The sequence below is a fragment of the Nonomuraea sp. NPDC049637 genome, from assembly GCF_040675235.1.
In the GTDB taxonomy this organism is placed as follows: Bacteria; Actinomycetota; Actinomycetes; order Streptosporangiales; family Streptosporangiaceae; genus Nonomuraea.
The window spans coordinates 1-56099 of sequence record NZ_JBFAOM010000008.1 but is presented as its reverse complement, the minus strand read 5'-3'; the positions used below and the strand labels follow the sequence as shown (position 1 = coordinate 56099).

The following is a 56099-nucleotide window of genomic DNA, read 5'->3' as shown; positions in this document are numbered from 1 at the left end:
GGCGGCGGACCGGGTCGCCGAGCGCGTCGAGGGCGGCCTGCAGCGACACCTCGACGGGCGAGGTGTGGGTCAGGCCGCGTGTTCTGTTCGATGGCGGTCGAACATTGGTGTAGTGTTCCATCTCGATCGAACATTCTAGTCGAGGGAGCGGCCATGGAGACCGGGCACTTCGGGGTGTGGCATCCGCTGATCGGCAAGGCCCCCGCCGAGCAGGCGCGGCGCGCGGCGGCCGAGATCGAGCGGCTGGGCTACGGCTCCGTGTGGATCAACGAGGGCCGGCAGAGCAAGGAGCCGCTCACCACCGCGGCCGTCCTGCTGGCCGCCACCACCCGCGTCGCGGTCGCGACCGGCATCGCCAGCATCTGGGGCCGCGACGCGACGGGCATGACAGCGGGCGCGAAGACGCTGGCCGACGCCTTCCCCGGCCGGTTCGTGCTGGGCATCGGGGTCAGCCACGGCCCGCTGGTCGGCAGCCGCGGGCACGCCTACGACAAGCCGCTGAGCGCGATGCGCGCCTACCTCGACGGCATGGACGCCGCCGAGGAGGGCCTGCCCGAGGCGCGGGCGCCCCGGCTGCTGGCGGCGCTGCGGCCCCGGATGCTGGAGCTGTCCAGAGACCGGGCCGACGGCGCCCACACCTACTTCGTGCCGCCCGAGCACACCGAGCAGGCCCGCCGCGTCCTCGGCGCGAACCGGCTGCTGGTGCCCGAGCAGGCCGTGGTGCTGGAGACCGACCCGGCAAGGGCCCGCGAGATCGCCCGCGCCCACCTGGCCTACTACCTGACCCTGCCCAACTACCTGGGCAACCTGCGCGCCCTGGGCTTCACCGACGCCGACTTCGCGGGCGGCGGCAGCGACCGGCTGGCCGACGCCATCGTGGCCTGGGGCGACGAAGGGCAGGTCGCCGCGCGGCTGCGGGCCCACCTCGACGCGGGGGCCGACCACGTGGCCGTCCAGCCGCTGTCGCCGGGCGCGCCCGACCTCGACGACGTCCTGAGCCGGCTCCAGCGCCTGGCCCCGGCGCTCGGCCTCTGATCCGGGCGGTCCCGGCGGGTCGGTTTGACTTAGAGCGCACTTCAATTCGTAACGTCGGTCCCATGACAACGCCTCAGCACAGGATCGGTTCGGGTTTCGGCGCGAGAAGCACCGCGGACGAGGTGCTCAAGGGCATCGACCTCACCGGCAGGGTCGCGCTCGTCACCGGCGGCTACTCCGGCCTCGGCCTGCAGACCACCCGCGCGCTCAGCGAGGCCGGAGCCCAGGTCGTCGTCCCGGCCCGGCGTCGCGACGCGGCCGAGGAGGCCCTGGCCGGCCTCGACCGCGTCGAGGTGGGCGAGCTCGACCTGGGCGACCCCGACAGCGTGCGGCGCTTCGCCGAGGAGTTCCTGGCCTCCGGCCGCGACCTGCACCTCGTGATCAACAACGCCGGCATCATGGCCTGTCCCGAGACGCGGGTCGGGCCGGGCTGGGAGGCCCAGTTCGCCACCAACCACCTCGGCCACTACGCGCTGGTCAACCGCCTGTGGCCAGCCGTCGAGCGCGGCGGCGGCCGGGTCGTGGCCGTCTCCTCCGCCGGCCACCGGCGCTCCGGCATGCGCTGGGACGACGTGATGTTCGAACGCGGCTACGACAAGTGGCAGGCCTACGGCCAGGCGAAGACCGCCAACGTGCTGTTCGCCGTGCACCTCGACGCCCTGGCCGAGGACGCGGGCGTGCGGGCGTTCGCGGTGCACCCCGGCGGCATCCTGACCCCGCTCCAGCGTCACCTGACCAAGCAGGAGATGGTCGAGGCGGGCTGGATCGACGAGCAGGGCAACCAGCTCAACACCAGCTTCAAGACCCCTGAGCAGGGCGCCGCCACCCAGGTGTGGGCGGCCACCTCCCCGCAGCTCGACGGCATGGGCGGCGTCTACTGCGAGGACTGCGACATCGCCGAGCCCGCCGACGGCTCCGGCGGCGGCGTGCATCCCCATGCCACCGACCCCGAGCAGGCCGCCCGCCTGTGGCGGCTGTCGGCCGAGCTGACCGGCGTCGACGCCTTCGCCGGACGGGCGGCCTGACGGTCAGCGTTTCATGGCGCCGTCGGCGATGGCGTCCGCCGCCTCGCCGATGGCCATGCCCACGATCTCCAGGCGGCGCACCAGCTCGCGCTGCTTGAGCGCGTCCGAGGTGACCTCGCCGGAGAAGATCCGGGAGATCTCGTACTGGTACATGCGCCGGATCGCGCCGCCGGCCTTCTTGGCCTCCAGGGCGTCCTGCACCACCGCCGAGGGCCGGGCGGCCAGGCCGCGCACGGCGCTCTCCAGGGCGTCGATGCCCACGATCACCTGGTCGAGCAGCGGCGTGAAGCGGATCTGGTCGGGCACCCGGTACAGGTGCGACTCGCGCACGAAGTCCCGCAGCGAGTCCAGCACGTCGTCGATCGAGCGCGACAGGCGGAACAGGTCCTCGGGGTCGATGGGCGTGACCAGCGCGGTCTTGAGCTCCTCGACCAGGCGGGCGCGCTCCTCGTCGCCGAGGTGTTCGATCGCGCGCATCCGCTCGTGCGCGCCGGTCCTGCCGACCTCGCCGCCGATCATGGCCATCGCCAGCCACGCGCCCTGCTTGGTGGCCTTGAGCTGGCCGAGCAGGGCGCCGGTGAGCGCGCCGTCCATGCGGCCGGTCATGAGGTCCCGGATCCGGCGCCACCGCTTCACCACGTCCCCCTCAGCCCCTTCAGGACGAACGCCGCCGTCGCGGCCAGCAGGCCGCTCAGCGGGAGCGTCAGCAGCCAGGCGACGACGATCTTGACGGCGGCGTACCAGCGGACCCGGCCGCCGCCCTGCGCGACCCCGGCGCCGACCAGCCCGCCGGCCACGGCCTGCGTCATGCTCACGGGCATACCCAGCGCGGCGCAGCCGAGCACGGCGGTGCCCGCGGCCAGTTCGGCGGCGACGCCGTGCGCGGGCCGGGAGACGATGATCTCGCGGCTGAGCGTACGGCCCGCCCTGGGCAGCCCGTAGAGCGCGCCGAGCCCGAACAGCACCGCCACCAGCGAGGTGCAGGCCAGGGGCGCGCCCTGGAAGCCGAGCGCGATCATGAAGACGGCCAGCATCTTCTGCCCGTCGTTGGCCGCGTAGGCGAGCGTCTGGAGCAGGAACCCGGCCCAGTGCCAGCGGGCCAGGCCGGGCGCGTCGGTCACCCGGACGAGCAGCCGGATGAGCAGCCACGACAGCAGCGCCCCCACGAACGGCGCGGCCAGCCCGAAGACCAGCACGAGCGCCACCGAGCCGCCCGACACCGGCAGCCCCCACCCCAGCCCGGCCCCGGTGAGCCCGCCCACCACGGCCAGCGTGAGGCTGGTCGGCCGGCCCTTCGCGCTGAGCGTGAAAACCACCGCCAGTGCGCAGAGCACGGCCACCGTCATCGCGGCCTGGCCGCCCGGGGCGTGGAAGCCCGCCAGCCGGTTCACGAACGTCAGCGCCACCTGGTGGGTGACCAGCGGGACCACCGTGACGAGCAGCACCAGCGCGAGGATGCCGACGGCCGGCCTGATCACCGGCAGCTTGAGCCCGGTCGCCAGCAGCGCCCCGCCGTCGTTGATCCCGGACACGACGGCGAACAGCCCCGCGACCCCGATCAGTACGACGGTCCCCAACGGCACGTGTCCCATCCCAGTCGGCGCTGCTCGGCACGGACAAGCGCGATTCCCTTATGGCCCTCATAGGGGAAAGGCGGCTGCCCCTGCGGCGCCACCCCGGATAGCGTCCGTAATGCCGGATAACTACCCAAGATCGAGTGGATTGATGGACGAAGAACTCATTCTGTTGAATCCCGGGCCCGCAGGTACGTCGAAGCGGGTCAAGGACGCCCTGCTTCGCGGCGACCTCTGCCACCGCGAGCCCGAGTTCACGGAGTTGCTGTTCAGGATCCGCGAGGCCCTGCCCCGGTGCCTGAACCTCGGCGGCACGCACGAGGCGCTGCTGGTCACCGGGTCGGGAACCGCGGCCATGGAGATGGCGGTCATCAGCTCCGTCCGCGCGGGACGCGGCGTGCTCGTGGTGAACAACGGCGTCTACGGCGACCGGATGATCAAGATCGCGAAGGCGCACGGCATCCCGTTCCACGAGGTCAGGAGCGACTGGACGGTCCCGGCCGACCCCGAGGCCGTCCGGGCGGCCCTCGCCGGGCGCGACGACGTGGACGCCGTGGTCTGCGTGCACCACGAGACCACGACCGGCCTGATCAACCCGATCAAGGAGATCGGCGAGGTGGTGGCCGAGCACGGCGCGCTGTTCGTGATCGACGCGATCAGCGGCACCGCGATCGAGGACCAGGACCTGGCGCAGGTCAGGGCGGACGTCGTCTGCGGCACCGCCAACAAGGGCCTGCACGGGCTGCCCGGCATGTCGTTCATCCTGTGCAGCGAGGCCGCGATCGAGCGGATCCAGGAGGCGCCCGCGCGCAGCCTCTACCTCAACGCCGCCAGCTACCTGGCCGGTCAGCGCAAGGGCGACGTGCCGTTCACCCCGGCCGTGCAGGTCTGCTACTCCCTGGACGAGGCGATCAAGGAGTACGAGGAGGCGGGCGGCTTCGCGGCGCGGACCCGGCTGTACCGCGAGCGGGCGGCCCTCGTCCGCGGGCAGTTCGCCCGGCTCGGCCTGAAAATCCTCGTTGATGAACAATTCAGGTCAAACACCGTAACAATGCTTCATCTCCCTGAAAACGTAACTTATGCGGCGCTTCACGATGAGCTCAAAAAGCGCGGTTACGTTATCTATGCCGGTCAGGGGCAACTTTCGGCGGACTTCTTCAGGATCTGCACGATGGGCGAGATTCCCTGGCACCGGCTGGAACAGCTCGAGGACGCGCTCCGAGAGTCGATCGAGGCAGCTAGGGGTTAACGGCGACATGCAGCTCAACCTGCACCGGCTCTGGATCTTCATGACGGTCGTGGAGTGCGGCGGCTTCTCGGCCGCCGCGCAGAAGCTCTACCTCAGCCAGCCGTCCGTGTCACACCAGGTCAGGCAGCTTGAGCAGGCGCTGCGCGCCACGCTGATCGACCGCAGCGGCGCCCGCATCAGGCTCACCCCCGAGGGCGAGGTGATGCTGGAGTACGCCAGGCGGGTCTTCCTGCTGGCCGACGAGGCCGTGGCCGCCATCCGGCAGGTCTCCGGGCTGCAGACCGGCAAGCTGGTCGCGGGAGGCACCACCACCGTCGGCACGTACCTCCTGCCGCCGTTGCTGGCCGCCTTCCGCGACCGTCATCCGGGCATCGAGCTCGGCATCCAGGTCGGCAACGGCCAGCGGGTCGAGCGCGGCCTGGTGGACGGCGAGATCGGCGTCGCGGTGCTGGCCGGCGAGCCCGGCGCGGCGCAGCTCGTCAGCGAGCCGATCCTGGAGGACCGGCTCGTCGTCATCACCCAGCCGGGCCACCGGCTGTCCAGCAGAGGCCGCGCCGAGCCCGCCGACCTGACGGGCGAGTTCTTCCTCATCCGCGAGCCCGGCTCCTCCACCCGCGAGCTGCAGGAGCAGGCGCTGGAGACGTGGGGGCTCGAAGAGGCCGGCCGCAGCGAGATCTGGGGCCCGGAGACGATCAAACAGGCGGTCGCCGCGGGGCTCGGCGTCTCGCTGGTGTCCGAGCACTGCGTCGAGCAGGAGCTCGCCGACGGGCGGCTGGCGGCCCTGGAGGTGCTGCCCGCGCCCAAGCCGCGCCCCATCGTGCTGGCCCACCGCCGCGACCGGCTGCTGGGGCCCGCCGAGCAGGCGTTCATCGCCATGCTGCGCAACGTCCGCAGCTGGCCGGGGATCAATCGCTTGAGGAGCATCTCGTGACATCCCTGCCCTCCCGGGCACAGGTCGTGATCATCGGCGGCGGCATTGCGGGCTGCAGCGTGGCCTACCACCTGGCCCAGCTGGGCTGGACCGACGTCGTGCTGCTCGAACAGGGGCAGCTCTCCTGCGGCACCACCTGGCACGCCGCCGGGCTCGTCGGCCAGCTCCGCAGCACCGAGAGCATGACCAGGCTGATCAAGTACAGCACCGACCTGTACGCCCGCCTGGAGGCCGAGACCGGCTTCGGCACCGGCTGGAAGCAGTGCGGCAGCCTCAGCGTGGCCCGCACCCCCGAGCGCATGATCCAGCTGCGGCGCACCGCGGCCGCCGCCCGGAACTACGGCGTCCAGGCCGAGGTGGTCAGCGCGCGCGAGGCGGGCGAGCTGTGGCCGGTCATGCGCACCGACGACCTGGTGGGCGGCGTCTGGCTGCCCGGCGACGGCAAGGCCAACCCGTCGGACCTCACGCAGGCGCTGGCCCGGGGCGCGCAGCGGCACGGCGTCCAGGTGATCGAGCGGGTCCGCGTCACCGGCGTCACAGTGCGCGACGGCGCCGTGCGCGGCGTGCACACCTCCGAGGGCCACATCGAGACCGAGGTGCTGGTCAACTGCGCCGGGCAGTGGGCCAAGGAGGTCGGCAGGATGGCCGGCGCGACCGTCCCGCTGCACTCGGCCGAGCACTACTACGTGGTCACCGAACGCATCCCCGGCGTGCGCCCCGACCTGCCCGTGCTGCGCGACCCCGACGGCTACGCCTACCTCAAGGAGGAGGTCGGCGGCCTGGTCGTGGGCGGCTTCGAGCCGGACGCCAAACCCTGGGGCATGGACGGCATCCCCCACCCCTTCGAGTTCCAGCTCCTGGAGGAGGACTGGGACCAGTTCGCGATCATCATGGAGAACGCGATCCGGCGCGTTCCGGCGTTGGAGAGCGCCGGGGTCAGGATGTTCTACAACGGGCCGGAGAGCTTCACGCCCGACAACATGTTCCTGCTGGGGGAGACCCCCGAGGTGCGCGGCCTGTTCGTCGCCGCCGGGTTCAACTCGGCCGGCATCGCCTCGGCGGGCGGCGCCGGCCGCGCGCTGGCCGAGTGGATCGTGAACGGCGAGCCGACCGGCGACCTGTGGCCCGCCGACATCCGGCGCTTCGCCCGCTGGGCCGGCAACGACACCTGGCTGCGCGACCGGGTCACCGAGACGCTGGGGCTGCACTACGCGATGTCCTGGCCGGACCGGGAACTGGAGACCGCCCGGCCGCTGCGCCGCTCGCCGGTCCACCACCTGCTGGCGCAGGCCGGGGCGCGCTTCGGGTCGAAGATGGGCTGGGAGCGGGTCAACTACTTCGGGCCCGCCACGCCCTCCACGTTCGGGCGGCCGGGATGGCAGCCGTACGTGGACGCCGAGGTGGCGGCCTGCCGGAACGCGGCGGCGCTGTTCGACCAGACGGCCTTCTCCAAGTTCGTCCTCAAGGGCCCCGAGGCCATGGAGGCGTTGCAGTGGCTGTGCACCGCCGACGTGGACGTCGAGCCCGGCCGGGTCGTCTACACCGGCCTGCTCAACGACCGCGGCGGCTACGAGTCGGACCTGACGGTGACGCGCGTGGCCCGCGACGAGTACCTGATCGTGACCGGCTCGGCCCAGACCACCAGGGACTTCGACCACATCTCCAAGGGCCTCGGCGACCGGCGGGCGGCCCTGGTGGACGTCACCGGCGCGTACGCGGTCTTCGGCGTGATGGGCCCCTCGTCCAGGACGATCCTGCAGTCGGTGTCCAGGTCCGACTTCTCCGCCTTCGACTTCGGCACGTCCCGCCTGGTCGACCTCGGCCACGCCACCGTGCGCGCCACCCGCGTCACGTACGTGGGCGAGCTGGGCTGGGAGTTGTACGTGCCCGCCGAGTTCGCCGTCACCGTGCACGAGACGCTCATGGGCGCCGGCGGGCTGACCCAGGCCGGTCACTACGCCATCGAGGCCATGCGCATCGAGAAGGGCTACCGCGCCTGGGGCCGCGAGCTGGGCCCCGAGGTCACCCCCGCCGCCGCCGGGCTGCGTTTCACCTGCAAGAAGGGCGGCGGCTACCGCGGAGCGCGGCACGCTCTGGAGACGCCGTCGCGCAGGGTAGTCTCGATCGTGCTGGACGACCCCGCCGCACACCTGTGGGGCGGCGAGTCCCTGCTGTCCGACGGCGTCCCGGTGGGCTACGTCACCTCGGCGGCCCACAGCCCCACGCTCGGCAGGTCCGTGGCGCTGGGCTTCGTCACCGAGGTCTCGCAGGAAGGCGGCGTCACGCTGGAGAAGGTGGAGGTCGACGTGGCCGGCGACCTGTACTCTGCCCAGATCAGCCTGAAGGCGCCCTACGATCCCACGTCCGCGAGAGTGAAGGCATGAGCAGCCACGCCGAGTACATCCTGACCCTGTCCTGCCCCGACCGCTCCGGCGTGGTGGCCGCCGTCTCCGGCCTGCTGGCGGCGCACGGGTGCAACATCATCGAGAGCCAGCAGTTCGGCGACCGGGTCGCCCAGCGGTTCTTCATGCGCGTGCAGTTCTCCGGCCCGCTCGGCGAGGACGAGCTGGGCGCCGCCTTCGCCGCCCTGGCCCCCGACTTCGCCATGGAGTTCAGGCTGCGCGACGTGGCCAGGAAGCCGCGCGTGCTGATCATGGTCAGCCGGTTCGACCACTGCCTCAACGACCTGCTCTACCGGGTCAGGTCGAAGACGCTCGGCATCGAGGTCGTCGCGGTCGCCTCCAACCACCCCGACCTGCGCCCGCTCACGCAGTCGTACGGCATCGACTACCACCACCTGCCGATCACGCCCGAGACCAAGCCGAGGCAGGAGGCCGAGGTGCTGGCGCTGGTCGAGCACTACCAGGTCGACCTGGTGGTGCTGGCCCGCTACATGCAGGTGCTGTCGGAGGACCTGTGCGAGAAGCTGGCCGGGCGGGCGATCAACATCCACCACTCGTTCCTGCCGTCGTTCAAGGGCGCCAAGCCCTACCACCAGGCCCACAACCGGGGCGTCAAGCTCATCGGCGCCACCGCCCACTACGTGACCTCCGACCTCGACGAGGGGCCGATCATCGAGCAGGAGGTCGCCCGGGTCAACCACAGCCACTCGCCGGACGACCTCGTGCGCATCGGGCGCGACGTGGAGTGCGTGGCGCTGGCCCGCGCGGTCCAGTGGCACGCCGAGCAGCGCGTCCTGCTCGACGGCCACAAGACCGTCGTCTTCCCCCGCTGACCCCTTTCCGAGGGGTTACGGGCGGTAGGTCCCGAAGAACCAGGAGTTGCCTTCGGGGTCCTTGCAGGCGTACTCGCGCGAACCGTACGGCTGGTCGGTGAGCTGCATGGTGATCACGGCCCCCGCGGCCCTGGCGCGATCGTGATGGGCGTCGACGTCGTCGACCGCGATGTAGACGCCGGGCCCGCGCGGCTTCCCCCGGCCGATCATGATCAGGTCGTCCTGGACGAACAGCTCGGCGTGCTCGACGACTCCCGACTCGTCCTTCGACGACTCGTGCACCCGGAACCCGAACGCCCCGGTCAGGAAGTCGAGGGCCGCCTGCGGGTGCTCGTAGCGGGCCAGTGCGTAGACAGTGCGTTTCATGGCTCCAGCATGCGCGGCGGCCCGCCCGCCGGTCTTGGACGAATCTGACCGGGCGTGGTGCCGCCGAGCGCCCGGAACTCGCGGTTGAGATGGGCCTGGTCGTAGAAGCCGCACTCGGCCGCGACCGCGGCGATCGGGTGGCCGGAGCGCAGCAGCCGCGCCGCCCGGCCGAACCTGATCACCCGGGCGGCCGTCTTGGGGGCCAGCCCGACCTGGTCGTGGAAGCGGGCCACCAGATGCCGGTGGCTCCAGCCCAGCGACGCGGCCAGCGACGACACGCCGAGCCGCCCGCCCGACTCCAGCAGCCGCGCCCACGCCCACGGCAGCTCGGGGCCCACCGGCGGCCCGGCCAGGATGCGCTCGGTCAGCAGCCGGTCGGTCAGGGCCAGCCGCTCCCGCCACGACGGCGTCGCGGCCAGCCGGTCGAGCAGCTCCCCGGCCCAGGGCCCGAGCACCGTCTCCACCGGGACCACCCGGCTCGTCAGGTGGCGCATCGGCAGCCCGTACAGCCGCCGCGCCCCGAACGGCGTGAGCACCACCTGCACGCCCTCGCACGGCCCGGTGACGCGGGTGACCGCGAACCGGTCGGCGAGCCCGCCCGCGAACGCCCTGACCCGCTGCCCGTACGCCTCCATCGGCGCGCCGACGCCCAGGATGAGCACCGCCCCGGGAAGGGCGGCCTCGGCGCGCGTGACGGGCGCCGGATAGTGCTCGCTGTAGGCGCAGAGCCGGGTGACGTACGGCCGCAGCCCAGCGCTGGGGACGGCCTCGGCGATGGCCGGCCCCAGGCTGCTCATGCCTGCGACACTACAGACCGGTGTGCCGGGCGAGGAAGGTCAGCGTGTCGGCCGACAGGTCGACCGTCCGGCTCACCGAGCGGGCGCCGTGGCCCACCTCGGCCTCGTTGCGCAGCAGCACCGGCCGCCCGGCCGTCGAGGCGTGCTGCAACGCCGCGCACATCTTCCAGGCGTGCAGCGGGTGCACCCGCGTGTCGGACTGGAAGACGGTGAACAACGTCGCCGGGTAGGCCACCGACTCCTCGACCCGGTGGTAGGGCGAATACCCCCACAACCAGCCGAACTGCTCGGGGTCGTCGGCGCTGCCGTACTCGACGTTCCAGGTCGCGCCGAGGCCGAACTTCTCGTACCTGATCATGTCGAGCAGCGGCGCCGAGCAGACCACCGCCGCATACAGGTCGGGGCGCTGCGTCAGCGCGGCGCCGACCAGCAGGCCGCCGTTGGAGCCGCCGGAGATGCCGAGCTGCTCGCGGGTGGTGACGCCGGTCTCGATGAGGTGCTCGGCCGCGGCGTGGAAGTCGTCGAACACGTTCTGCTTGTTGGCCAGCATGCCCGCGCGGTGCCAGTCCTCGCCCTCCTCGCCGCCGCCGCGCAGGTTGGCGATGGCGTAGACGCCGCCCGCCTCGACCCAGGCCAGGATCGAGGCCGAGTAGCCGGGGGTCATCGACAGGCCGAAGCCGCCGTAGCCGTACAGGATGGTGGGCCGGGGGCCGGGCCGCTCGTCGGCGGGGGAGATGATCAGCATCCGGACGTCGGTGCCGTCCTTGGACCGGTACACCACCTGCGACGTGCGCACCGGCGGCACCTCGACCGCGCCCGGCGAGGCGGCCCACAGCGTGGTCTCGCCGGTGCGGGCGTCGTAGCGCTGGATCGTCGGCGGCGTGGTGTTGTCGGTGTAGCCGAACCACGCCTCGAAGCCGCCCTCGGGACGCTCGGAGATGCCGCCGATCGTGCCCAGCCCCGGCGTCGGCACCGAGCCGACCCGCTCGCCGGTCGCCAGGTCGTGGACGGTGATCTCGCTGATCGCGTGGCGGGTCCAGCCCACCAGCATGACCGGGCGCTCCAGGTCGTCGAGGATCGCGAAGTCGGACAGCACCACCTCGGGGTCCTCGGGGATCAGGTCGCGCCAGGTCTCGTAGCGGGGGTCGGCCGGGTCGGTCACGCACACCCGGCCGCGGGGGGCGTCCCTGTCGGTGTGGACGTAGAGCCGGCCGTCGCGGCCGAACACCAGGGCGGTCTGCGCGTCGACGCCCTCCTGCACGACCTTCAGGTCAGGGGAGTCGGCGGGCGAGGCGGTCAGGTCGGCCACCCACAGGTCGTTGCGCGGCGCGGTGCCCTCGTGCGCCGAGACCTGGAGCCAGTGGCCGTCGCGCGAGACGGAGACGCCGTAGTAGTTGGTCATCTTCAGCCCCTGGCCGAAGATCATCACGTCGTCCTCGGTCGAGGTGCCGACGCGGTGGAGGTAGACGCGGCGGTGGAACTGCGCCTCGTTCTCCGGCACCTCGGTGCGCGGCAGCCTGCGCACGTAGTAGAACGCCTCGCCGCCGGGCAGCCAGGCGATGGGGGAGTAGCGGCAGCGGTCGATCGGGCCCTCGACGCGCATCCCGGTGGCGACGTCGAGGACGTAGAGGACCGACTCCTCGTCGCCGCCCACCGAGATCTGGTACGCCAGCAGCCGCCCTTCCTTGTCGGGCTGCACGGCGTCGAGCGTGGTGAGACCGGACGGGTCGATCTCCATCGGGTCGATCAGCGCCCGCTCGGTGCCGTCGGCCTCGACCACGTAGTAGACCGCGTGCTCCTGGTCGGGCGTGCGGCGGGAGAAGAACCGGCGCTCCCCGCGCCAGGCCGGAGCCCCCACCGAGCCGGACCGCAGCAGCTCGGCGATGCGGTCCTTGAACCGCTGCTCGCCACGGCTGGCGTTGAACAGCTCGGCCTGCGCGAGCAGCCACTCCTTGGTGTCCGGGCTGTCAGGGTCCTCCAGCCACCGGTACGGGTCGGGGACGGGCGTTTCGTGCAGGATGTCGACGACGTCTTCGCGGCGTGCCGTCGGATAAGGCTCTCGCGTCATGCCAGGAACCCTACTGCCAAGGTGGGGGCGTAAAGCGCTGGTGAAGCGGGCATAAAACGTAACGTGTGTCCCTCTGGTCATTCCGGCTTGAAGATTATGGGGTGGCGGGGACGCTACGGCTAACGCCAGACTTGGTGACAGGACGGTGCCGTGGTGACCATCCGCTGGACCGTCCGGCGGAGGTCCATGTGACGGAAGCAACAGTGCCCCAGGAGGGGCCGACAGGCGGGACATGCCACGGCATGTCCCCTTTGATACCCGCGCGGCAGGGAGAGGCCCGATGACGCGCCAGGTCCTGCTGCTCAACGCCACCTACGAGCCGCTCACCACGCTCTCGCTCCACCGGGCCATCGTGCTGGTGCTGCGGGAGAAGGCCGACGTCGTGCACCGCGACGGGCGGGGCGCCCAGCTCCGCTCGGCGAGTTGCACCCTCGACGTGCCTTCGGTGATCAGGCTCCGCAGATACGTCCGCATCCCCTACCGGTCCCGGATCCCGTTGACCAGGGCCGCCCTCATGCGGCGCGACGACTACCGCTGCGCCTACTGCGGGCAGCGGGCCGAGACCATCGACCACGTCATCCCGAGATCGCGCGGCGGCACCCACACGTGGGAGAACTGCGTCGCCTCGTGCACGACCTGCAACCACCGCAAGGCCGACAAATACCTGGAGGAGCTGGGATGGACGCTGCGCGTCCTCCCGGCGGTGCCTAGGGGCGCCCACTGGCGGCTCATCGGCGCCTCGCTCGTCGGCGATCCTCAATGGGCGCCCTACCTGGAGGCGGCGGCCTGACAATCCCTTTTGAAGCCGGAGGCCGCCGCCTGCCACCATGACGGGTATGTGGACCTTCACCTCCGATCCGGAGGAATTCGCCGCGGTCGCCGAGCCGTTCCTGCTCGGCGACCCGGTCGGCAACACGGTTCCGCTGACCGTCCTCGCCAACCTGCGCGCCGGCCATCCCGCCCAGGACGCCTTCTTCGCCTGGTGGACCGCCGGGGGCCAGGTGCGCGCCGCCGCCTTCCGCACGCCGCCCGCCCCCCTGAGCCTCACGCGCATGCCCGCCGAGGCCGTCGCCCCGCTGGTCGAGGCGCTCGGCGGCGACGTGCCCATGGTCGTGGGGCCGGTCGAGGTGACGTCCGAGGTCGTCCGGCTGCTCGGCGAGCCCGACCGGACGGTGTCCGAACGGCTCTACCGTCTCGGCGCGCTCGCCGTCCCGTCCGTGCCCGGCCGCGGCCGGCTCGCCGGGCCCGGCGACTTCCCGCTGATGGTGAGCTGGTACCAGGCGTTCGGCGCCGAGGTCGGGCTCGGCGAGGCGCACGACGTCGCCGAGCGCGTCGCCCAGCGGGTGGCCGGGCGCGAGCTGTTCGTGTGGGAGGCCGGGGGCGTGCCGGTCTCGGTGGCCGGGCTCGGCCGGGCGGCCGGCGGCGTGTGCCGCGTCGGACCGGTCTACACGCCGCCGTCGTGCCGCAGGAAGGGCTACGGCGCCGCGGTCACCGCCTACGCCAGCGAAGTGGCGCTGGCCGAGCGGTGCGAGCAGGTCGTGCTCTTCACCGACCTGGACAACCCGACCAGCAACGCGATCTACCGGTCGATCGGCTACGAGCCCGTCTCCGACCATGCGCACCTGACCTACGCCGGCTCCCGCTCACCGGCCACAGCGGGTTAGGCTTACCGCATGCCGCGTTACGACTTCCGCTGCCGCGCCTGCGGCTCCACGTTCGAGGTCTCCCGTCCCATGTCGGCCTCAGACGAGCCGGCGACCTGCCCGCAGGGCCACGGCGACACGGTCAAGCTGCTGTCCACCGTCTCCATGACCGGTGGCGCCGCCGCTCCCCGTCCGGCCGGTGGCGGCGGTGGCGGCTGCTGCGGCGGAGGTTGCTGCTCCTCGTGACCGGCGGGCCCGGGTGAACGCCTCCACGGCGAGCCGGGCCGCCCGTTCCACGGTCGCCACGCCCGTCGCCATGTCCGGGCTGCGCTCCGACAACACGGCGATGAGCAGTTCGTGCCCGTTCAGGACGATCCGGCCCACGCTGTTGACCGTCCACCGGCCGTCGTGCGCGTCCACCGGCAGCCAGCCGTTCTTGAGCGCCACCTCGCCGCCGGCGGCGCTGACGCCCCACGCCTGCGACCGGTCCACCGACGACATGAGCCCCAGCGCCCAGCGGCGGCTCGCGGCCGGCACCGGCCCGGCGGGGTCGGTGAGCCGCTCCAGCACCCGCACCTGGTCCGACGGGTGGCTGAGGGTCATGCCCCATGACAGGCCCGCGCCCGGCCTGGTGTCGCGCACCTCCAGCGCGCCCAGGACCCGGGTGAGCCCCTCCTGGCCGCCGACCGTCATGTACAGCTCGTGCGCGCTCTCGTTGTGGCTCTGGCGGATCATCCGGGAGGCGAGCCTGCGTTCGTACGCGCCGAGCCGCCGGTGCTCGCTCTGCCTGAGCAGCAGCAGGGCGAGCAGGATGTCCACCTTGGCCACGCTGGCCAGCACGAACGGCCTGCCCTCGGCGTAGGAGTACCGCACGCCCGTCGCGCGGTCGTACACCGACAGCGCCACCCGCCCCGGACGGCCCCGCAGCTGACGTTCCAGCGCCCGGTCGAGCGCCCGCCGCGTGGCCGGCGGCAGCAGGCGTTCCACGGCCACCGCCTGGCGGTGCGCCACGATCGGGAGCGGAGCCGGACGCGGGCCCGCCGCGCAGGCGGACACGACGGGCACGACGACGGGCAGCAGGGCGGCGATGAGCGAGATCCCCCGGACGCGCATGTGCGCGAGCCTGTCACGCCCCGCACCAACGCCCGGGGGCCCGAGGGTCAAGCTTGCGGCAGGTTACGCCGCAGTGCTCTGCCCGCGGCTCACGCCGCGGTGGTTTTTTCGCGGCTCACGCCGCGGTGGTCCGCCGGCGGCGGCGCTGGAAGGGCAGGAACCGGTCGGCCAGGTGCGGCCGCGACGGGGTCAGGGTGGGTTCGACCGCGATGATGCGGTCGAACCGGAACGCCCTGATGGCCCGCCGCATCCGGCATACGCCGACCAGGTACCAGTATTCGCGGTGGACCAGGCAGGTCACCGGCTCGACGTCGCGGGAGGTGACGGCCCCCGAGGCGTCGCGGTAGTGGAGGCGGATCATGAGGCGGCTGGTGATGGCGTCGGCGATGAGCCTGGCCCGGGAGGCGGTCTCCACGGGCAGCGGCTCGGTCAGGGTCGCGAGCGTGGTCGCGATGACGTCGTCGTCGAGCTCCAGGTGCTCGAGCGCGTGTTGCAGGCCGCGCCGTGCGGCGACGGCCTGCGGGCCCGCTCCGAGGTGAGCGAGGGAGAGGGCGATGGCGGCGATCTCGGCGGTCGTCAGCGGGCGAGTCTCGTCCTTCACGACTGTCGTCATACCCCAAGAATAGGGACGACCACCGACAATTTTCGAAAATCTGTGCGGTGGACCGGGGGTCCACCGCACCCTAACTATCGGGACAGCTGCGACAGATCGCGCGAGGCGCCGGTCGAGGCCGACGTGGTCATCGCCGCGTACGCCTGCAGCGCCACGCTCACCGGACGGTTGCGGTCGCGCGGCCGGTAGCCGCCCAGGTCGGCCAGCAGCCGCTCGCGCCGCGCGGCCAGCTCGGCCTCGGGCACCCGCAGCTCCATCGATCGGCCGGGGATGTCGATGTCGATGACGTCGCCGTCCTCGACCAGCGCGATCGTGCCGCCCTCGGCCGCCTCCGGCGAGGCGTGCCCGATCGACAGCCCGGACGTGCCGCCGGAGAAGCGGCCGTCGGTGACCAGCGCGCACGCCTTGCCCAGGCCCTTGCCCTTGAGGAAGGAGGTCGGGTAGAGCATCTCCTGCATGCCGGGGCCGCCCTTGGGGCCCTCGTAGCGGATGACCACCACGTCGCCCTCCTTGACCCGCCCGCCGAGGATGCCCTCGACGGCCTGCTCCTGCGACTCGAACACCACCGCGGGCCCGCTGAACTTCCAGATCGACTCGTCGACCCCCGCGGTCTTCACCACCGCGCCGTCGCGCGAGATGTTGCCGTAGAGCACCGCCAGGCCGCCGTCGGCGCTGTAGGCGTGCTCCAGGTCGCGGATGCATCCCTGCGCCCGGTCGAGGTCGAGGGAGTCCCAGCGGTTGTCCTGCGAGTACGCCTTCACCGTGCGCACGTTGCCCGGCGCCGCGTGCCACAGCTCGACGGCCTCGGGCAGCACGGTGGGCGACTTGACGTCCCAGGCGGCCAGCGTGTCGGCCAGCGTGCCCCCGTTGACCGTGGGCACGTCGCGGTGCAGCAGCCCGGCCCGGTCGAGCTCGCCCAGGATGGCCGGGATGCCGCCGGCGCGGTGGACGTCCTCGACGTGGTACTTGCTGGTGGCCGGGGCGACCTTGCACAGGCAGGGCACCCGCAGCGAGATCTCGTTGATCTCCTTGAGGCCGAAGTCGACCTCGGCCTCGCGGGCCGCGGCCAGGATGTGCAGGATCGTGTTGGTCGAGCCGCCCATCGCCACGTCGAGCGCCATCGCGTTCTCGAACGCCGCGCGACTGGCGACCGAGCGCGGCAGCACCGACTCGTCGCCGTCCTCGTAATAGCGGCGGGTGATCTCGACGAGCTGGCGGCCGGCGTCCTCGAAGAGCTGCTTGCGCCGCTTGTGGGTGGCCAGGATCGTGCCGTTGCCGGGCAGGGCCAGGCCCATGGCCTCGGTCAGGCAGTTCATGGAGTTGGCGGTGAACATGCCCGAGCAGGAACCGCAGGTCGGGCAGGCGTTCTCCTCCATCTCCAGCAGCTCGGCGTCGGTCACCGACTCGTCGGCGGCGGCGACCATCGGGTCGACGAGGTCGAGCTTGCGGCCCGGCGTCTTGCCGGCCTCCATGGGGCCGCCGGAGACGAAGATCGTGGGGATGTTCAGCCGGAACGCGGCCAGCAGCATGCCCGGCGTGATCTTGTCGCAGTTGGAGACGCAGATCAGCGCGTCGGCGCAGTGGGCGTTGACCATGTACTCCACGGCGTCGGCGATCAGCTCGCGGGACGGCAGCGAGTAGAGCATGCCGCCGTGGCCCATCGCGATGCCGTCGTCGACGGCGATCGTGTTGAACTCGCGCGGGATCGCCCCCGCCTCGCGGATCGCGGCCGAGACGACGTCGCCGACCTCGCGCAGGTGCACGTGGCCCGGGACGAACTGGGTGAAGCTGTTGGCCACCGCGATGATGGGTTTGCCGAAGTCGCTCCCGGCTACGCCGGTCGCCCGGAGCAGGGCCCGGGCGCCGACCATGTTCCTGCCGTGGGTGACCGTACGTGACCTGAGGGCCGGCATTGTGCTTCTCCCATCATGAGGCGAGTCTTCACATGTTACGGCCACCCGCCCGGCACCTGAGACGCGTGTCCACTACCCGGACGGCTCAGTCCGGCAACCGTACGGCCGCGAGCTGGGTCGCCTGGGCCACCAGCCGGCCCTTGGAGTCCCACACGTGGGCCACCTCGTCCATCCGGTCGCCGCCGACGTCCGTGGCCGACAGGCGGACCCTGATCGGGCCGGGGGCGGGCAGCCGGCGGATGTAGGCCGAGAGCTGAATCGTCGGCACCCAGCCGGACAGCCCGAGGTCGAACGAGACCGGCGGCACCGGGTCGAGCGCCACCAGCAGGCTCAGCGGGTCCCAGTCGGAGCCGTCGGCCAGGCGCTGCCAGCTCGCGATCTCGCCCTTCCTGGTCGGCGCCCCGAACGCGAACGCCAGATGCGCCGGATCGACGCGCTCCTCGACCACGGCCATCAGCGGCACGGCGAAGTCCGCGCCGGGCGGGTCGGTGGGCGCGAGGAAGCAGTCCTCCTCGGCCGGCAGCTCGACCGGCGGGAGCGAGGTCCACCACGGGTCGCCGTCGTCCAGGACGCCGAGCGTGACGTGCGACTCGACGCGTACCCTGCCCTCCTGGGCCAGCGAGACCCGCACCTGGGCCAGGCTCCGGCCGATCCGCAGCGGCTCCACGCGCACGTCCGCCGGGCCGGGCGCGGGCGGCTCGACGAAGGCGCCGCTCACGGCGGTCACATGCGGGTGCCGCTCGCCGGCGCCGCTCTGGCGGGCGGCACGGGCCAGCACCGCCAGCAGGTAGCCGCCGTGCAGCTTGGTGCCCACGCTCCACTGGGCGTCCAGCGTGGCGCCGAACTCGTCCGTGCCGCGGGCGACCAGCGCGGTCGCCTCCCCAAAAGTCCCCATTTTTCGCGATATCCCTTCAGATATCCGTTCAGCAGAAGGTCAGATTGACACCGTCAACCTGACGGCGTCAATCTGAGATCCATGACCGCTGAGAGACGTGTGCGCGCCCGGCGCGGAGAAGGCGGCCTGCTGCGGGAGGAGATCCTGCGCGCGGCCGAGCACCTGCTGACCGAGTCCGGCAGCGAGGACGCCCTCACCCTGCGCGCCGTCGCCCAGCGCGCCGGGGTGTCCACACCCTCGGTCTACCTGCACTTCGCCGACCGGGAGGCGCTGCTGGAGGCCGTCTGCCTGCGCGTGTGGGACGAGTTCGGCCGCATGTTCAGCGAGAACCTGACCAGCGACCCGTTCCTCGCGCTCGGCCGCTGCGGACGGGCCTACGCCCGCTTCGCCCTCGACCATCCCGTGCAGTACCGGGTGCTGATGATGCGGCCCTCGGCCGTGCAGGGCGTGCCGCCGGCCGCCGCCGCGTGCTTCCGTCACATGGTGGACGCCGTCGCCGCCTGCGTGGCGGCCCGCGTGCTCGAAGGCGACCCCGAGGAGCTGGCGCTCGGCCTCTGGTCGGCCGTGCACGGCTGCGTCTCGCTGCTCATCGCCCAGCCGTCCTTCCCCTGGCCCGAGGACCGGGAGGCGCTGATCGACCACATCGTCCGCATCGCCGGGGTGGGCACGGCCCTGGTGTCCCGCCTGCCGGACGCGCTGCCGCCCAGCGGCGTGCTGGCCGCCGAACTGGACGCCTTCGGCGCCCGGCTGTCGGCGGGCTCTTCGGCGGGCTCTTCGGCGGGTGCTTCGGCGGGCGGTTCGGGGGGCGCTTCGGCGGGTGCTTCTGCGGGCGTGAAAAAGCCCCGCGGAGCGTGACTCCGCGGGGTCAGGCCGGTCGTCCGGTCGTCCTAGCCCTCGCCGTACCGGGCGGGCAGGACCTGGGCGGCGATGTCGTAGAGCCGGTCGATCTCGGCCGGGGTCAGCGCCCGCTCGCGCTTGGTGATCCACTTGCGCGCCCGGTCGCCCTGGTAGACGTCCACGCCGCGGATGGTCATGATCTTCCACGGTACGGGCGGCCCGTAGATGGCCAGGGAGGGCACGACGACGACCTCGCGGCCGAACGCCTTGCTGATCAGCTCGCTGGCCTGGGACGCCTCCCACTTGGCCTCGGTCAGCCGCGGCTTCATGTCGAAGGGGCCGTGGAAGAGCTTCTTGCCCGACTGGACGCGGACGGGAAGCCGTTTGTCCCACTTCTCGGAGTCCACGGCGTAGACGCCGGTCGGACCCACCACGAGGTGGTCGATCTGGGCCTCGCTGCCGGGGATCGCCCTGGCGTGCAGGGTGCGGTAGCCGCTGCGCTCCAGCCTGCGGAGCTGCCCCTCGGTACGCCGCTCGGCCACGGACGCGCGCCGCCACGCCGGCACCGTGGAGTGCGAACGGGCGCGGTAGACCGCCTCGAAGACGGCCGCGACCACCCCGGCGGTCACCCCCAGACGCCAGTCGCGCAGCAGGAAACCCACCACGATCGCCACGCCGATCGCCACGAGCGCGCGGTTGCGCATGCGCCGGAACCGCGGCTCCTGGAGCAGGTCACGCACGGACGCGCGTTCCACGGGCGCGTAGGTGGTGGTGGGCGCCGATGGTGTCGCGGCGGCGGTGCGCTCGCCCTCTGGCCGGTCGCTCACCCAGATGGGTGACGCGTTGTGACCGTCTTCTCGCTGGTTGTCGGAGTCCACGTAACTCACCGTAGCTCGGAGATCGGAACGATTCCTAGTGTTGACCTGTCCATAGTTTTATGGCCCAGCTCATCGTGTTCCACTCATGTTTTCGGGGTATGTCTTACGTTCTTCTCTAGAGATGCCTAGTGTGCCGATCGTGCGAGAAATTCACGAGCTATCCGCGCTCGAGCAGGCCCGGGCCGTCCGCGACCGTGACGTCTCACCGGTCGAGCTCGCGCAGCACTATCTCGACCGGATCGAGCGGCTCGACCCCTCGGTCGGCGCGTACGTCACCGTGACCGCCGAACAGGCGCTCGACCAGGCGCGCCGCCTGGAGAAGGAGCTGCCCGACGGGCCGCTGGCCGGGGTGCCGATCCCGGTCAAGGACCTCAATCTGGTCAAGGACGTGCCGATCACCTTCGGCTCGGCGGCCTACCGGGGGTTCGTCGCGCCGGTGGACGACACGGTCGTGACGCGGCTGCGCGAGGCGGGCACGGTCATGCTGGGCAAGACCGCCACCCCCGAGTTCGGGCTGCCCTGCTACACCGAGACCGACGTCTCGCCGCCCGCCCGCTCGCCCTGGGACCTCGGCACGTCGGCCGGCGGGTCCAGCGGGGGAGCGGCCGCCGCCGTGGCCGCCGGGCTGGCGCCGGCCGCCCAGGGCAGCGACGGCGCGGGCTCGATCCGCATCCCGGCCTCCGCGTGCGGCCTGTACGGCATCAAGCCCACCCGCGGCCGGATCAGCTTCGCACCGATCATCCCCGACCTGGCCGGCATGTCCACGAACGGCCCGATCGCCCGTACCGTGGCCGACGCCGCGGCCCTGCTCGACGTCATGGCGCACAACGAGCCCGGCGACCTCTACCTCGCACCCCGGCACGAGGGCACGTACCTCGCCTGCGCCGGCCGCGACCCCGGACGGCTGCGCATCGCCCGCTACGCCGACCCCGTCGTGCCGGGGGCCGAGGTCGATCCCGAGGTGCTGGCCGCGTACGAGGGCGCCGCCGAGACCCTCGCCGGCCTCGGGCACGAGGTCGTGGAGATCCCCAGGCCGTTCGGCGCGGACCTCGTGCCGCAGTTCGTCACCCTCTGGTACACCTTCGCCTGCATGCACCCGGTCGCCGACGACCAGCGGCACCTGCTCAGGCCGCTCACCCGCTGGCTGCGCGAGCGCGGCCTGGCCACCACCGCCCCCGCGTTCCTCCAGGCCCAGGCCGCCCTCCAGCTCGCCACCCGGGGCGCGCTCACGATCACGAACGCCTACGACGCGGTGCTCACCCCGACCCTCACCCAGCCGCCCCGGCCGGTCGGCTGGTTCGAGGACGTGGACGACGTCGAGGAGACGTTCGAACGCATGAAGCGCTTCGCCGCCTTCCCGGCGATCTACAACGTCAGCGGCCAGCCCGCGGTGAACCTGCCGCTGCACTGGAGCGCCGAGGGCCTGCCGATCGGCGTCATGCTGGCCGGGCGGATTGGCGGGGAGGGCACCCTGATCTCGCTGTCGGCCCAGGTCGAGGCGGCCGTGGGCGGGTTCTGGGGGGAGCGGCGGCCGTCCGTCTGGTAGGAGGGCCCCGTACGGGTCTGGCCGGGCGCCCGCCGGAGGATTACTTTCGTCGTGTGAACAGCGCGGCGGAAAGTCTGCTCCTTCTCATCGGGGTGTCCTTGGGGCTGTTCGTCCTGATCAGCCTGGTGGTCATGGTGCCGGGGCGGAGTTCGTCCGGGGTGGTGGAGCCGGGGCCGGTGTGGCTGGGCGGGCCGTCCGGGAGCGAGCACGGCGTGAGCACGTCGGCACGGATCCTGGCCGACGGCGCCGCCCCCTGGGCGCGGACACCCCAACCCGACTGGGCGGCCATGGCCACGACCGTCGAGCCGGACGAACACCTCGGCGGCGCCTCGGCAGGCTGGTGAGTCAGCGATGCCCCCCGCGAACCAGCCTTCTGAGCAGCCCTCCTTGCAGGCACCGACACAGGCGTCAGGGCGGCCCTCGGAACGGCCCCCGACACAGGCGTCAGGGCAGCCCTTGGAACGGACCCCGACACAGGTTTCGGCGCAGGCTTCTGCGCAGTCGCCGATGCGGACGCTGGCCCGGTCGCCGAGGCGGGCGCTGACGACGGCTCAGGTCGACGATCTCAGGAGGGCCGTCCAGAAGGCCGAGCTGCGCAGCGGGTTGCGCTTCGGCCTGTTCCTGGGCGAGGCGGTCGGCGCGCGACGGCACTTCGCCGAGCGCCTGCACGCCGCCCTGGGCGCAGAGTCGGCCGACGCCGTGGTGGTGTTCGTCGATCCGGCGGGACACGCTCTGGAGATCGTGACCGGCGCGAACGCGAGGCGGCGGCTGAGCGACGGCGCCTGCCGGCTCACCGCCCTGTCGATGGCCACCGCCTTCAGCGCAGGCGACCTGATCGGCGGCCTCCTGTACGGCATCACCGCCCTCGGCGCCCAGGCCACCCCCCACCACTGACCCGCCCCCTCGAACTCGGGCACACCGACCTGTGCCTCGGGGCGGTCAGGTGCGCCGCCCGCCTGGACCGGAGGGGGCCAGGTGTGTTCGGGCGGTGTGGTCAGGTGCGTTGCAGCAGGGTGACGACGTGGTCGCTGACGCCGGCGAGCAGGCTGGACGGTTCGATCGGCGCTCCGGCCACGGCCGAGAACAGCGCGGGCAGCCCCGGCAGCGGGAAACCGTCGTCCTTGGCGGCGGCGGCGCCCACCGCGTTCTTGTCCAGCGCCGTCCGGCTGCGCTCCCAGGCGTCGAGCACCTCCTCCGGCGACGGCACCCCGAACCCGTGCCCCACGGGCGCGGCGTGCCGCAGCCGGACGAGCGGCGTCTCGGCGAAGGTCAGCGCGGTACGGGCGCGTACCTGCAGGTCGGCGCGGGGCTCGGGGTCGATCCAGTCCATGGCCGTGCAGGGGTTGCGGCAGGTCGCGACGCAGACCGCGAGCGCGCCCGCCAGCTGGCTGTGCTGCCGGTCGAAGTAGGCCCGCCAGCCCTCGCCGGGTTCGACCGACACCCGCAGCGTGCGGTTGGTGGCCGACTGCTCGGACTTGGTGTGGTCGCACTCGCGGTCGCCGATCACGCCGAACCTGCTCCCGGGCGCGCTCAGCCCGGCGGGCCAGCGGGCCGGGTCGCCGGCGTGGCCGAGCTGCGGCTCGAACGCCAGCAGCGGCAGGTATTCGCTGGCGATGTGCACGGCCGCGATCATGGGGCTCAGCTCGCGCCGGTGCCAGCGGACGGCGATCGCCTCGAGCAGCAGGCCGTAGGCGGGCTTGAGCGACTCCAGGGCTCCGCGCGGCTGTTCCCGCGGCGTCTGCGGCATGTGGCAGGCGCGGGCGAGCCGGCGCAGGTCGGCCGGTACGGACCGAGCCTCGGCGGCGAAGTCCTCGGCGTCGAGCGAGAGCAGCCGCTGCCCGAACTCGCACACGTCGGAGATCTCGGCCGTGGGGGCGAGCGCCCCCAGATCGGCGAAGGCGTACCGGCGGGCGAGGGCGATCAGCAGCTCACGAGTCGAATCCACGCGAAGACTTTCTCACGATCTTGCAGCAGTCACGGACACGGGGCACGCAGGCACCGGACGCCCTGAAGCGGTCACGGGGTCGGGGCGCGTACGCCCTGGGCGTCCTGGAATGGTCAGGGGCTCGGGGCGTGTATGCCGCGTACGTCCTGGAAGGCGAGCGGGCACGGGGCGCGCGCACATCAGACGTTCCGGGGTGGTTACGGGCACGGGGCGCGTACGCATTGGACGTCTTCGGGCGGGCTGGTGACCGTGGGCTCGTCCGTGGGCTCCTCAGGGGGCTGGGTGGGCTCCTGGGTCGGCTCCGGCTCGGAGGTGGTCACGGTCGGCGTGGGCTTCGGCGAGACGGTGGGCGTGGCGCTCGGGGTGGTGGGGGCCACGGTGGGGCCGGGGGTCGCGCTGATGGTGCCGCTCGGCTTGGCGCTCGGCACGGCCTTGGTCGGCGGCGCGGGCTCCCTGGTGGTGTGCTCGGGGCTGCTCGGGCTGTGGGCCTGCGTGGTCTCGTCGGGGGGCGGCAGCACCTGGCCCGTGCTGGCGGGCTCGGCCGGACGCAGCCACACCGACCCCGCCACCGCGGCCGAGACCACGACGGCGGCCGCCATCGTGGCCAGGGCCGTCAGCGTGCGACGCCGGCGGGAGCTGCCGCCGGCGGGGGCCGAGGGCATGGTGAGCGGCGATCCGCTCTCGGCCACGGGCATGACGCCCGTCGGCTGGAGGCCCGGCTGGGAACCCGTGGGAAGACCCGCGTAGGAGGAGCCGATGGGGAGACCCGTGTGGGGGTCCGTGGAAAGACCCGTGTAGGAGCCCGTGGACAGGCCCGTGTGGGCGCCCGTCGTGGGCGGGGTGGCCGAAGAAGACGCGGTGGGCGGCGGGACGGGCAGGGCCGCGCCGCTGACCGACGCGCGGGCCGCCCGCGCCATGTCGGACGCCGACGCCCAGCGCTGCGCCGGGGCCTTCTGCAGCGCCCGCGTCACCACCTGGCGCACGGCCTGCGGCAGGTCGGCGGGCGGCTCGGGCACGGGCGCGTTGAGATGCTTGAAGATGATCTGCACCGGGGTGTCCCCCTGGTACGGCAGCCGCCCGGTCAGGCACTCGTAGGCCACCACGCCCAGCGCGTAGACGTCGACCGCCGGGGTGACCTCGTTGCCCGCGGCCATCTCCGGCGCGCAGTAGGCGGCCGAGCCGAGCATGGTGCCCGTGGCCGTGAGGTGACCGGCCGAGGCGGAGTGGGCGACCCCGAAGTCGGTCAGCGCGACCTGCCCGTCGGACCGGACCATGAGGTTGGCCGGCTTGACGTCGCGGTGGACGATGCCCTGGGCGTGGGCCGCGGCCAGCGCGTCGCCCACCTCGGCGACCAGGCGCATGGCCTCCTGGGCGCCGAGCGGGCCGCGCCGCAGGACCCGGTCGAGCGACTCGCCCCGGACGTATTCCATCACCAGGTAGCTGACCCGGCGCCCGTCGGCCTCGTGGACGCCGTAGTCGTAGACGCCGACCACGCCGCGGTGCCTGAGCGTGGCCATGGCTCTGGCCTCGTTCTGGAAGCGCTGGGTGAAGGTGGGGTTCTCCGACAGGGCGGGCATCATCACCTTGACCGCGACGGCCCGGCCCAGCACCAGGTCGTCGGCACGCCAGACCTCGCCCATGCCGCCGCCGCCGAGGCGGTCGGCCAGCACGTAGCGGTCGTTGAGCGTGGTACCGGCGCCTAGCACGTACTTGAGGCTAACACCCGGTCTCCGTGCTCAGGCCGTATTCGGCGCAGCGCGAAGCCGGCTCCCCGCCGGGCTCGGCGGGGAGCCGGACGGATCAGGCCGACGCGGCGTCGGTCTCGCGGTTGCGCAGAGCGCGGCTGACGCCGTCGGCGCCCTCCAGGATCAGCCTGCGCAGGGCCTGCGGCGGCTGCTCGGCGGCCAGGAAGTCCTGGGCGGCCTTGACCGTGGCGGGCTCGATGAGCAGCACGGGGAAGCAGTTCATGGCGAACGTCGAGGCCTTCTCGAACGTCCACTCGCGGTAGACGCGCCCGACCTCGGCGAAGTACTTCTCCCGGTACGGCTCCAGCAGCTCGGCGTGGTGCGCGTCCTGGAAACCGGCGATGGTGTTGCGGGCGATGTGGTTGGCCAGGTCGCCGCCCACGATCCGGTCCCAGGCCGCCGCCTTGGCCTCGGCCGTCGGGATCGCGGCCCGGCACAGCGCGGCCGACCGCTCACCCGTCGCCGTAGGGTCGCGCTCCAGCTCGGCGGCGATGTCGGGCTCGCCCAGCCGGCCGCCGGAGACCAGCGCGGCCACCAGCGTCCAGCGCAGGTCGGCGTCGACGGTCAGCCCCTCGGGCACGCCGGTGCCGTCGAGGATGGCCTGCAGCAGGTCGAGGTCGGCATCGGCGACCGCCACCGGGGCGAACGCCTGAAGGAAGGCGAGCTGGTGGTCGGAGCCGGGCGCGGCCGAGCCGAGCAGCGAGCGCAGCTCGGCGGCCAGCAGCGCCTCGCCCTCGGCCCGCCAGGCCGGGGCGGCGTACTGCTGGACGGCCTGGCGCGCCTGGCGCAGCACCGCCTGCAGGACCGTGATGTCGGAGACCGTGCCCGCGCCCGAGATGACCAGCTTGACGTAGTCGCGGGTGGACATCTCGCCGTCGCGGGTCATGTCCCAGGCCGCCGACCAGCACAGGGCGCGCGGCAGCGACTCGGTGAAGGCCGCGATGCCGCCCTCGACGAGCGTGCGCAGGGAACGCTCGTCCAGCCTGATCTTGGCGTAGGTCAGGTCGTCGTCGTTGAGCAGCACCAGGTCGGGCTGCTCGACGCCGACCAGCTCGGCCACGCCGGTACGGGCGCCCACCACGTCGAGCTCGACCCGCTTGGTGCGGGTGAGCACGCCGTCGATCAGCGAGTACAGGCCGATGGCGATGCGGTGCGAGCGCAGCGTCGGGTAGTCGGCCGGGGCCTCCTGCAGCACCTCGAAGGAGGTGAAGCGGCCGTCGGACACCTCGAAGGAGGGCCGCAGCGTGTTGACCCACGCGGTCTCCAGCCACTCCTTCGACCACGACGACAGGTCGCGGCCCGAGGTGCGCTCGAGGGCGGCGAGCAGGTCCTTCAGCTCGGTGTTGCCCCAGGCATGCTCGGCGAAGTAGTCGCGCACCCCGGCCAGGAAGTTGTCCAGGCCGACGTAGGCGACGAGCTGCTTGAGCACCGAGGCGCCCTTGGCGTACGTGATGCCGTCGAAGTTGACCTCGACCGCCTGCATGTCGGGGATGTCGGCGGCGATCGGGTGGGTGGAGGGAAGCTGGTCCTGGCGGTAGGCCCAGGACTTCTCCACGTTGGCGAACGTGGTCCACGCGCCGTTGCCCCAGCGGGTGGCCTCGGCCTGGGCCAGCACGGACACGTACGTGGCGAAGGACTCGTTCAGCCACAGGTCGTCCCACCAGCGCATGGTGACCAGGTCGCCGAACCACATGTGGGCCATCTCGTGCAGGATCGTCTCGGCGCGCCGCTCGACGACCGCGTCGGTCACGCGGGAGCGGAAGACGTAGTCCTCCAGGAACGTCACGCAACCGGCGTTCTCCATCGCGCCGGCGTTGAACTCGGGCACGAAGAGCTGGTCGTACTTGGTGAAGGGGTAGCGGACGCCGAACACCCGGTGGAAGAAGTCGAAGCCCTGCCTGGTGACCTCGAAGAGGTTGTCGGCGTCGAGGTGCTCGCCGAGCGAGGCGCGGCAGTAGAGCCCGAGGGGGATGCCGTCGTGCTCGGCGGTGACCTTGTAGTACGGCCCGGCCACCAGCGCGGTGATGTACGTCGAGATCACCGGCGTCGGCTCGAACTCCCAGCGCCTGGCCGCCTGGACGCCGCCGTGGCGGCCGGACTGCCCTTCGAGGTCCTCGACCTTGGCCGCGGCGCCGTTGGAGATGACCTCCCAGTCGGCGGGGGCCAGCACGGTGAGCTGGAAGACGGCCTTGAGGTCGGGCTGGTCGAAGCAGGCGTACATGCGGTGGGCGTCGGCCGTCTCGAACTGGCTGTGCAGGTAGACCTTCTGGTCGACCGGGTCCACGAAGCGGTGGAGACCCTCGCCCGTGCGCATGTAGCTGCAGTCGGCGTCGACCAGCAGCTCGTTGGACTCCGCCAGCGAGGGGAGCGGGAAGCGGCCCTTGTCGGCGTCGTAGGAGGAGACGTCGAGGTCGGTGCCGTTGAGGGTGACCTTGCGCACGTTGGCGCCGTGCAGGTCGATGAAGGTGGAGGCGCCCGGGCTGGTGCTGGTGAAGCGCACCGTCGTGACGCTCTCGAAGCGCTCGTCCCCCTCCGTCAGGTCGAGTGCGACCTCGTACGACTCGACCTTCAACAGCCGGGCACGCTCGCGAGCCTCGTCCCGGGTCAGGTTGCCTGCCAAGTTGCGCTCCTTTTCACCACTTCGTTGTAGTTTGTCGGTATCCTGCCACGCCGGGAATAGGACCTCGACACCCTCAGGTTATGGCCCCACGTGACTGAGAAGATTCCCGTGGACCTGTGGTTCGATCCTTTCTGCCCATTTGCCTGGGCGACGTCACGATGGCTTCTCGAAGTGGAGAAGGTACGCGCCATCGAACCGCGCTGGCACGTCATGAGCCTCAACGTCCTCAACGAAGGCAAGGACGTGCCCGAGTCCTACCGTGAGGCCATCGCCAGGGCCATCGAACCCGTCCGCGTGGTGGCCGCCGCGCGGGCCGCGCACGGCGACGCGGTCGTCGGCCCGCTCTACACCGAGCTCGGCACGCGCCTGCACAACGAGCGCGGGATGAAGGACCTCAGCCGCCTCGGCGAGCTGATCGAGGATTCCCTGGAGGCCGTCGGCCTCAGCCGCGACCTCGCCGCCGCCGCCCACTCCACCGAGTGGGACGACGCCGTGCGCGCCTCCCACCAGGAGGGCATCACGCTGGTCGGCCAGGACGTCGGCACCCCGGTCATCCGCGTCGGCGCCAACGCCTTCTTCGGCCCCGTGATCACGTCCATCCCGAAGGGCGAGGACGCGGGCAGGCTCTGGGACGGCGTGCTGCTCGTCACCGAGTTCGACGACTTCTTCGAGCTCAAGCGCACTCGAACCAGACAGCCCACCTTCGACTAGATATGTCCTCCACCGCCGGGGTAAGACTCCTACCCTGGCGGTAGGTTCTCGGGCGCGCGGAGGATGAGGAATCCCCCTCCGCCCGATCCATGGTCTCGCCAGCCCCACGACGTGCACGCGAGGATGGCCCCATGCGCCAGCTGTATATCGGCGGTTCCTGGAACGCCTCTACGTCAGACGAGTCCATCGAGGTCGCCAACCCGGCCACGGAGGAGATCATCGACCGGGTGCCGGCGGGCACCCCCGACGACGTCGAGGCGGCGGTGTCGGCGGCGCGGGCGGCGTTCCCCGCCTGGTCCGACACCTCGGCTGCCCAGCGCGGGAAGCTCCTCGGCGACGCGGCCGAGCTGCTCAAACAGCGCGCCGAGAGCGTCGCGGCGACGATCGCCACCGACATGGGCGCGCCCCTCGGCTTCGCGCTCAAGGTGCAGACGCTGATGCCCGCGGCCGTCCTGTCCTCCTACGCGCAGCTGGCCGAGAGCTACCCGCGCGAGTCCCGCATCGGCAACTCCCTGCTGGTCAAGGAGCCGATCGGGGTCGTCGCGGCGATCACGCCCTGGAACTACCCGCTGCACCAGATCATCTGCAAGGTCGGCCCCGCGCTGGCCGCCGGCTGCACGGTGGTGCTCAAGCCCAGCGAGGTGGCGCCGCTGGCGGCGTACGCGCTGGCCGAGATCTTCGACGAGGTGGGCCTGCCGCCCGGGGTGTTCAACCTGGTCAGCGGGCGCGGCCAGGTCGTCGGTGAGGCGATGGCCGCCCATCCCGAGGTGGACATGGTCTCCTTCACCGGCTCGACCGTGGCCGGCCGCCGGGTCGCCGCGCTCGCCGCCGAGACCGTCAAGCGGGTGGCGCTGGAGCTCGGCGGCAAGTCGGCCAACATCATCCTGCCCGACGCCGACCTGGCCACCGCCGTCAAGGTCGGCGTGGCCAACTGCTTCATCAACGCCGGCCAGACCTGCTCGGCCTGGACCCGCATGATCGTCCACCGCGACCAGTACGACGACGCCGTCCGCCTGGCCGTCGAGGCGACCCGCAAGTACACCGTCGGCGACCCCTTCGACGAGGCCACCAGGGTCGGGCCCCTGGTGTCGGCGGCCCAGCGCGATCGGGTGGTCCGCTACATCAACCGGGGCCAGGAGGAGGGCGCCAGGCTTGTCGCCGGCGGCACCGAGCGCCCCCGCGAGCGCGGCTTCTACGTCGAGCCCACGGTCTTCGCCGCGGTCGAGCCGGGCATGACGATCGAGCAGGAGGAGATCTTCGGGCCCGTGCTGGCGCTGATCCCGTACACGAGCGAGGGCCAGGCCGTGGAGATCGCCAACGACACCAGGTACGGCCTGGCCGGCGCGGTCTGGTCGGGCAGCCAGGAGCGCGCGGTCGCGGTCGCCCGCAGGCTGCGCACCGGCCAGGTCGTCGTCAACGGCGGCCAGTTCAACCCGCTGGCCCCCTTCGGCGGGTACAAGCAGTCGGGCGTGGGCCGCGAGCTGGGCGAGTTCGGCCTGGAGGAGTACCTGGAGATCAAGTCGCTGCAGCTGTAGGCCCCCGGCCCGCCGCGGGCTACGCGCGCAGCATGATCCTGCGGGCCTCGTCCTTGGGCAGGCGGTCGACGTACAGCTTGCCGTCGAGGTGCTCGGTCTCGTGCTGGAAACAGCGTGCCAGCGAGCCGCGGGCCTTGATGCGCACGGGCCGCTGCAGCCGGTCGACGCCCTCGACGGTGACGCCGGCGGCCCGCGCGACGGGGGCGTAGATCGGCGTGCGGGTGCGGCGGTCGGGCACCGACAGGCAGCCCTCCTCGTCGGCGACCTCCTCGGCGTCGTCGACGGTGAGGACGGGGTTGGCGACATGGCCCTTGCGCCCGGCGATGTCGTAGACGAACAGCCGCCGCGACACGCCGATCTGCGGACCGGCCAGGCCCACGCCGTTGACCGCGTACATCGCCTGGAACATCTCCTCGATCAGGCGGCGCAGCTCGCGGTCGAAGTCGGTGACGGGCTCGGCGGGCGTGCGCAGCACCGGATCGCCGATGACGCGGATCTCACGCATGCGTCTCCACTTTCGTAAGGACTGGGGAACGGTAGGGGTCCTTACTCTAGCCAGCGAGTGGGATCGGCGGGGCTGTGGAAGACTGGGCGGGTGCGTGTCTACATCGGTGCCGACCATGCCGGCTATGAGCTCAAGAACCACCTCGTGTCCTGGCTCAAGGACCACGGCCACGAGGTGACCGACTGCGGTCCCTTCGTCTACGACGCCGAGGACGACTATCCGGCGTTCGTCCTGCGCGCCGCCGAGGGCGTCGGCGGCGACCCCGGCAGCCTGGGGGTGGTGATCGGCGGCTCGGGCAACGGCGAGCAGATCGCGGCCAACAAGGTGCGCGGCATCCGCGCGGCCCTGGCCTGGAGCGAGGAGACCGCCTCGCTGGCCCGCGAGCACAACAACGCCAACGTCGTCAGCATCGGCGCGCGCATGCACACGACCGAGGAGGCGACCAGGTTCGTCGAGGTCTTCCTGACCACCTCCTTCTCCGGCAGCGAGCGCCACAGCAGGCGCATCGCGCAGCTGACCACCTACGAGACGATCGGCCAGCTGCCCTCGCTGCCCTAGGTCTTGCGCCTGGCCTCGCGCCGGGGCATCTCGTCGCGCAGGGGCCGCCGGTCGGCGGCCTCCTGCTGCTCCTTCGACGGCCTGGACACGTCGCGGGCCCGCATGGCGATGGTCGCGGTGATCTGCAGACTTTGCAGGGCCATGCTCCGAGCCTACGTCCTGTGTCTCAGAACACCAGCCCGGCCAGCGGCTTGGGGCTCCACGCCATGGCCGCGGCCAGCGCCCGCACCGCGCCCGGCGTGTGCTCGCGCAGCAGGCCCGCGTCGAGCTGCGCGCCGAGCAGTCCGTCGCCCATGTACGCCGAGCCGAGCGCGGACACCGGCACCGTCAGGTGCGGCTCGTCGTCCACCGGCTTGCACTCCGCGCCGGTGGCGTCGGCGGTGAGCCGCCGGCGGCCGGCGTTCCACGGGCACACGTCGTCCTCGATCTCGATCACCAGGTCCACGGGGGCCGCGTAGGCGCGGGCGGTCAGGGCCCTGTCGACGTCGACCAGGCGCACCCAAAGCTCGTCGGACCAGGTCGCGCGCAACTGGCGGGAGTCGGCGAGCAGCGCGATCAGGGCGTCGTCCACCGGCCGGGCGTACGCCTCCAGCCTGGTGATCAGGTCACGGTCCAGCATGTCGCGCCACAGCAGGGCGTAGGCCGCCGGATCGGTCGCCTCCAGCTCGAACACCCGCAGTTCGCCGCTGGGCACGCCGTTGGCGTCCCATGCCGACTTGGTGCGGAACAGCGCGTAACCGCGCACCTCCTGGTCGTCCTCGGCGAGCACCGCGCGCAGCGAGCCCCAGCCGCCCCTGTCGTGCTCCTCGTCGGCCAGGAAGGCGTCCCAGACGTGCCGGGTGCGCTCGTACCGGCCAGGACGCCGGGTCACGACGGCGGCGAACAGCTTCTCGAAATCGGCCCTGGCCTCGGTGGGGGAGACCACCCTGAGCCGGAGCGCCGGGTCGGTGGGGGCGTCCCGCACGAAGGCCGAGCGGTGCTTGTCGATCTTGTACGACAGTTCGCTGGCCGCCCTGCCGTAACCGAACCTGCCGTAGATCAGCGACTCGGAGGCGTAGAGGGCGGCCACCGACTCGCCGCGGTCGCGGATGTCGGACAGCTGCCGGCGCATCAGCGCCGACAGCACGCCGCGGCGGCGGTGCGAGGGAAGCACGCTGACCGCGGTCACGCCGCCCACGGGGATCTGACGTCCGCCGGGGACGGTCATCGTCAGGCTGAAGACGGACGTGACGCCCGCCATGGTGCTGCCGTCGAAGGCGACCAGGGTGCGGTCGAACTCCGTGGCGGCCTTGTACCGCTCGTCCTGGGTGGGATGCGGCGTCCAGCCGAACCCCTCTGCGAGCACGCCGGCGAAGCCCGGCCACTCGGATTCGTCAATGGGACGGATCGGATAGGTCATCCGTCCACGGTAGGAGGGGGCAAAGGGGGACGGCCACCCAATATCCGTGCTTAATGATCAAGGCCTTGGTCAAGTGGGCTGCCCAAACAGGGGTCAGACCGATACAGTCACACGCATCATGAGTTCCCGTCCGGCGCCGCTGATTCCGCCACGGGTCCGTGCGGTCCTGGTTCGGGTGCCGTTCCTGGTGTCCGCCGTCCGGTTCGTCCGGAGGGGGCCGCTGGCCCGTGACCGCAACCTGCTCATCACGCTCACCGTGCTCTCGCTCGTCATCGGGCTGCTGGCGGCGAAGGTGTCCACCGAGTGGTTCTCGCCGTCGCTGCTCATCCTGGTGACCCTGATCGGCGGGCTGCAGCTGCGGCTGCGCAGCCTGGTCAAGCTGCTGGTGGCGGTGGGCGTCGCGCTGACCTACGTCGCGGCCACGCTCGGGGTGGCGCGGGTGGGGCTGGGGCTCACGGTGACGATCGTGTTCACCACCGTGCTCGCCGTGCTCATGGCCCGTACCAGGGGCAAGCTGGGCGTGCAGGGGCTGCGCGGCGACGCGATGCTGCTGGAGCTGCGCGACCGGCTCAGGAGCCAGGGCGAGCTGCCCCCGCTGCCGAAGGACTGGGGCGGCAAGGTGGTGCTCAAGCAGGCCGGGGGCTCGTCGTTCGGCGGCGACTTCCTGGTCTCCATGCGCGACGGCGACTCCGTGGAGATCGCCCTGGTCGACGTCTCCGGCAAGGGGGTCGACGCCGGCACCCGCGCGCTGCTGCTGTCGGGCACGTTCGGCGGGCTGCTCGGCTCGGTCGACGACTTCCTGCCCGCCTGCAACGCCTACCTCCACCGCCAGCGCGGCGACGAGGGCTTCGTGACGGCCGTGCACGTCCGCCTCGACCTCGCCACCGGCGACTACACGATCACCTCGGCCGGCCATCCGCCGGTGGTCAAGCTCGACTCGGGCACCGGCAACTGGCAGGTCGCCTCGGCCAAGGGCGTGGTGCTCGGCGTGGTGCCCGACCTCCACTGCGAGCCCGACAGCGGCACCCTGCGCAAGGGCGACGCGCTGCTGCTCTACACCGACGGCCTGATCGAGCAGCCGGGGCGCGACATCGACGCCGGGCTCGACCGGTTGCTCGGCGAGGCCGAACGGCTGCTGCCCTCCGGTTTCCGCGACGGCGCCAGGGCGCTGGTCAACGCGATGTCCTCGGGCCACAACGACGACTGCGCGCTGGTGTTGATCTGGCGTCCGTAGTGACGTTTCACACGGGTCAGGTCGTGATGGCGGTCACTGGCCACGGGTTCGGCGGGCTGAGATCATTCGACTGTTCGGGTCCCGGCGGAGCGGCGCGGCTCCACCGGGCCCGTCATCTCGTCCGGTTCCGCACGACCAGCCGCTACAACCAGCCGCTGTCGCTGGCGATGCGCACGGCGTCGAGCCGGTTGCGGGCGCCCGTCTTGCACATGATCCGCGACAGATGGTTGCGGACGGTGCCGACCGACAGGAACAACTGATCGGCGATCTCGGTCGATCTCGCCCCGCCCGCCGCGATGCGCAGCACGTCGAGCTCGCGCCGGGTGAGCGGGTTGGCGGCCGACTGCAGGGCCGCCACCGCGAGCTCCGCCTCCACCGCCCGTCCGCCCGCGGCGACCTGGCGCACCCCCTCGGCCAGCCGCTCGGGCGCCACGCGCAGGCTCATGAACCCCAGCACGCTGCCGTTGAACGCCCTGCGCACCTGGCCGGGGCTCGGCCGCGCGGAGAGGATCAGCACCGAGCAGCGGGGGACCTGCTCGGTCAGCTGGGTGGCGACCGGCAGGCCCGGCAGGTCGAGGTCGACGATCGCGACGTCGGGCGCGCTCGACCGCGCGGCCGGCAGCACACCGTCGGGGCAGCCCGTCTCGGCGACCACCCGCAGGTCGGGCTCGGCTTCGAGCGTGGCCTGCAGACCGCGTCGCACCAAGGGCAGGTGTTCGGCGATGAGTATGCGGATCAAGACGTCCCCCTCCATCGTCTCCCAGGGTGATCGGCTGATCGCTTACTGTCAATGCGGTCCGTTGATTCGCCAAAGTGCGGGCAAGCCCGAGGGTTGTGCAGAGTTCGACTAGTCTGGGAACGTCGAGACCGTCTGTCTGCCTGGAGCGCGCGTAGATGAACTGGCTCTTTGTCGCCGGGATCCTTCTTTTCCTGGTGGGGTTGATGGTCTCCGTCGGCCTGCACGAGGTGGGCCATCTCGTGCCGGCCAAGATCTTCGGCGTCCGGGTCACCCAGTACATGGTCGGCTTCGGCTCGACGGCCTGGTCCATCCGCAGGGGCGAGACCGAGTACGGCATCAAGTGGCTGCCGCTCGGCGGCTACATCCGCATGATCGGCATGCTGCCGCCGCGCCCCGGCGACGACCCCGGCAGGCTGCGGAGCGCGTCGACCGGGCCATGGCAGGGCCTGATCGAGACCGCCCGCGAAGCCGCCATGGAGGAGGTGCGGCCCGGCGACGAGGACCGCGTCTTCTACCGCAAGAAGTGGTGGCAGAAGATCATCATCATGTCGGGCGGCCCGGCGATGAACTTCGTGCTCGCCTTCATCTTCTTCAGCATCCTGCTGGTCGGCATCGGCCTGCCCAAGACCGCCCCGATCGTGTCGCCCGACACCAACACGTGCGTGATCCCCACCACCGAGGTGCGCAAGACGTGCGCGCCCACCGACGAGCGCACCCCGGCCGCCAAGGCGGGCGTCAAGGTCGGCGACCACATCGTCTCCCTCGACGGCCAGAAGATCCAGACCTGGCAGGACGCCACCCGCCTGATCCGCGGCCACGGCGCCGGCCCCGTCAAGCTGGGCATCGTCCGCGACGGCAGGCCGATGACGCTCGACGTCACGCTCATCGCCCGCGACATGGCGAACCCGGCCGACGAGACCAAGATCGACAAGGGCGTCGGGTTCCTCGGCGTCGTGCCCTCCCAGGTCTTCGAGCAGCAGAGCATCGGCCAGGTGCCGGGCTACATGACCGACCTGACCGGCCGCGTGGTGGGCTCGATGGTCAACCTGCCGGCGAAGATGGTCGGCGTCTGGAACGCCGCCTTCTCCGGCGACAAGCGCGACCCCGAGGGCCCGGTCGGCGTGGTGGGCGCGGGCCGGCTCGGCGGCGAGATCCTGGCCTCCGACATGTCCAACAAGAGCAAGCTGTTCACCTTCGTCAGCCTGCTGGCCGGGTTCAACCTGGCGATCGGCCTGTTCAACCTGATCCCGCTGCTGCCCCTCGACGGCGGCCACATCGCGGGCGGCCTGTGGGAGGGCGTCAAGCGCGGCTACGCCAAGATCATGCGCCGCCCCGAGCCCCGCTACGTCGACATCGCCAAGGTGCTGCCGCTCACGTACGCGATGGCGTTCGTGCTGATCATCATGGCCGGTCTGCTGGTCTACGCCGACCTGGTCAACCCCCTCACGCTCGGCTGAGCCGGCCGCCCGCCACGGGCAGGGGGCTACCGGGCCTGACGCACCCCGCGACGCCAGACCTCGGCGATGTCGCCCACGGCGGTGACGTCCCGGGTGGCGTCGCCCTCGACCAGCACCAGGTCCGCGCGCAGGCCGGGGGCGATCCGGCCGCGGTCGGCCAGTCCGAAGTGCCGGGCCGGCACGCTGGTCGCGGCGGCCAGCGCCTCCTCCCCGCCGAGCCCGGCCTCGGTGAGCAACCGCAGCTCGCGGTGCAGACCGGCGCCGTGGGCGGGCACGAACGGGGTGGCGTCGGTCCCGGCGAGCAGCGGCACACCCGCGTGACGCAGGGCCCGCAGCGCGCCGACGGCGTTGGCGGAGCTGCCGGGGCGGGCGCAGTCGGCGGTCTCGACGTGCTGAGCAGTGATCGCCTCGAAGTAGGCCAGCGTCGTCACCACGAAGACGCCCTGGTCGCGCACGCGCCCGGCCAGGCGCGGCGAGGCCGGGTCGTCCGGCGCCAGGTCGGTCCACACGTGAGCCAGGCCGTCGACGCCGGCGTCCAGCGCGATCCCCACCTCGGCGGCGGTGATCGCGTGGGCGATGACCAGCAGGCCCGCCTCGTGCGCCGCCGCTGCCAGGGCGGCGGCGACCTCCGCCGTCATGACGGGCAGGTCGGCCCCGTGCACGGCGCCGTCGTCGATGACGATTTTGAGGTAGTCGGCCCCCTCGGCCAGCCTGGCCCGGACGAACGCCGGCGCCTGCGCCGGGTCGGAGACGAAGTCGATCGCCGTGCCGTCGAGCCCGTCCAGGACGGTGCCCGCCAGGGCCGCCAGCAGCTGGGTCGGGTGCCCGCCGGGCGCGGTGGCCAGCGTGCCGGCGCTGCGCAGGTCGGCCACGTCGTCGTTCTCGGCGGCCAGCCGCCGCTGCCCGGCGAGCATCTGCGGGAGGCAGAACATGTCGAGCTCGGTGGTGACCCCGTACCGCAGGGCCTGGGCCAGGCTGCCGTCGAACACGTGGGTGTGCGCGTCGATCAGGCCGGGCAGCAGCGTCCTGCCCGTGCCGTCCACCTCGGCATCGGCCGGGTGGTCCGCGCCGGAGCCGACGGCGGCGATCAGATCGTTCTCGATCACCACGTCGGCCGTCGCGATGGTGTGCTCGCCGTCGAACACCCTGACGTCGCGGATCAATGTACGCATCGAAGCTCTCCCTCGTGAGTCGTGAACCCTCGGACGCCACCACAGAGGGGCAACCGGCCGGGAACTGTGACATGAGTGGCATAGATCACGCTTGATGGCTTCATGTCACAATCTCCGCCCGTCGGGACTCTTCGGTTGCGACAGATGAGGAGGCCCGCCATGACACCGACCCCGCGGCAGCCCGCCGACGCCGCCACCGAGCAGTTCCTCGGCTACCGGGAACTGCTGTTCTCCGTGGTCTACAACATGCTCGGCAGCGTCGCCGACACCGAGGACGTGCTGCAGGAGGCGTGGCTGGCCTGGTCCGCCCGGCACCGCAGGCCGGACGCCGGACCGGTGGAGAACGTCCGGGCCTACCTGGTGCGGATCGCGGTGAACCAGGCGCTCGCCCGGCGGGCGGACCTGAGCCGCCGGCAGGAGACCTACGTCGGCCCGTGGCTGCCGGAACCGCTGGTCACGGCCCCGGACAACGCCGGGGGCGCCGCCGGGAGCGGGGAGTCGTTGTCGATGGCGGTGCTGGTCGTGCTGGAGACGCTGTCACCGCTGGAACGAGCCGTCTTCGTGCTGCACGAGGTGTTCGGGTTCAGCCATCCGGAGACGGCCGACATCCTCGGGCGCACGCCGGCGGCCGTCCGGCAGCTCGCGGCCCGCGCCCGTCGCCACGTTCATGCCCGCCGTCCGCGTCACCGGACCGAGCCCGGCGTGCACGCCGAGGTGACCGAGCGGTTCGCCGCGGCGGCCCTCGGCGGTGACCTGCGGGCTTTGCTGGAGGTGCTGGCGCCGGAGGTGACCCTGTGGACCGACGGCGGCGGCAAGGGGCCCGCCACCAGCCTGCACCCGGTCCACGGCCGGGACGAGGTGGCCGCGATCTTCATGTCCGTGGCCGCGACGCTGACCCCCGGCGCGGTGGACCTGCGCTACCGGCGGGTGGCCGGGGATCCGTGCGCGCTGGTCTTCTCCGGTGACGGCCCGCTGGCCGTGGTCGTCGTCGATCTCACGCCCGAGGGCGACCGGATCGCCGCCGTCTACTCCGTCACCAACCCCGACAAGCTGACCGGCATCCGCTGAGCCGCCGGCCCCGCGGCTAGTTCATCGAGATGTGCACGTGGTCGTAGTGGTTCTCGGTGATGCTGCCGCGGTCGGACATCGAGCGCCAGCCCGAGCCCTGGTTGATGCGCTGCTTCCAGATCACGTACTTGACGCCCAGCTTGGCCTTGTTCTTCAGGGCCCAGTCGGCCAGCCGGTCGCCGAGCGCGTTGTTGACGGCGCTCGGCATGGTGCCGCCAGTGCTCATCATGAAGTCGCAGGCCCGGCCGAGCGGGTGCTCGCCGCTGGAGCCGGCCCGGAAGCAGCCCACCTCGTACGGCAGCGAGAAGTTCTTCTGCACCTGCGCGCGCATCAGCCGGGTGCGCGGCGTGATGTTGTCCGAGCCGGCCGGCAGCTCGGGCGCCCAGCTCCCGTCGGACTTCTTGCCCGGCCCGAACGGCACGAGGTCCTGGAGCTTCTTCTTGATGTCGTCGATGACGTCCTGGGCGTCGTCGCGCTGCTCGGCCACCTCCGCCGTGCCCGCCTTCAGCTGCGTCGCGAGCGCGGCGGCGGCCGTGGCGGCCTTCTTCTGGTCGTCGCGGGCCTTGGCCACGCTGTCCACGACCGCCTGCTGCTCGGCGGTGAGCTGTTCGAGCACGGCCGCGCCGCCGCCGTCCGGGGTCAGCATGAAGCCCGGCAGGGAGGCGTCGCGGCTCTGGTAGCGCAGCCGGGCGATCTCGGCGACCCGCTGCTCGGCCGTGGCGACCGCCTGCTCGGCGGCGGTGAGCCGCTGCTGGGCCGCGGTGGCGGCCTGCTGGGCCTTGGCCAGCTCGACCCGCTTGAGGTTGTACGTCTCGATCAGCTTGTCGACCTTGCGGTTGAGCTGCTTGAGCTGGGCCCGCAGCTGCGCCTCCGACGGCTTGGGCGCGGCTGACGCCGAGACTGAGGCGGCGGCCGGCTGGACGAGCAGGGCGGTGGCGGTGATGAGACCGACGGCAAGACTCGCGGGGGACGAAGCCGCCACGTGGTTGTTCCTCTCCCTCTGCCGGCCGGGTTAGCTGACGGGTTCGGGCACGGGAGCATTCCCTACCACTTGCGCGGATTCACCCCGGATGCGATGGGTCCCCGGCTCCCGGGCAACACGCCCGGGATTAGGCGTACAACGACCGTTATGGCCGGTGTCTAACGGGATATTAGTGGTAGATCACGAGTCATGCGACTTTAATGAGAAACCAATTAGTGATCAATTCGTGATCGCAACATGCGTGCCGCCTCCTCCGGCAGCACGTCGTTGACGAAGGCACCCATGGCCGACTCCGAGCCCGCCAGGTACTTCAGCTTCCCGGGCGCCCGCCTGATGCTGAACAGCTCCAGGTGCAGGTAGGCCAGCTCGCGGCCGTACCGCACCGGCGCCTGGTGCCAGGCGGAGATGTACGGCATCGACACCCCGAACAGCGCGTCGAGCGCCCGCAGCACCGAGGTGTACAGCGGCGCGAACGCGGCCCGCTCCTCCTCCGACAGCGCCGCCAGGTCGGGCACCTGCCGGTGCGGATACACGTGCACCTCGAACGGCCAGCGCGCGGCGGCCGGGACGAACGCCGTCCAGAGCTCGTTGGCGGCCACCACCCGCGTGCCGGCGGCCCGCTCGGCGGCCAGCACGTCGGCGAACAGGTTGCCGCCCGTGTGCCGCGAGGCGGCCCCGAGCTGGAGCTTGGTGCGCGGGGTCACGTAGGGGTAGGCGTAGATCTGCCCGTGCGGGTGGGGGAGCGTGATGCCGATCTCCTCACCCCTGTTCTCGAAGCAGAACACCTGCTCGACGCCCTCGATGCCGGACAGCTCGGCCGTGCGGTCGGCCCACGCCTCCATCACCAGCCTGACCTGGGCGTTGGAGAGCCTGGAGAAGGAGGAGGAGTGGTCGGAGGTGAAGCAGACCACCTCACACCGCCCGACACCCGGCCGCACCTCACTCAGGCCGCCGACATCCCCGTAAGTCCCAAAATTTCCGGAGAAAGAGGGAAAGCGGTTCTCGAACACCACCACGTCATAGTCGTGGGCCGGGATCTCCGACGCCCGCGTGTCGGACGACGGGCACAACGGGCACTCGTCGGCCGGCGGCAGGAACGTGCGCGTCTGCCGATGGCCGGCGATCGCGATCCACTCCTCGGTCAGCGGGTCGTAGCGCAGCTCGGAGGCCACCGGCCGCGGGTCGAGCGGCCGCCGGTCGATCGCGCTCCGGTCGGCGTCGTCGCGCCGGTCGAAGTAGATCAGCTCTCGGCCGTCTGCCAGGTGGGTGATGGTGCGCTTCAAGGCGTGCCCTCCGCGATGATCAGTTCTCCGGCCCGTTCGGCCAGTTCGGTGCGTGCTTCCTCGGGCAGCCCCGCGTCGCTGATGACCACGTCGGCCTCGGTCAGCTCGGCGATCGTGCTGATGCCGACCGTGTTCCACTTGGTGTGGTCGGCGGGGACCACCAGCCGGTGCGCCGCGGCCACCAGCTCCCTGTCGGTCTCGGACTCCAGCAGGTTGGGCGTGGTGAACCCGGCGCGCAGGCTCATGCCGTGCACCCCGAGGAAGAGCGTGTCCACGTGCAGGCGGCGGATGGCCGCCACCGCCACGGGGCCGACGAGCGCGTCGGAGGGGGTGCGCACGCCGCCGGTCAGCACGACCGTGCGGTCGGCGCGCGGGTTGCGGTGGAAGACCTCGGCGACGGGGATCGAATTGGTGATCACGGTCAGCTCGGGCACCGCGACCAGATGGTGGGCCAGCGCCCATATGGTGGTGCCGGCGGAGAGCGCCACGGCGGTGCCCGGCCGGACGAGAGTGGCCGCGTGCCGCGCGATGGCCTCCTTCTCCTGCTGCTGGCGGGCGGACTTGGCGGTGAAGCCCGGCTCCTCGGTCGAGCCAGGGCCGAGGGCCGTCGCGCCACCATGAACCTTCTCCAGCAGCCCGCGCTCGGCCAGCACCTCAAGGTCGCGGCGTATCGTCATGTCGGAGACGCCGAGCTCGCGCACGAGGTCGGCCACCCGGACGCCGCCGCTGCTGCGTACGCGTTCCAGGATCGTCTGCTGACGCTGCTGTGCGAGCACGCCCACCCCTTCCAACAGATTCCACCAAATTATGACACGAGTTTGTTGAGGAATGTTAGGTCACGGCGTATCGCTTGTGCGAGCCGCGGGCAGGGGAGACCTTGAGGGTCACGATCCCGACCGCTGGAGGTGAGCCCATGGCGAAACGTGCACGCAAGGGCAGGGCGCGCAAGAAGAAGAAGGCGAACCACAGGAAGCGCCCGAACGCGAACTGAACACGGGTGGCCGCGCTCTCGCGGCCACCCGTGTCGTCTTCAGCCGGGCAGTTCGGTGAGCGCCTGGTCGAGGCGCTCCTGCGGAAGCGAGTAGTCCTCCAGTTCGCCGGCCAGGTGGCGGTCGTAGGCGGCCAGGTCGAAGTGGCCGTGCCCGCACAGCGCGGTGAGGATCACCTTCTCCTCGCCGCTCTCCTTGCAGCGCAGCGCTTCGGCGATGGTCTCGGCCAGCGCGTGCGTGGGCTCGGGGGCCGGGACGATGCCCTCGGTCCGTGCGAAGCGCACACCCGCCTCGAAACACTCGCTCTGGGTACGGGTCACCGCCTCGAACAGGCCCAGCTCGTACATGTGGGACAGCAGCGGCGCCATGCCGTGATAGCGCAGCCCGCCGGCGTGGATCGGGTCGGGGACGAAGGAGTGCCCGAGGGTGTGCATCTTCAGCAGCGGCGTCAGCCCGGCGGTGTCGCCGAAGTCGTAGGCGTACACGCCGCGGGTGAACGACGGGCAGGCGGCCGGCTCGACGGCCCTGAACCGGGTGCCGATCCGTCCGGCCAGCTTCTCCCGCAGGAAGGGGAAGGCGAGACCGGCGAAGTTGGAGCCGCCGCCGGTGCAGCCGATGACCAGGTCCGGCAGCTCCGGCAGCTGCGCCAGGGCCTCCTCGCCGATCACCGTCTGGTGCATCAGGACGTGGTTCAGCACCGAGCCGAGCGCGTACCGGGCCTCGGGGGTCGCGGCGGCCACCTCGACCGCCTCGCTGATCGCCAGGCCCAGGCTGCCGGGGGAGGCGGGGTCGTCGGCCAGCGCCTTGCTGCCCGCGCCGGTGAGGGGTGAGGGGCTGGGGTTGACGGTGGCGCCGTACACGCGCATGAGCGAGCGCCGGTACGGCTTCTGGTCGTAGGACGCCCGAACCATCCAGATCCGGCATTCGACGTCGAACTGGGCGCAGGCGAACGCCAGGGCCGACCCCCACTGTCCCGCGCCGGTCTCCGTGGTCAGCAGCCGCACGCCTTCCTTGGCGTTGTAGTACGCCTGCGGCACGGCGGTGTTCGCCTTGTGCGACCCGGCCGGTGAGACGCCCTCGTACTTGTAGTAGATGCGGGCCGGCGTGTCGAGGGCCTTCTCCAGCCGGTGCGCCCTGATCAGCGGCGTGGGCCGCCACAGCCGGTAGACGTCGATGACCTCCTTGGGGATGGGCACGTAGCGGTCGCCGCTGACCTCCTGCGCGATGAGCTCCATGGGGAACAGCGGCGCGAGGTCGTCCGGCCCGACAGGACGGCGGGTGCCGGGGTGCAGGGGCGGCGGAGGCGGCACGGGAAGATCGGGAACGATGTTGTACCAGTTGCCAGGGATCACCGTTTCAGTTTGAGCCGCCTCTGTGAGCCGTCAAGGGTATGGACACGGACACGTTCCTTCTTTACCTTGGTTGAAACAGTTCACAGGAGGAGCGTATGAAAATCGATGCGGTCGTGTTCGACATCGGCGGAGTGCTGGAGCTGACGCCGTCCCTGGGCGTGACGGCCAGATGGGAGGAGCGGCTCGGCCTGGCCGCCGGGCACATCGACGCGCAGCTGGAGCCGACCTGGCTGGCCGGGATGGTCGGCGAGATCACGGAGGAGCAGGCCGATGCCGAGGTGGCCAAGGTGCTCGGCGCGCACGCGGGGGCGTTCATGGCCGACGTCTGGACGGAGTACCTCGGCACCCCCAACGCCGAGCTCATGGCGTACCTGGGCGCCCTGCGTCCGCGCTACCGCACGGGCCTGGTGAGCAACAGCTACGTCGGCGCCAGGGAACGCGAGCAGGCCGCGTACGGATACGCCGGCCTGGTGGACCACATCGTCTACTCGCACGAGGCGGGCGTGCGCAAACCGGACCCGCGCATCTACCGGACGGCCTGCGACGCCCTCGGCGCCGACCCCGCCGCCACGGTGTTCCTCGACGACCACGAGCCGTACGTCGAGGGCGCCCGCGTGGCCGGCCTGCACGCCGTGCGCTTCACCTCGAACGCCCAGGCCGTCGCCGAGCTGGACGCGCTGCTCGGGCTCAGCCGTCCGTCAGCACCGCCGGCCGGTCCGGATGATCGGCCCTGACCACCACGTCGGCGGCCCGCTGCGGGCGGGCCTCGCGTTCGTACCGCTCGTAGGCCGGCAGTCGCCACCGCTCGTCCGGCGGCGTGCGCCGCGCCAGCGCCCCCGCCGACAGCCACACGTGCACGCTCACCTCGAACGGCAGCCCCCGCCCCAGCAGCAGCGTCCCGTCCACGAGCACCACCCCGCCCGGCGCCAGCTCCCGGTACGGCAGCCGGTACGCGCGATCGATCCCGCTGTCCCACAACGCCGGCAGCACCCGCCCCGAGCCGCCCGGCTCCAAGGGTTCGAGCACCTCGCGCAGCAGGCCCTTGACGTCGAGCCAGTCCTCGTAGAAGACGTCGGGATCGGTCCGGCCGTGTTCCAGCCGCAGCGAGGCCGGCCGCAGGAAATCGCCCGCCGACACCCGCAACACGGGCCGGCCGCGCAACCGCAGCGGCGCCACCAGCTCGTCGGCCAGCGCGCCAGGCCCCGCCGCGGGCGCCCCGTCGACCGCCACCCGCACCCAGGCGTCCCTGGGCCGCGCGGCGACGAGCTCGGCCAGCTCCTCGACGAGCGCCTCCCGCGAGATCGGACGTGCACGCATCGACGCCAGCCTACGCCCCCGAAGATCACAAGCGGCCGGGCTCCCGGCCCCTTGAGGACCGCATCGACCACAGCGGGTCTGTGCCGGACGAAGGCCGACGCGGTGATCCAGGGGAAGCGCGAGTCTCGTCAGCTCGGACGGACAAGATCGCATAACAGTAAGGCCCAGGCTCGGGATCATCTCCCGGACCTGGGCCTTCGTGCCTGGAGCGGACGACGGGAATCGAACCCGCGTAGCTAGTTTGGAAGACTAGGGCTCTACCATTGAGCTACGTCCGCGCGAACCGGTCGAACTCTGGTCTAGACTTCATCCGGTCGTCAGGGCGTAAGCGTACCGGAGTCACGGACCGCATGCGCACCCGGCGAGGCGGGGCGTGGCGCAGCTTGGCAGCGCGCTTGCTTTGGGAGCAAGAAGTCGCAGGTTCAAATCCTGTCGCCCCGACCAGCCAGAAGGCCCCATTCGATCCGGGTGGGGCCTTCTGAGTGACTGAGCCGGAGATCATGTCTCCTCGCCTCTCGCGAAGATGCGGTCCATGGCGATGGCACCGGCCTTGAAAATCGGGCGGATCTGCCTGCGGTAGCCGGCCTCGGCCGAGGCGGAACCGGAAGGCCGCTACGAACCCGGCGAACGACTCCCCGCGGAAGCGGCTCCGGCAGGGCGCTTCAAGGTCAGCCTGCCGACCGTCCGCCAGGCAGCGGGAGTGCTCCGGTCGCAGGGCATCGTGGAGCCCAAGCCATCATCAGGGGCGTGCTGCGGCTCATTGCAGGGATTGGTGGGAGGACTGGCTGGCCAAAGTCATGGTGCTGAGGGTGGACGCGTTCTCGGAGGCGATGGCGTTCTCCACGCGCTCGACCAGCACCTTGAAGGCGGCTTCGTCCTCGAGGCCCTCGAACACACCCGTCCGGGTCTTGTAGTGAAACAGTTCCTGGCCGAGCGCCTGCTCGGTGGACCGATAGTTCTTCCACTGCTCTCTGTAGTGGTACACGCTCTCCAGCGATACCAAGATCACGACCATCAGGCTGATGAGCGTCGTAGCGATCTCGACATAGGGCAGCTTGATGTTCACGAGCACAGGGACAACCGCTGCTCCAACCACAGCCAAGGTTCTGAGGCGGAGGTGGAGAGCCTTGGTCTTGACCGCCTTGCCGTCGTACCAGCCTCTGTACTGCTCCAGGCGCTGCTCAATGTACTCGGCAGGCCCGAGCATCGTGTCTGCCTGAGACGGCCTTGCAGCGGAAGCGGGTACGTCTTCTGCCATGCTCGAAGCTCCTGCCTGCTCAACGATTCGGAGTGGCACGCACTGCACGCGGAGCCCCAGCCGGGACGACCGATGCGGGTGATTTTATGGGTCGCCGAGATCGCCCTGCCACCAGTGAGCTGACCTGCTGTTCGCATCCTGTCGCCCCGACCAGGTCATCGGCCCCCTCCGGCGCGGAGGGGGCTTCTTGGTTCGCGGCCCCGGACGAAGTGCCCATTAAGGTCGAGGCGTGACAGACAACCGTGTGCCCCCACCCCTCACCGGCGACGAACGCACCGTGCTCGGCAACTGGCTCGAATGGCATCGCGGCACGTTGGCCGTCAAATGCGCCGGCCTCACCGACGAGCAGCTGAGGCTCCGCTCCGCCGAGCCGTCCAGCATGTCGCTGCTCGGTCTGGTCCGGCACCTGGCGCACGTGGAGCGCGTCTGGTTCCGCCGCGTGCTGAACGGCGAGGACATCCCCCGCCTGTGGAACAAGGACGTCGACAACGACGCCGACTTCAACGACGTGGACGACGCCTCGGTGGAGGAGGCGTTCGCCACCTGGCAGGACGAGATCGAGCGCGCCCGCGCCATCTCGGCCGCCAAACCCCTCGACGCCGTGGCCGACCGGAACGGCCAGGACTGCACCCACCGCTGGATCCTCGTCCACATGATCGAGGAGTACGCGCGCCACAACGGCCACGCCGACCTGCTGCGCGAGCGCATCGACGGCGCCACAGGCGAGTAGCGGCCAGCCCGAGGGGCCAGAGTGGCGGCCAGGCCGAAGGGTCAGAGTGGCGGCCAGGCCGAAGGGTCAGAGTGGCGGCCAGGCCGAAGGGTCAGAGTGGCGGCCAGGCCGAAGGGTCAGAGTGGCGGCCAGGCCGAAGGGTCAGAGTGGCGGCCAAGCCGAGAGGGGCGAGGGGTCAGCCCTCTTCGGGGCTCTCCTCGGCGCGGAACAACGCCCACACGGCCTTGCCGCCGCGGTCGAGCGGGTCCCAGCCCCAGCACTGGCTGTAGGTCTCGACGATGTAGAGGCCGCGCCCGTTCTCGGAGATGAAGTCCGGCTCCTTGCGGCGCGGCACCTCGTCGCTCGGGTCCGCCACCGCCAGCAGCACGTGCGGCGACACGCGCATCAGCAAGAGCTCGATCTCCCGGCGGCCGGCCGCGTACATGGCGTATCTGACGGCGTTGGTCACCAGCTCGGACACCACGAGCGCGGCGTCGTCGCTCAGCTCGTGCAGGCCCCATCCCCGCAGCGTGGAGCGGGTCACGTCCCTGGCGGTCTTCACCGAGTCGGCCTGGAAGGGCAGGGGGCACGCGGTCGTGTTCGGCTTCCCGCCCTTGAGCAGGTGGTCGAACCCCACCTCACGGGTGATCTGCAGGCAATCGGCAGTGGCCAGAGGATCCTCCACCATGCCGCCGATACCTCCCCGTAGCCCTCGGTTTAGTGCATGTTTGGCCCACAATGCACTAAGCCATCATGGGTCACGAACGCTGCGGCTGCAAGACCCAAATGCACGTGCAGCTGCAATGTGCAACAGCATGCGCCTTTTGGGGCAAATCTCTCCTAATCGGACACGAGGTTGAGACCTTGTCATACCCGGCAATGTGGTGTCACTGTGTGTGCGGACCTTGATAGGAGGCAAAGTGACGCAGAACCAGCCGGGTTCCGGGCCGACGGCGCTGCGCATCCTCCTGGGCTCCCAGCTGCGAAAGCTCAGGGAGGCGAAGAACGTCACCCGCGAGGAGGCGGGGCACCTCATCAGGGGCTCCGAATCCAAGATCAGCCGCATGGAGCTGGGCCGGGTGGGGTTCAAGGAACGTGACGTCGCCGACCTGCTCACCCTGTACGGCGTCGTGGACCCGCAGGCGCGAGCCGCCGTCCTCGACCTGGTGGCCACCGCGAACGAACCCGGCTGGTGGCACCGGTTCAACGACGTCCTGCCCACGTGGTTCCAGGCGTACGTCGGCCTTGAGGAGGCCGCCGCCCGGATCAGGACCTACGAGGTCCAGTTCGTCCCGGGACTGCTCCAGACCAAGGAGTACGCCCGGGCGGTCGTCACCGCCGGAGCGGCGGGCATCGCGGCGGAGGAGATCGCCAGGAGGGTCGACCTCAGGCTCGAACGCCAGCGCATCTTCGACCGGCCGGACGGCCCCGTCTTCTGGGCCGTGATCGACGAGGCGGCGCTGCGCCGGCCCATCGGCGGCGTCGAGGTGATGCGCGCCCAGCTCGAACACCTCATCGACCTCATGCGGCAGCCCAGCATCACCATCCAGATCATGCCGTTCAGCTTCGGCGGCCACAGCGCCGAGGGCGGCGCCTTCAGCATCCTGCGCTTCCCCGACCGCGACCTGCCCGACGTCGTCTACGTCGAGCAACTGGCCAGCGCGCTGTACCTGGACAAGCGTGAGGACGTGGACCGATACACGGAGGTCATGGAGCGACTGTGCGCCGTGAGCACCACTCCTGATGAGACGATCGATCTGCTGCGGACGATCGCCGAGGAGTTCTGACGGCGACGGCGTCGTTGTTCGGTACGCATCTGCCCTAGACTGGCCATCGGCGTTGGATCCCGCCGTGGCGGAGCATGCCCAACGCCGCTCATGTGGGCGCGGCGCGTGAGCCGTACCGAATGGACGCGCCCGCGATCACTCGTAGCTTGATCAAGGAGACCATTCCGTGAAGACCGCTGTCGAGGAGCTCAGCCCGACCCGGGTCAAGCTCACCGTCGAGGTGCCGTTCGAAGAGCTGCGCCCGAGCATGGATGCGGCGTACAAGAAGGTCGCGCAGCAGGTGCGCGTCCCCGGGTTCCGGCCTGGCAAGGTTCCGGCCCGCATCATCGAGCAGCGCTTCGGCCGGGCGGTAGTGCTGGAGGAGACCCTCAACGACGCGGTGCCCAAGCTCTACGGCCAGGCCGTCGACGAGGTCGACGTGTTCCCGGTGAGCCAGCCCGACATCGAGGTCACGAAGATCGACGACGGTGAGCAGATCGAGTTCACCGCCGAGGTCGACATCCGGCCCAGCTTCGAGGTGCCCGACTACCAGGGCGCCGAGGTCACCGTCGACTCCGCCGAGGTCTCCGACGAAGACGTCGACGCCCAGCTCGACTCGCTGCGCCAGCGCTTCGCGACGCTGACCGGCGTCGAGCGCGCGGCCGCCAACGGCGACTTCGTGGTGATGGACCTGCGCGCCGAGATCAACGGCGAGAACATCGAGGAGCAGCAGGCCAGCGAGGTCTCCTACGAGGTCGGCGCCGGTTCGGTGCTCCAGGGCCTCGACGACGCCCTCGCGGGCATGTCCGCGGGCGAGGAGAAGAGCTTCAAGACCGAGCTCGTCGGCGGCGAGAACGCCGGCGAGGAGGCCGACGTGATCATCAACGTCAAGTCGGTCAAGGAGAAGGTCCTGCCCGAGCTCGACGACGAGTTCGCCCAGCTCGCCAGCGAGTTCGACACGCTCGACGAGCTCAAGGCCAGCATTCGCGAGCAGGCCCGCCGCAACAAGCTCATCGACCAGGTCGTCCAGGCCCGCGAGAAGGCCCTCGACGCGCTGCTCGAGAAGATCGACATCCCGCTGCCCGAGAGCGCGCTCAAGGCCGAGGTCGATGCCCGCAAGCACAACCTCGACCACCAGATCGCCGAGAGCGGCCTCAGCCGCGACGCCTTCTTCCGTCTCTACCAGACGACGGAGGAGGAGCGTTTCGCCGAGTTCGACAGCAACGCCGCCAAGGCGCTCAAGGTCGGCTTCGTGCTTGACAAGATCGTCAAGCAGGAGGAGCTGGGCGTCAACGAGCAGGAGCTGACCAACTTCGTGGTGCGCCGCGCCATGGAGATGGGCGTCCAGCCCAACGAGCTGGCCAAGCACCTGGCCGACAACGACCAGCTCACGCTGGCCATGGTCGAGATCGTCCGTGACAAGGCCAAGTCCGTGCTGGGCGACGCCGCCAAGGTCGTCGACAGCGAGGGCAACGAGGTCGACCTCAAGGCCATCTACGCCGAGATCAACGGCGCCCCGGTCGAGGACGAGGCCGACGAGGCCGCCGAGTCCGAGGAGAAGGCCGAAGCCTGATCTTCCCCGAAGTCCCCGGACCCGATGGGTCCGGGGGCTTCGTGTTTTCCGGGCCGCGTCGGCGCGCCGTGCGCGTCCGCGAGCGCGGCCGAGCGCGTGTACGCGCCCAGAAGGCACCTGACGGTCCCGCGGGGCACGAACGGCCCCTCAGGCACGGGGGCCGCCCTCCGACCGCTCGACAGCCCCTCACCGCCACCGTCCGCGCGACCGCTTCCCCGGCCACGGGCGGCATCCACCGGTACGCAATCCCCCAAGCTCCACGAGCCCCACCAGCACGGAACCGACCCCGCCGAAACGCCCACAGAGCCGGACCATGAGCTGGACGTGGAGGAACGGCGTAGGCTGGCAGAAGACCGGCCACCCAGACCTGCGCCGTCAGCGAACAGTACGGGGGACCGGGCATGACCTGTGGGCGTCGCGCGTTAAGGTCACAAGCAAAGCCAATCACTTACGACGCATCGGAAGGTGACGCTGTGACCAGCCCGCCGACCTTCTATCAGCCTGAGTCGCGAGGCCGTGAGAACGGCTCGTCCTTCCGGCTTGAGGACCAGCTTTACCAGCGCCTGCTGCGTGAGCGCATCATCGTGCTCGGTCAGGAGGTCAACGACGAGATCGCCAACCGGATCTGCGCCGAGCTGTTGCTGCTCGCGGCCGACGACCCCGAGCGCGACATCACGCTGTACATCAACTCGCCGGGGGGCTCGGTGAGTGCCGGTATGGCGATTTACGACATGATGGAATATGTGCCTAACGACGTGTCCACGGTGGTGATGGGCATGGCCGCCTCCATGGGGCAGTTCCTGCTCACCGCCGGCGCCCGCGGCAAGCGCTACGGCCTGCCGCACGCCCGCGTCATGATGCACCAGCCGTCCGGCGGCATCGGCGGCACCGCGGCCGACATCGCCATCCAGGCGGAGCAGATGCTCTACGTGAAGAAGACGCTCGCCGAGCGGATCGCCTTCCACACCGGGCAGCCGCTGGACCAGATCGAGTCCGACTCCGACCGCGACCGCTGGTTCACGGCCGAGGAGGCGAAGGACTACGGCTTCATCGATCACGTGGTCCGCAGCGCGCGGCAGGTGCCCTCCGTGGGCCCGGTCTCCTAGGGGGAGCTGACATGAACATCCAGAGCCGTTACGTTCTCCCCTCCTTCGTCGAGCGCACGTCCTACGGCGTGAAGGAGATGAACCCGTACAACAAGCTCTTCGAGGACCGCATCATCTTCCTCGGAGTGCAGATCGACGACGCGTCGGCCAACGACGTGATGGCCCAGCTGCTGACGCTGGAGTCGCTCGACCCCGACCGTGACATCAGCATCTACATCAACTCGCCCGGCGGCTCGTTCACGGCCATGACGGCGATCTACGACACGATGCAGTTCGTCCGGCCGGAGATCCAGACCGTCTGCCTCGGCCAGGCCGCGTCCGCCGCGGCCGTGCTGCTGGCCGGCGGCACCCCGGGCAAGCGCTTCGCGCTGCCCAACGCCCGGGTGCTGATCCACCAGCCCTCCACCGAGGGCGGTGGCCAGGGAAGCGACATCGAGATCCAGGCCCGCGAGATCCTTCGCATGCGATCCCTCCTTGAGGACATCGTGGCGAAGCACACGGGCAAGGCCTCCGCCGACATCCGCAAGGACATCGAACGCGACAAAATTCTCAACGCGGACGAGGCGAAGGCGTATGGTCTGATCGACGACATCATCCCGACCAGGAAGAAACGAGCTCAGGCCGTCGCTTCCTAGTTGAGATGTGACGCACCGGAGCGCTGCCCAATAGGGCACGTTCCGGTGCGACTCGCCGCTAGGGGGCTCACTGAGGGCCCAGAAGACGGTAACGTCGAAACCTGAGCGGTTCGGCCTAGTCCGGAGGATGTCCGGAGACACTGCTCGCGTGAGCAGGGCGGTCCCACGCAAAGGAGTATCTGGGGTGGCACGCATCGGCGACGGGGGAGACCTGCTGAAGTGCTCTTTCTGCGGGAAGAGTCAGAAGCAAGTCAAAAAGCTCATTGCCGGTCCAGGCGTCTACATCTGCGATGAGTGCATCGATCTCTGCAACGAGATCATCGAGGAGGAGCTCTCCGAGTCCTCCGAGCTCAAGTGGGACAACCTGCCCAAGCCGAGGGAAATCTACGAGTTCCTCGACGCCTACGTCATCGGACAGGACAAGGCGAAGAAGGCGCTCTCGGTGGCGGTCTACAACCACTACAAGCGGGTGCAGTCCGGCGACCGGGGTAGAGACGACGGCCTTGAGCTGGCCAAGAGCAACATCTTGTTGCTCGGGCCGACCGGGTCGGGAAAGACTCTCCTCGCACAGACTCTGGCGAAGATGCTCAACGTGCCCTTCGCCATCGCCGACGCGACGGCCCTCACCGAGGCCGGTTACGTCGGCGAGGATGTCGAGAACATCCTGCTCAAGCTCATCCAGGCCGCCGACTACGACGTCAAGAAGGCCGAGACGGGCATCATCTACATCGACGAGGTCGACAAGATCGCCCGCAAGAGCGAGAACCCGTCGATCACCCGCGACGTCTCCGGCGAGGGCGTGCAGCAGGCGCTGCTGAAGATCCTCGAAGGCACGACGGCCTCGGTGCCGCCGCAGGGCGGGCGCAAGCACCCGCACCAGGAGTTCATCCAGATCGACACCACCAACGTGCTGTTCATCTGCGGTGGAGCCTTCGCCGGCCTCGAGAAGATCATCGAGTCGCGCATCGGCAAGAAGGGCATCGGCTTCAACGCCATCATCCGCTCGAAGGAAGAGGTCGACACGGCCGACATCTTCGGCGACGTGATGCCCGAAGACCTGCTGAAGTTCGGCATGATCCCCGAGTTCGTCGGCCGCCTGCCGGTCATCACCTCGGTCCACAACCTCGACCGCGAGGCTCTCATCCAGATCCTCACCGAGCCCCGCAACGCGCTGGTCAAGCAGTACCGCAAGCTGCTGGAGCTCGACGGCGTGGAGCTGGAGTTCACCGACGGCGCCCTGGAGGCCATCGCCGACCAGGCCATCCTGCGCGGCACCGGCGCCCGCGGGTTGCGCGCGATCCTGGAGGAGGTGCTCCAGTCCGTCATGTACGAGGTGCCCTCCCGCCAGGACGTCGCCCGCGTGGTCATCACCCGCGAGTCGGTGCTGGAACACGCGATCCCGACGCTCGTCCCGCGCGACCAGCTCGCCGCCAAGCAGCAGCGCACGCCGCGCGAGAAGTCGGCCTGACCGTCCGCGAAAAACGCCCCCGGGTTCGTCCTGGGGGCGTTTCGCTTGTCCGGCTCCCTAGAATTGGTCCTTGTGACCACGCAAGAGCTGCCCACCCAATACACGCCGGCCGACGTCGAGACCCGTAGCTACGAGCGCTGGGTGTCCGAAGGCTACTTCCACGCCGACCCGGGCAGCTCGCGCGTGCCGTACAGCATCGTCCTCCCGCCGCCCAACGTGACGGGCGTCCTGCACATCGGTCACGCGCTCGACCACTCCATCCAGGACGCGCTGACCCGCCGCGCCCGCATGCAGGGCCGCGAGACGTTGTGGCTGCCCGGCATGGACCACGCCGGCATCGCCACCCAGAACGTCGTTGAGCGCGAGCTGGCCAAGCAGGGCCTGTCCCGCCACGACCTGGGCCGCGAGGCGTTCGTCGAGCGCGTCTGGGAGTGGAAGGAAGAGTCCGGCGGCCGGATCCTCGGCCAGATGCGCAAGCTCGGCGACGGCGTCGACTGGGAGCGCGAGCGCTTCACCATGGACCCGGGGCTGTCGCGGGCCGTCCAGACCATCTTCAAGAAGCTCTTCGACGACGGGCTCATCTACCGCGCCGAGCGCATCATCAACTGGTGCCCGCGCTGCCTCACCGCGCTGTCCGACATCGAGGTCGAGCACAGCGAGGACGAAGGCGAGCTGGTCTCGATCCGCTACTCCGACGAGATCGTCGTGGCCACCACCCGCGCCGAGACCATGCTCGGCGACACGGCCGTGGCCGTCCATCCCTCCGACGAGCGCTACGCCCACCTGGTCGGCACGATGGTCGAGGTGCCGCTGACCGGCCGCATGATCCCCGTGGTCGCCGACGAGCACGTCGACCCCGCCTTCGGCACCGGTGCGGTCAAGGTCACCCCGGCCCACGACCCCAACGACTTCGAGATCGGCCGCCGCCATTCGCTGCCGTCCCTCACCGTCATGGACGAACGCGGCGTCATCACCGCCCACGGTCCCTTCCAGGGGCTCGACCGCTTCGAGGCACGCCCGGCCGTGGTCGCCGCGCTGCGCGCCGAGGGCCGCATCGTCGCCGAGAAGCGCCCCTACCTGCACTCGGTCGGCCACTGCTCGCGCTGCAAGACCGTGGTGGAGCCGCGGCTGTCGCTGCAGTGGTTCGTCAACGTCTCGCCGCTGGCCAAGGCCGCCGGCGACGCCGTGCGCGACGGCCGCACCCGCATCCACCCGCCGGAGCTGGCCAAGCGCTACTTCGACTGGGTCGACGACATGCACGACTGGTGCATCTCCCGTCAGCTGTGGTGGGGCCACCGCATCCCGGTCTGGTACGGCCCGGGCGGCGAGGTCGTCTGCGTCGGCCCCGACGAGGAACCGCCGGCCGGCTACACCCAGGACTCCGACGTCCTCGACACCTGGTTCTCCTCCGGACTGTGGCCGTTCTCCACGCTCGGCTGGCCCGACTCCACCCCGGAGCTGGAGAAGTTCTATCCGACCTCCGTGCTCGTCACCGGCTACGACATCCTGTTCTTCTGGGTGGCCAGGATGATGATGTTCGGTCTCTACGCCATGGACGGCCGTCCGCCGTTCCAGACCGTGGCCCTGCACGGCATGGTCCGCGACCAGTACGGCAAGAAGATGTCGAAGTCGTTCGGCAACGTGGTCGACCCGCTCGACTGGGTCGAGCGCTTCGGCGCCGATGCCACCCGCTTCACGCTGCTGCGCGGCGCCAACCCCGGCGCCGACGTGGCGGTGAGCGAGGAATGGGCGGCCGGCTCGCGCAACTTCTGCAACAAGATCTGGAACGCCACCAGGTTCGCGCTGATGAACGGCGCGGCAGTGGGCTCGCTCGACGGGCTCGACCTCACCGCCGCCGACCGCTGGATCCTGTCCCGCCTGCAGACCGTGGTCAGCGCCGCCGACGCGGCCTTCGACGAGTACGAGTTCGCCAAGGCCTCCGACCTGCTCTACCACTTCGCCTGGGACGAGGTCTGCGACTGGTACCTGGAGCTGGCCAAGATCCAGCTTGGGGAGGGGCTCGAACACACCCGGCTCGTGCTCGGGCATGTGCTCGACGCGCTGCTGCGGCTGATGCATCCGCTGGTGCCGTTCGTCACCGAGGAGTTGTGGCGAGCGGTGACGGGTGGCGAGTCGATCGTCGTGGCCCCCTGGCCCCAGACCGACGCGCGCTACGCGGATCCGGCGGCCGAGGCCGAGATCGACGCCCTGCAGGAGCTCGTCACCGAGGTCCGCAGGTTCCGTTCCGACCAGGGGCTCAAGCCTGGCCAGAAGGTGGCCGCCCGTCTGGGGTTGTCCGGCACGCCGCTGGAGACCCAGGAGAGGGCGATCCGCGCGTTGCTGCGGCTGACCGAGCCGGCGGAGACGTTCAACGCCACAGCGCGCCTCAGCGTGGGCGCGGTGACCGTGGAGATCGACACCGCGGGCGCCATCGACGTCGTCGCCGAGCGCAAGCGCCTGGAGAAGGATCTGGCCGCCGCCCGGAAGGAAGCCGCGCAGGCGGCTGGCAAGCTGGGCAACGAGCAGTTCATGTCCAAGGCGCCCGACGACGTGGTCGCCAAGGTCCGGGGCCGGGCCGAGCAGGCCGCCGCGGACATCGCGCGGCTTGAGGCACAGCTGTCCGGGCTCGGGGTTTAGAGCATACGAACGCGGGGAAGGTCCATTCGTTACCGAAGATGGACCTTCGACGTCCTCAGGGCTGCTAGAGTTTTCAACGCGAGGCCGATCGGCCCCGACACCCCTTCTGATCAACCCCGACTTTCGGGCTCTCTGACCTGGCGGTTGGACAAAGGCCGGAAGTTAGAGTAAGTTAGCAGGGTTGCTCCGAAACGGAGCAGGTCCGGAAGCTCCCGGATCGGGCGGTTTGACAAGAATCGTCCGGATCTGGTAGACTGAAGGAAATGAAATGTGAGCGCCTCTGAGCGAGGATCCGGGAACGGGTTCTGGTGAGGAAGTACGCGTCCGTTTCTTGAGAACTCAACAGTGTGTTCAAAGCCAGTGCATGAAACACATGCATAACCCCGTCCAAATCTTCGGATGGACGGATTCCTTTTTGGTTGGGATTCAACCACTTTTCCAAGCATTGTTTGGAGAGTTTGATCCTGGCTCAGGACGAACGCTGGCGGCGTGCTTAACACATGCAAGTCGAGCGGAAAGGCCCTTCGGGGTACTCGAGCGGCGAACGGGTGAGTAACACGTGAGCAACCTGCCCCTGACTCTGGGATAAGCCCGGGAAACTGGGTCTAATACCGGATA

51 protein-coding genes, 2 tRNA genes, 1 rRNA gene, 2 pseudogenes and 1 riboswitch (1 of these 57 running past the window's edge) are annotated in these 56099 nt (G+C 70.8%); of the genes and pseudogenes, 30 read left to right on the top strand and 26 right to left on the bottom strand.

Annotation, left to right across the window (positions count from 1 at the left end; translation table 11 throughout):
• Window positions 1–121: the start of a helix-turn-helix domain-containing protein gene (locus tag AB0J71_RS13625; protein WP_364414283.1), read on the bottom strand. Its footprint begins 236 nt before the window's first position; only the first 121 of its 357 coding nucleotides appear in the window; the start codon lies at window positions 119–121; the stop codon falls past the left edge of the window.
• 32 nt (window positions 122–153) lie between these two features.
• On the opposite strand from AB0J71_RS13625, the gene AB0J71_RS13620 reads away from it, so the two are divergent.
• Together AB0J71_RS13620 and AB0J71_RS13615 are read left to right on the top strand one after the other, a co-directional pair.
• Entirely contained in the window at window positions 154–1035 is an 882-nt protein-coding gene (locus AB0J71_RS13620; protein ID WP_364414281.1) for a TIGR03620 family F420-dependent LLM class oxidoreductase, read from the top strand.
• A 62-nt stretch (window positions 1036–1097) separates the two neighbouring features.
• A complete protein-coding gene (locus AB0J71_RS13615; RefSeq protein WP_364414279.1) occupies window positions 1098–2060 on the top strand; it encodes an SDR family NAD(P)-dependent oxidoreductase in 963 nt (320 codons plus the stop codon).
• 3 nt (window positions 2061–2063) lie between these two features.
• On the opposite strand, the gene AB0J71_RS13610 is transcribed toward AB0J71_RS13615, so the two are convergent.
• Complete coding sequence (locus tag AB0J71_RS13610; protein WP_352322836.1) at window positions 2064–2699, bottom strand: DUF47 family protein; 636 nt, start codon at window positions 2697–2699, stop codon at window positions 2064–2066.
• On the bottom strand, window positions 2693–3643 hold the full coding sequence (locus tag AB0J71_RS13605; RefSeq protein WP_352322835.1) for an inorganic phosphate transporter: 951 nt from the start codon (window positions 3641–3643) through the stop codon (window positions 2693–2695). Before AB0J71_RS13605 ends, AB0J71_RS13610 begins: the two co-directional genes overlap by 7 nt.
• Window positions 3644–3785: 142 nt before the next feature.
• On the opposite strand from AB0J71_RS13605, the gene AB0J71_RS13600 reads away from it, so the two are divergent.
• Genes AB0J71_RS13600 through purU form a run of 4 tightly spaced genes read left to right on the top strand, consistent with a single transcriptional unit; the run spans window position 3786 to window position 9049 of the window.
• The gene (locus AB0J71_RS13600) at window positions 3786–4883 is read left to right on the top strand and encodes an aminotransferase class V-fold PLP-dependent enzyme (protein WP_364414277.1); all 1098 of its coding nucleotides are present in this window, start codon (window positions 3786–3788) and stop codon (window positions 4881–4883) included.
• Between the two features lie 7 nt (window positions 4884–4890).
• A complete protein-coding gene (locus AB0J71_RS13595; protein WP_352322833.1) occupies window positions 4891–5814 on the top strand; it encodes a LysR family transcriptional regulator in 924 nt (307 codons plus the stop codon).
• The gene (locus tag AB0J71_RS13590; RefSeq protein WP_364414275.1) at window positions 5811–8198 is read left to right on the top strand and encodes an FAD-dependent oxidoreductase; all 2388 of its coding nucleotides are present in this window, start codon (window positions 5811–5813) and stop codon (window positions 8196–8198) included. Before AB0J71_RS13595 ends, AB0J71_RS13590 begins: the two co-directional genes overlap by 4 nt.
• Complete coding sequence (gene purU / locus AB0J71_RS13585; RefSeq protein ID WP_364414273.1) at window positions 8195–9049, top strand: formyltetrahydrofolate deformylase; 855 nt, start codon at window positions 8195–8197, stop codon at window positions 9047–9049. Before AB0J71_RS13590 ends, purU begins: the two co-directional genes overlap by 4 nt.
• 15 nt (window positions 9050–9064) lie before the next feature.
• Here purU and AB0J71_RS13580 read toward each other — a convergent pair whose 3' ends face one another.
• Genes AB0J71_RS13580 through AB0J71_RS13570 form a run of 3 tightly spaced genes read right to left on the bottom strand, consistent with a single transcriptional unit; the run spans window position 9065 to window position 12280 of the window.
• The gene (locus AB0J71_RS13580; RefSeq protein ID WP_364414271.1) at window positions 9065–9415 is read right to left on the bottom strand and encodes a VOC family protein; all 351 of its coding nucleotides are present in this window, start codon (window positions 9413–9415) and stop codon (window positions 9065–9067) included.
• Window positions 9412–10212: an AraC family transcriptional regulator gene (locus tag AB0J71_RS13575; protein ID WP_364414269.1), complete on the bottom strand. Its 801-nt coding sequence runs from the start codon at window positions 10210–10212 to the stop codon at window positions 9412–9414. The genes AB0J71_RS13580 and AB0J71_RS13575 overlap by 4 nt, the downstream gene beginning before the upstream one ends.
• Window positions 10213–10222: 10 nt before the next feature.
• Window positions 10223–12280 carry a prolyl oligopeptidase family serine peptidase gene (locus tag AB0J71_RS13570; protein ID WP_364414267.1) on the bottom strand — a complete coding sequence of 686 codons (2058 nt, stop codon included), beginning with the start codon at window positions 12278–12280 and terminating at the stop codon, window positions 10223–10225.
• Window positions 12281–12560: 280 nt separating this feature from the next.
• Between AB0J71_RS13570 and AB0J71_RS13565 the strand changes: the two genes are divergently transcribed.
• Genes AB0J71_RS13565 through AB0J71_RS13555 form a run of 3 tightly spaced genes read left to right on the top strand, consistent with a single transcriptional unit; the run spans window position 12561 to window position 14169 of the window.
• The gene (locus tag AB0J71_RS13565; protein WP_352322827.1) at window positions 12561–13070 is read left to right on the top strand and encodes an HNH endonuclease; all 510 of its coding nucleotides are present in this window, start codon (window positions 12561–12563) and stop codon (window positions 13068–13070) included.
• A gap of 46 nt (window positions 13071–13116) precedes the next feature.
• The gene (locus AB0J71_RS13560; RefSeq protein ID WP_364414265.1) at window positions 13117–13944 is read left to right on the top strand and encodes a GNAT family N-acetyltransferase; all 828 of its coding nucleotides are present in this window, start codon (window positions 13117–13119) and stop codon (window positions 13942–13944) included.
• Between the two features lie 9 nt (window positions 13945–13953).
• Window positions 13954–14169, top strand: coding sequence for a zinc ribbon domain-containing protein (locus AB0J71_RS13555; protein ID WP_364414263.1), 216 nt, complete (start codon window positions 13954–13956; stop codon window positions 14167–14169).
• 982 nt (window positions 14170–15151) lie between these two features.
• Here AB0J71_RS13555 and AB0J71_RS13550 read toward each other — a convergent pair.
• The 3 genes from AB0J71_RS13550 to AB0J71_RS13540 form a co-directional block, all read right to left on the bottom strand.
• Window positions 15152–15649 (bottom strand): WYL domain-containing protein, encoded by a 498-nt coding sequence (locus AB0J71_RS13550; protein WP_357980526.1) that lies wholly within the window; start codon window positions 15647–15649, stop codon window positions 15152–15154.
• A 74-nt stretch (window positions 15650–15723) separates the two neighbouring features.
• Complete coding sequence (gene ilvD / locus AB0J71_RS13545; protein WP_364392464.1) at window positions 15724–17562, bottom strand: dihydroxy-acid dehydratase; 1839 nt, start codon at window positions 17560–17562, stop codon at window positions 15724–15726.
• Between the two features lie 85 nt (window positions 17563–17647).
• On the bottom strand, window positions 17648–18457 hold the full coding sequence (locus tag AB0J71_RS13540) for a thioesterase family protein (protein ID WP_364414261.1): 810 nt from the start codon (window positions 18455–18457) through the stop codon (window positions 17648–17650).
• 81 nt (window positions 18458–18538) lie between these two features.
• Here AB0J71_RS13540 and AB0J71_RS13535 point away from each other — a divergent pair, with 81 nt between their 5' ends.
• Window positions 18539–19312, top strand: coding sequence for a TetR/AcrR family transcriptional regulator (locus AB0J71_RS13535; RefSeq protein WP_364414259.1), 774 nt, complete (start codon window positions 18539–18541; stop codon window positions 19310–19312).
• A 32-nt stretch (window positions 19313–19344) separates the two neighbouring features.
• On the opposite strand, the gene AB0J71_RS13530 is transcribed toward AB0J71_RS13535, so the two are convergent.
• Window positions 19345–20172 carry a nuclease-related domain-containing protein gene (locus AB0J71_RS13530; RefSeq protein ID WP_364414257.1) on the bottom strand — a complete coding sequence of 276 codons (828 nt, stop codon included), beginning with the start codon at window positions 20170–20172 and terminating at the stop codon, window positions 19345–19347.
• Window positions 20173–20311: 139 nt separating this feature from the next.
• On the opposite strand from AB0J71_RS13530, the gene AB0J71_RS13525 reads away from it, so the two are divergent.
• The 3 genes from AB0J71_RS13525 to AB0J71_RS13515 all read left to right on the top strand — a co-directional run bounded on the left by AB0J71_RS13525 (window position 20312) and on the right by AB0J71_RS13515 (window position 22612).
• Window positions 20312–21718, top strand: coding sequence for an amidase (locus AB0J71_RS13525; RefSeq protein ID WP_352328590.1), 1407 nt, complete (start codon window positions 20312–20314; stop codon window positions 21716–21718).
• A gap of 53 nt (window positions 21719–21771) precedes the next feature.
• On the top strand, window positions 21772–22062 hold the full coding sequence (locus tag AB0J71_RS13520; RefSeq protein ID WP_364414255.1) for a hypothetical protein: 291 nt from the start codon (window positions 21772–21774) through the stop codon (window positions 22060–22062).
• A 163-nt stretch (window positions 22063–22225) separates the two neighbouring features.
• Window positions 22226–22612, top strand: coding sequence for a DUF5130 family protein (locus AB0J71_RS13515; RefSeq protein WP_352328586.1), 387 nt, complete (start codon window positions 22226–22228; stop codon window positions 22610–22612).
• A gap of 100 nt (window positions 22613–22712) precedes the next feature.
• Here the strand turns inward: AB0J71_RS13515 and AB0J71_RS13510 are convergent, their stop codons facing one another.
• The 3 genes from AB0J71_RS13510 to pepN form a co-directional block, all read right to left on the bottom strand.
• Window positions 22713–23663, bottom strand: a complete 951-nt coding sequence (locus AB0J71_RS13510; protein WP_352328585.1) for a hypothetical protein — start codon at window positions 23661–23663, stop codon at window positions 22713–22715.
• A gap of 197 nt (window positions 23664–23860) precedes the next feature.
• Window positions 23861–25369 carry a protein kinase gene (locus tag AB0J71_RS13505; protein WP_364414253.1) on the bottom strand — a complete coding sequence of 503 codons (1509 nt, stop codon included), beginning with the start codon at window positions 25367–25369 and terminating at the stop codon, window positions 23861–23863.
• A 94-nt stretch (window positions 25370–25463) separates the two neighbouring features.
• On the bottom strand, window positions 25464–28028 hold the full coding sequence (gene pepN, locus AB0J71_RS13500) for an aminopeptidase N (RefSeq protein ID WP_364414251.1): 2565 nt from the start codon (window positions 28026–28028) through the stop codon (window positions 25464–25466).
• A 90-nt stretch (window positions 28029–28118) separates the two neighbouring features.
• Here pepN and AB0J71_RS13495 point away from each other — a divergent pair, with 90 nt between their 5' ends.
• A complete protein-coding gene (locus AB0J71_RS13495; RefSeq protein WP_364414249.1) occupies window positions 28119–28739 on the top strand; it encodes a disulfide bond formation protein DsbA in 621 nt (206 codons plus the stop codon).
• Between the two features lie 131 nt (window positions 28740–28870).
• Window positions 28871–30274: an aldehyde dehydrogenase family protein gene (locus AB0J71_RS13490; protein WP_352323626.1), complete on the top strand. Its 1404-nt coding sequence runs from the start codon at window positions 28871–28873 to the stop codon at window positions 30272–30274.
• 19 nt (window positions 30275–30293) lie between these two features.
• Here AB0J71_RS13490 and def read toward each other — a convergent pair whose 3' ends face one another.
• Window positions 30294–30779 (bottom strand): peptide deformylase, encoded by a 486-nt coding sequence (gene def, locus AB0J71_RS13485; protein ID WP_352323625.1) that lies wholly within the window; start codon window positions 30777–30779, stop codon window positions 30294–30296.
• A gap of 90 nt (window positions 30780–30869) precedes the next feature.
• On the opposite strand from def, the gene AB0J71_RS13480 reads away from it, so the two are divergent.
• The gene (locus AB0J71_RS13480; protein WP_352323623.1) at window positions 30870–31337 is read left to right on the top strand and encodes a ribose-5-phosphate isomerase; all 468 of its coding nucleotides are present in this window, start codon (window positions 30870–30872) and stop codon (window positions 31335–31337) included.
• Here the strand turns inward: AB0J71_RS13480 and AB0J71_RS13475 are convergent.
• Together AB0J71_RS13475 and AB0J71_RS13470 are read right to left on the bottom strand one after the other, a co-directional pair.
• The gene (locus tag AB0J71_RS13475) at window positions 31334–31480 is read right to left on the bottom strand and encodes a hypothetical protein (protein ID WP_352323622.1); all 147 of its coding nucleotides are present in this window, start codon (window positions 31478–31480) and stop codon (window positions 31334–31336) included. The genes AB0J71_RS13480 and AB0J71_RS13475 overlap by 4 nt on opposite strands.
• Before the next feature lie 23 nt (window positions 31481–31503).
• Window positions 31504–32736 (bottom strand): GNAT family N-acetyltransferase, encoded by a 1233-nt coding sequence (locus AB0J71_RS13470; RefSeq protein WP_352323621.1) that lies wholly within the window; start codon window positions 32734–32736, stop codon window positions 31504–31506.
• Window positions 32737–32854: 118 nt separating this feature from the next.
• Between AB0J71_RS13470 and AB0J71_RS13465 the strand changes: the two genes are divergently transcribed.
• Complete coding sequence (locus tag AB0J71_RS13465) at window positions 32855–33970, top strand: PP2C family protein-serine/threonine phosphatase (RefSeq protein WP_352323620.1); 1116 nt, start codon at window positions 32855–32857, stop codon at window positions 33968–33970.
• Between the two features lie 142 nt (window positions 33971–34112).
• Here the strand turns inward: AB0J71_RS13465 and AB0J71_RS13460 are convergent, their stop codons facing one another.
• Window positions 34113–34709, bottom strand: coding sequence for a response regulator transcription factor (locus AB0J71_RS13460; protein WP_352323619.1), 597 nt, complete (start codon window positions 34707–34709; stop codon window positions 34113–34115).
• A 155-nt stretch (window positions 34710–34864) separates the two neighbouring features.
• Between AB0J71_RS13460 and AB0J71_RS13455 the strand changes: the two genes are divergently transcribed.
• Window positions 34865–36166, top strand: coding sequence for a M50 family metallopeptidase (locus tag AB0J71_RS13455; protein ID WP_364414247.1), 1302 nt, complete (start codon window positions 34865–34867; stop codon window positions 36164–36166).
• Window positions 36167–36192: 26 nt separating this feature from the next.
• Here the strand turns inward: AB0J71_RS13455 and AB0J71_RS13450 are convergent, their stop codons facing one another.
• On the bottom strand, window positions 36193–37338 hold the full coding sequence (locus tag AB0J71_RS13450) for an amidohydrolase family protein (RefSeq protein ID WP_352323617.1): 1146 nt from the start codon (window positions 37336–37338) through the stop codon (window positions 36193–36195).
• 159 nt (window positions 37339–37497) lie between these two features.
• Between AB0J71_RS13450 and sigJ the strand changes: the two genes are divergently transcribed.
• Window positions 37498–38406 (top strand): RNA polymerase sigma factor SigJ, encoded by a 909-nt coding sequence (sigJ, locus tag AB0J71_RS13445; RefSeq protein ID WP_352323616.1) that lies wholly within the window; start codon window positions 37498–37500, stop codon window positions 38404–38406.
• Window positions 38407–38422: 16 nt separating this feature from the next.
• Here the strand turns inward: sigJ and AB0J71_RS13440 are convergent, their stop codons facing one another.
• From AB0J71_RS13440 to AB0J71_RS13425, 4 genes and pseudogenes are all read right to left on the bottom strand, one after another.
• Entirely contained in the window at window positions 38423–39388 is a 966-nt protein-coding gene (locus AB0J71_RS13440; RefSeq protein WP_352323615.1) for a hypothetical protein, read from the bottom strand.
• A 5-nt stretch (window positions 39389–39393) separates the two neighbouring features.
• Window positions 39394–39532, bottom strand: a riboswitch (cyclic di-AMP (ydaO/yuaA leader).
• 68 nt (window positions 39533–39600) lie between these two features.
• Entirely contained in the window at window positions 39601–40671 is a 1071-nt protein-coding gene (gene galT / locus AB0J71_RS13435) for a galactose-1-phosphate uridylyltransferase (RefSeq protein WP_364414245.1), read from the bottom strand.
• Entirely contained in the window at window positions 40668–41447 is a 780-nt protein-coding gene (locus AB0J71_RS13430) for a DeoR/GlpR family DNA-binding transcription regulator (RefSeq protein WP_352323613.1), read from the bottom strand. The genes galT and AB0J71_RS13430 overlap by 4 nt, the downstream gene beginning before the upstream one ends.
• Before the next feature lie 254 nt (window positions 41448–41701).
• A pseudogene (locus AB0J71_RS13425) lies at window positions 41702–43018 on the bottom strand (TrpB-like pyridoxal phosphate-dependent enzyme); the annotation flags it as partial.
• 89 nt (window positions 43019–43107) lie between these two features.
• Between AB0J71_RS13425 and AB0J71_RS13420 the strand changes: the two are divergent.
• Complete coding sequence (locus tag AB0J71_RS13420; protein ID WP_364414243.1) at window positions 43108–43746, top strand: HAD family phosphatase; 639 nt, start codon at window positions 43108–43110, stop codon at window positions 43744–43746.
• Here AB0J71_RS13420 and AB0J71_RS13415 read toward each other — a convergent pair.
• Both AB0J71_RS13415 and AB0J71_RS13410 read right to left on the bottom strand, forming a co-directional pair.
• Window positions 43700–44329 carry a uridine kinase gene (locus AB0J71_RS13415; RefSeq protein WP_364414241.1) on the bottom strand — a complete coding sequence of 210 codons (630 nt, stop codon included), beginning with the start codon at window positions 44327–44329 and terminating at the stop codon, window positions 43700–43702. The two genes, AB0J71_RS13420 and AB0J71_RS13415, sit on opposite strands and share 47 nt — an antisense overlap.
• A gap of 204 nt (window positions 44330–44533) precedes the next feature.
• A tRNA-Gly gene (locus tag AB0J71_RS13410) sits at window positions 44534–44607 on the bottom strand.
• Window positions 44608–44696: 89 nt separating this feature from the next.
• Here AB0J71_RS13410 and AB0J71_RS13405 point away from each other — a divergent pair.
• Window positions 44697–44773 (top strand) — tRNA-Pro (locus AB0J71_RS13405).
• Window positions 44774–44945: 172 nt separating this feature from the next.
• Window positions 44946–45065, top strand: a pseudogene (locus tag AB0J71_RS13400) (GntR family transcriptional regulator); the annotation flags it as partial.
• A gap of 21 nt (window positions 45066–45086) precedes the next feature.
• Here the strand turns inward: AB0J71_RS13400 and AB0J71_RS13395 are convergent.
• Window positions 45087–45587: a DUF4231 domain-containing protein gene (locus AB0J71_RS13395; protein WP_364414239.1), complete on the bottom strand. Its 501-nt coding sequence runs from the start codon at window positions 45585–45587 to the stop codon at window positions 45087–45089.
• Window positions 45588–45816: 229 nt separating this feature from the next.
• On the opposite strand from AB0J71_RS13395, the gene AB0J71_RS13390 reads away from it, so the two are divergent.
• On the top strand, window positions 45817–46317 hold the full coding sequence (locus tag AB0J71_RS13390) for a DinB family protein (protein ID WP_352323609.1): 501 nt from the start codon (window positions 45817–45819) through the stop codon (window positions 46315–46317).
• 175 nt (window positions 46318–46492) lie between these two features.
• Here AB0J71_RS13390 and AB0J71_RS13385 read toward each other — a convergent pair whose 3' ends face one another.
• Window positions 46493–46984, bottom strand: a complete 492-nt coding sequence (locus tag AB0J71_RS13385; RefSeq protein ID WP_352323608.1) for an ATP-binding protein — start codon at window positions 46982–46984, stop codon at window positions 46493–46495.
• Between the two features lie 232 nt (window positions 46985–47216).
• Between AB0J71_RS13385 and AB0J71_RS13380 the strand changes: the two genes are divergently transcribed.
• The 7 genes from AB0J71_RS13380 to AB0J71_RS13350 form a co-directional block, all read left to right on the top strand.
• Window positions 47217–48083 carry a helix-turn-helix transcriptional regulator gene (locus AB0J71_RS13380; RefSeq protein WP_352323607.1) on the top strand — a complete coding sequence of 289 codons (867 nt, stop codon included), beginning with the start codon at window positions 47217–47219 and terminating at the stop codon, window positions 48081–48083.
• Between the two features lie 166 nt (window positions 48084–48249).
• A complete protein-coding gene (gene tig / locus AB0J71_RS13375; protein WP_352323606.1) occupies window positions 48250–49635 on the top strand; it encodes a trigger factor in 1386 nt (461 codons plus the stop codon).
• Window positions 49636–50108: 473 nt separating this feature from the next.
• Window positions 50109–50741 (top strand): ATP-dependent Clp protease proteolytic subunit, encoded by a 633-nt coding sequence (locus AB0J71_RS13370; protein WP_352323605.1) that lies wholly within the window; start codon window positions 50109–50111, stop codon window positions 50739–50741.
• An 11-nt stretch (window positions 50742–50752) separates the two neighbouring features.
• Window positions 50753–51376: an ATP-dependent Clp protease proteolytic subunit gene (locus AB0J71_RS13365; protein WP_352323604.1), complete on the top strand. Its 624-nt coding sequence runs from the start codon at window positions 50753–50755 to the stop codon at window positions 51374–51376.
• A 184-nt stretch (window positions 51377–51560) separates the two neighbouring features.
• A complete protein-coding gene (gene clpX / locus AB0J71_RS13360; protein WP_185067261.1) occupies window positions 51561–52844 on the top strand; it encodes an ATP-dependent Clp protease ATP-binding subunit ClpX in 1284 nt (427 codons plus the stop codon).
• Between the two features lie 72 nt (window positions 52845–52916).
• Window positions 52917–55481, top strand: coding sequence for a valine--tRNA ligase (locus AB0J71_RS13355; protein ID WP_352323603.1), 2565 nt, complete (start codon window positions 52917–52919; stop codon window positions 55479–55481).
• Window positions 55482–55927: 446 nt separating this feature from the next.
• Window positions 55928–56099: ribosomal RNA gene (locus AB0J71_RS13350) — 16S ribosomal RNA — on the top strand; the annotation flags it as partial.

Excerpts from the sequence above, each read along its gene's own strand:
- AB0J71_RS13385 (WP_352323608.1), bottom strand. The coding sequence starts at position 46,984 with ATGGTGGAGGATCCTCTGGCCACTGCCGATTGCCTGCAGATCACCCGT.
- AB0J71_RS13570 (WP_364414267.1), bottom strand. The coding sequence starts at position 12,280 with ATGACGCGAGAGCCTTATCCGACGGCACGCCGCGAAGACGTCGTCGAC.
- AB0J71_RS13580 (WP_364414271.1), bottom strand. The coding sequence starts at position 9,415 with ATGAAACGCACTGTCTACGCACTGGCCCGCTACGAGCACCCGCAGGCG.
- AB0J71_RS13595 (WP_352322833.1), top strand. The coding sequence starts at position 4,891 with ATGCAGCTCAACCTGCACCGGCTCTGGATCTTCATGACGGTCGTGGAG.
- AB0J71_RS13470 (WP_352323621.1), bottom strand. The coding sequence starts at position 32,736 with ATGACCTATCCGATCCGTCCCATTGACGAATCCGAGTGGCCGGGCTTC.
- AB0J71_RS13475 (WP_352323622.1), bottom strand. The coding sequence starts at position 31,480 with ATGGCCCTGCAAAGTCTGCAGATCACCGCGACCATCGCCATGCGGGCC.
- AB0J71_RS13420 (WP_364414243.1), top strand. The coding sequence starts at position 43,108 with ATGAAAATCGATGCGGTCGTGTTCGACATCGGCGGAGTGCTGGAGCTG.
- AB0J71_RS13615 (WP_364414279.1), top strand. The coding sequence starts at position 1,098 with ATGACAACGCCTCAGCACAGGATCGGTTCGGGTTTCGGCGCGAGAAGC.
- AB0J71_RS13550 (WP_357980526.1), bottom strand. The coding sequence starts at position 15,649 with ATGACGACAGTCGTGAAGGACGAGACTCGCCCGCTGACGACCGCCGAG.
- AB0J71_RS13535 (WP_364414259.1), top strand. The coding sequence starts at position 18,539 with ATGACCGCTGAGAGACGTGTGCGCGCCCGGCGCGGAGAAGGCGGCCTG.
- AB0J71_RS13465 (WP_352323620.1), top strand. The coding sequence starts at position 32,855 with ATGAGTTCCCGTCCGGCGCCGCTGATTCCGCCACGGGTCCGTGCGGTC.
- sigJ (WP_352323616.1), top strand. The coding sequence starts at position 37,498 with ATGACACCGACCCCGCGGCAGCCCGCCGACGCCGCCACCGAGCAGTTC.
- AB0J71_RS13565 (WP_352322827.1), top strand. The coding sequence starts at position 12,561 with ATGACGCGCCAGGTCCTGCTGCTCAACGCCACCTACGAGCCGCTCACC.
- AB0J71_RS13575 (WP_364414269.1), bottom strand. The coding sequence starts at position 10,212 with ATGAGCAGCCTGGGGCCGGCCATCGCCGAGGCCGTCCCCAGCGCTGGG.
- AB0J71_RS13540 (WP_364414261.1), bottom strand. The coding sequence starts at position 18,457 with ATGGGGACTTTTGGGGAGGCGACCGCGCTGGTCGCCCGCGGCACGGAC.
- AB0J71_RS13515 (WP_352328586.1), top strand. The coding sequence starts at position 22,226 with ATGCGGACGCTGGCCCGGTCGCCGAGGCGGGCGCTGACGACGGCTCAG.
- purU (WP_364414273.1), top strand. The coding sequence starts at position 8,195 with ATGAGCAGCCACGCCGAGTACATCCTGACCCTGTCCTGCCCCGACCGC.
- AB0J71_RS13600 (WP_364414277.1), top strand. The coding sequence starts at position 3,786 with ATGGACGAAGAACTCATTCTGTTGAATCCCGGGCCCGCAGGTACGTCG.
- AB0J71_RS13555 (WP_364414263.1), top strand. The coding sequence starts at position 13,954 with ATGCCGCGTTACGACTTCCGCTGCCGCGCCTGCGGCTCCACGTTCGAG.
- AB0J71_RS13415 (WP_364414241.1), bottom strand. The coding sequence starts at position 44,329 with ATGCGTGCACGTCCGATCTCGCGGGAGGCGCTCGTCGAGGAGCTGGCC.
- AB0J71_RS13490 (WP_352323626.1), top strand. The coding sequence starts at position 28,871 with ATGCGCCAGCTGTATATCGGCGGTTCCTGGAACGCCTCTACGTCAGAC.
- AB0J71_RS13560 (WP_364414265.1), top strand. The coding sequence starts at position 13,117 with ATGTGGACCTTCACCTCCGATCCGGAGGAATTCGCCGCGGTCGCCGAG.
- AB0J71_RS13365 (WP_352323604.1), top strand. The coding sequence starts at position 50,753 with ATGAACATCCAGAGCCGTTACGTTCTCCCCTCCTTCGTCGAGCGCACG.
- AB0J71_RS13450 (WP_352323617.1), bottom strand. The coding sequence starts at position 37,338 with ATGCGTACATTGATCCGCGACGTCAGGGTGTTCGACGGCGAGCACACC.
- AB0J71_RS13620 (WP_364414281.1), top strand. The coding sequence starts at position 154 with ATGGAGACCGGGCACTTCGGGGTGTGGCATCCGCTGATCGGCAAGGCC.
- ilvD (WP_364392464.1), bottom strand. The coding sequence starts at position 17,562 with ATGCCGGCCCTCAGGTCACGTACGGTCACCCACGGCAGGAACATGGTC.
- AB0J71_RS13455 (WP_364414247.1), top strand. The coding sequence starts at position 34,865 with ATGAACTGGCTCTTTGTCGCCGGGATCCTTCTTTTCCTGGTGGGGTTG.
- def (WP_352323625.1), bottom strand. The coding sequence starts at position 30,779 with ATGCGTGAGATCCGCGTCATCGGCGATCCGGTGCTGCGCACGCCCGCC.
- AB0J71_RS13395 (WP_364414239.1), bottom strand. The coding sequence starts at position 45,587 with ATGGCAGAAGACGTACCCGCTTCCGCTGCAAGGCCGTCTCAGGCAGAC.